Below are 57671 nucleotides of genomic sequence, written 5' to 3' on the forward strand. Positions count from 1 at the left end.
CCTCCGGTACTACCTGGAACATCTAACTCGTTGAATCTCAAGGAGTTTTCCGTTCCGACTGCGCCGGAAGTGGGGCGAATTATAGAGAGATTAAACGGGGCGTCAAGGGTTAATTTCAAAGTACTGAAAACAACCTGCGCCCCTTCTATATATTAGGTGTGTTACTCAGCCTTCAGCGTAATACGCGCAAAGGCTTTCTTGCCGGCCTGGCAAACATGAGTAGCACCCAGGGCAAATACGAAGCCACGATCAACCACTTCACCATCAACCCGAACACTACCGGCAGCCAGCAAGTCGCGAGCGGCTGCCGAGTTCTTCACCAGACCTGCTTTATTAAGGATCGCGGAGATCGGCATCTCTTCGCTCGCCAGCACTTCGACTTCTGGCAGATCTTCCGGCAGCTCGCCATCCTTCATACGGTTGCCTGCACCACGATGTGCAGTCGCCGCAGCTTCTTCACCGTGGAAGCGCGCAACGATTTCTTCCGCCAGTTTGATCTTGATGTCGCGCGGGTTCGCACCGGCATCCACATCGGCACGGAACGCATCGATCTCTTCCATCGAGCGGAAGCTCAGCAGCTCGAAGTAACGCCACATCAGCGTGTCAGGGATCGATACCAGCTTGCTGTACATCACCCCTGGCGCCTCCTGGATACCGACATAGTTACCCAGCGACTTGGACATCTTCTTGATGCCATCGAGACCTTCAAGCAGCGGCATGGTCACGATGTTCTGCGCTTCCTGGCCATAAGACCGCTGCAACTCGCGCCCCATCAGCAGGTTGAACTTCTGATCAGTACCACCCAGCTCGACATCCGCCTTGAGCGCCACCGAGTCATAGCCCTGCACCAGCGGGTAGAGGAACTCGTGAATGGCAATCGGCTGATTGCTGGTGTAACGCTTGTCAAAATCGTCGCGCTCAAGCATGCGCGCCACGGTGTACTGCGAAGCCAGGCGAATGAAGTCAGCCGGTGTCAGCTTGTCCATCCAGGTGGAGTTGAACGCAACCTCGGTCTTGGCCGGGTCGAGAATCTTGAACACCTGCTGCTTATAGGTCTCGGCATTATCCAGCACCTGCTCGCGGGTCAGCGGCGGACGCGTGGCACTCTTGCCGCTCGGATCACCGATCATGCCGGTGAAGTCGCCGATCAGGAAAATCACCTGATGCCCCAGATCCTGGAACTGGCGCAGCTTGTTAATAAGGACGGTATGCCCCAGGTGCAGGTCGGGTGCGGTCGGATCGAAACCCGCCTTGATCCGCAGCGGCTGCCCGCGCTTGAGCTTCTCGACCAACTCGGACTCTACCAGTACCTCTTCCGCACCACGCTTGATCAGCGCTAGCTGCTCTTCAACCGACTTCATAACAGACCCGCAGGCTCAGATTCAAAGGGCCCCAACCATACAAGATCAGCCATCAATTACAAGTTTTTGCCCCGGATGTGACCCCGTAGCCGACTGATGACGTCTGCGCGCTTGCGCTAGAAGGGATTTGGTTATATTTTATACAGTTATTTCATCTTCATCATGTCATTCATCTTTTCCAATTCATCTATTTCAAAGTCAATTCATCTATGACCAACGAACCGCCTAAAGCGCCCCCGCTTTATCCGAAGAGCCATCTGTTGGCCGCTAGCGGCATCGCCGCCTTACTCAGTCTGGCCTTGCTGGTGTTCCCATCCAGCGAGGTAGAAGCGAAAAAGACCACCCTGAACCTCGAGCTGGAGAGCCCGGCCGAGCAGCTCAAGCAGGAACCGGACGCACCACTGGCACAGAACGCAGAGGCATCCGCCGCCTCGCCGTTTGCCCAGATCGACAACAGTGCCGCACCTGCCGAGGAGACCGCCAAGGTCGAGCCGGCTACTGCACCAGTGCCAGCACCCGCCGCAGCTGCCAAGGACCCGAGTCACCGCGAAGTGACCGTAAGCCGCGGCGACACCCTGTCGACTCTGTTCGCCAAGGTCGGCCTGCCGGCCAGCGCAGTACAAGAAGTACTGTCCAGTAACAAACAGGCGAAACAGTTCAGCCAGCTCAAAAGTGGCCAGGTGCTGCAGATCGAACTGGACAAGGACGGTCAGCTGGCCAGCCTGCACAGCAAGGTCAGCAACCTGGAAACCATTCGCCTGACCAAAGGCGCAAACGGTTACGCGTTCAATCGCGAAGTCAGCAAACCGGTAATGCGCTCGGCTTATGCCCACGGCACAATCAAGAGTTCGCTGTCGGCATCCGGTCAGCGCGCCGGCCTGCCTCACAGCATGACCATGGACCTGGCACGGATCTTTGGTTACGACATCGACTTCGCCCAGGATATCCGCCAGGGCGACGAGTTTGACGTGATCTACGAACAGAAGGTCATGGACGGCAAGGTGGTGGGCAACGGCAACATCCTCTCTGCCCGCTTCACCAACCGCGGCAAGACCTTCACGGCTGTCCGTTATACCAACAAGCAGGGCAATACCAGTTACTACACCGCCGACGGCAACAGCATGCGCAAGGCCTTCATCCGTACTCCGGTTGATTTCGCCCGCATCAGCTCGCGCTTCTCGGCCGGTCGCAAGCACCCGATCCTCAACAAGATCCGCGCCCACAAGGGTGTTGATTACGCTGCCCCACGTGGCACCCCGATCAAGGCCGCCGGTGACGGCAAGGTATTGCTCGCCGGACGTCGCGGTGGATACGGCAACACCGTCATCATCCAGCATGGTAATCGCTACCAGACTCTCTACGGCCATATGCAGGGCTTCGCCAAGGGCGTGAAAACCGGCGGCAGCGTCAAGCAGGGTCAGGTCATCGGCTATATCGGCACCACCGGCCTGTCCACCGGACCGCACCTGCACTATGAGTTCCAGGTCAACGGTGTCCACGTCGATCCATTGGGGCAAAAGCTGCCAATGGCCGATCCGATCGCCAAGGCCGAGCGTCAACGCTTCCTGCAGCAGAGCCAACCACTGGTGGCGCGCATGAACCAGGAAAAAGCCACCATGCTCGCTTCCAACAAGCGCTAAGCAATGGCTCTTTATCTGGGGGTGATGTCCGGGACCAGTCTCGATGGCCTGGACATCGCCTTGATCGAACAGGAGCAGAACACCCGCCTGCTCGCTACCCACTACACCCCCATGCCCGCCAGCCTGCGCCAGGACCTGCTGGACCTGTGCGCCAGCGGCCCGGATGAAATTGCCCGGGCCGCGCTGGCAGAAGCAAAGTGGGTCACGCTGGCATCTCAGGGCATCGCACACCTGCTCGCCGCTCAGAACCTCAAGTCAACCGATATCCGCGCCATTGGCAGCCATGGCCAGACCATCCGCCATGAGCCGGCACGCGGCTTTACCGTACAGATCGGCAATCCTGCTTTACTCGCCGAGCTCAGCGGTATCTGCGTGGTGGGTGATTTCCGCCGTCGTGATGTAGCCGCAGGTGGCCAGGGTGCACCGCTGGTTCCAGCCTTTCATGAGGCCCTGTTCGAGCATCAGGGCCAGCGCCTGGCGGTGCTCAACGTCGGTGGCTTCAGCAACCTCAGCCTGATCGAGCAGGACAAGCCGGTCAGTGGCTTCGACTGCGGCCCGGGCAACGTGCTGCTTGATGCCTGGATTCATGAAAAACAGGGCCGCAGCTACGATGCCGACGGCACCTGGGCAGCTAGCGGCCAGGTGCATGCCGGCCTGCTTGCCAGCCTGCTCAGCGACCCGTTTTTCGCCGGTACCGGCCCAAAAAGTACAGGGCGCGAAGTATTCAACCTGCCTTGGCTCATGCACCACTTGACCACGCAGTCAGCGATTGCCGATGCCGATGTCCAGGCCACGCTGCTTGAGCTTACCGCCCACAGCATCGTCAGCTCCCTGCAGACCGCGCAAGTGGACACCCAGGCCCTCTTGGTCTGTGGTGGTGGCGCCCACAACGGCACACTGATGAGCCGCCTGGCCGCCCTGCTACCTCGCGCCCGTGTCAGCAGCACTGCAGCTCACGGCATTGACCCGGACTGGGTCGAAGCCATGGCCTTTGCCTGGCTCGCCCACTGCTGCCTGCAAGGCATCCCGGGCAACCGCCCAAGCGTCACTGGCGCCCGCGGCCTGCGGGTGCTTGGCGCGATTTACCCAGCCTGAAACGCACACAGCAAAACGCCGCGCATGAGCGCGGCGTTTGCGGTGCAACCTGCCCTGCGATCAGATCGAGAACGACGAACCGCAACCACAGGTGGTGCTGGCGTTCGGGTTCTTGATGACAAAACGCGAGCCTTCCAGGCCTTCCTGGTAATCCACTTCGGCTCCTGCCAGGTACTGGAAGCTCATCGGATCGACCACCAGGGCCACGCCTTCGCGCTCGACGATGGTGTCGTCTTCAGCGACATCTTCATCAAAAGTAAAACCATACTGAAAACCCGAGCAACCGCCCCCGGTCACGAACACTCGCAACTTCAGGCGATCATTGCCTTCTTCATCGACCAGGGTCTTCACCTTGTGCGCTGCACCCTCAGTGAACTGCAATGCCACAGGGGTGAAGGATTCGACGCTCATGCTGACTATCTCCCGGCGCTATGCCGCCATAATGCGTGATGACGCGCATTATCCGCTTCTCCGAGAAAATCGGTCAACAATTGTGCGGCTTTCGTCGCGGTGCAGCGACCAGAAACAACAAGGCCCGCACAAGGCGGGCCTGCTATCAGCCGCAAAACTTATGGCAGCAAGCCAGCATGCGAAAGGCCCATGCGCTCATCCAGCCCGAAAAGGATGTTGAGGTTCTGTACCGCCTGACCCGACGCGCCTTTGACCAGGTTGTCGATGACTGACAGCACGACAACCAGATCGCCATCCTGCGGCCGATGCACGGCAATTCGGCAGACGTTGGCACCGCGCACGCTGCGGGTTTCCGGGTGGCTGCCGGTCGGCATTACGTCGACGAACGGTTCATCGGCATAACGCTTCTCGAACAACGCCTGCAGGTCGACCGAGGTGTCGGCAACCGTCGCGTACAACGTGGAGTGAATACCGCGGATCATCGGCGTGAGGTGTGGAACGAAAGTCAGACCAACGTCGCCGCCAGCTGCCCGGCGCAGGCCCTGGGTGATTTCCGGCAGGTGGCGGTGACCTTTGACGGCATAGGCTTTCATGCTTTCACCGGCCTCACAGAACAGCGAACCCACCGCCGCGCCACGACCGGCGCCACTGACGCCCGACTTGCAGTCGGCGATCAGGCGTGAGGCGTCAGCGATTCCGGCCTCCAGCAATGGCAGGAAACCCAGCTGGGTTGCGGTCGGGTAGCAACCCGGTACGGCGATCAGGCGCGCCTGGCGAATCTGCTCGCGGTTGACTTCCGGCAGGCCGTAGACCGCATCCTTGAGCAGCTCCGGTGCACCATGGGGCTGGCCGTACCATTTGGCCCATTCGTCGGCATCCTGCAGGCGGAAGTCAGCAGACAGGTCGATGACCTTGGTACCTGCCGCCAGCAGCTCTCCAGCAAGGGCATGGGCAACCCCGTGCGGAGTAGCGAAGAACACCACGTCACAGGCCGCCAGGGTCTTCACATCCGGCACGCTGAACGCCAGGCCGTCGTAATGGCCGCGCAGGTTCGGGTACATATCGGCAACCGCCAGGCCGGCTTCGGAGCGTGAAGTGATGACTGCCACCTCAGCCTGTGGATGCTGTGCCAACAGACGCAGCAGCTCGACCCCGGTGTAACCCGTGCCGCCAACGATACCGACCTTGACCATAACGCGTGCCCCTTATCAACGAACCTACAGGAAAGCCCACGATAATAGGGGGCCTGAAACACACCCACAACTGTTGAGATGGCCCGCCAGGCGCCTAGCCTCTACTATCTGACGACCGTGAACCCTGAAGGAACTCAACTCCATGCTTTTTCTCTGGATCAAAGCGCTGCATATCGTCAGCGTGGTCTGCTGGTTTGCCGGGCTGTTCTACCTGCCCCGCCTGTTTGTCTACCACGCGCAAAGCCAGGACAGTATCAGCCAGGAACGCTTCGTGACCATGGAGCGCAAGCTGTACCGCGGCATCATGCTGCCGTCGATGATCGCCACTCTGGTCTTCGGTATCTGGCTGATGAGCCTGACCCCGGGCTTTCTCAGCCAGGGCTGGATGCATGCCAAGCTCACGCTGGTGATCCTGCTGATCGGTTATCACCACATGTGCGGCGCCCAGCTCAAGCGCTTCGCCCGCGGTGAAAACACCCGCAGCCATGTGTTCTACCGCTGGTTCAACGAAGTGCCGGTACTGATCCTGCTGGCCGTGGTAATTCTGGTGGTGGTCAAACCGTTCTAACCTCAACCCTTACTCAGCCTCGGGATACGTGCCATGTCATTGCCTGCCCTGCTCGAACAACGCTTGCGCCTGCCGGTGGTTGCGGCACCGATGTTTCTGATCTCCAACCCGCAACTGGTTCTGGCCTGTTGCGCCAACGGGATCGTTGGCAGTTTCCCGGCGCTGAACCAGCGTGACAGTAGTGGTTTCAAAGCCTGGCTCGAGGAAATCGAGAGCGGTCTGGCCACCCTGGACAAACCTGCGCCCTACGCGGTCAACCTGATCGTGCACCAGAGCAATCCGCGCCTGCAGGTCGACCTGGCACTGTGCGTCGAACACAAGGTGCCGATTGTCATCACCAGTCTCGGTGCCGTGAAGGAACTCGTCGATGCCGTGCACAGCTATGGCGGCCTGGTGTTCCATGACGTAACGACCCGGCGCCACGCCGAGAAAGCCGCTGAAGCCGGCGTCGACGGATTGATTGCGGTCGCCGCCGGCGCCGGTGGTCACGCGGGCACCTGGAGCCCCTTCGCGCTGATTGCCGAGATTCGCCAGTTCTTCGACAAGACGTTACTGCTGGCCGGCTGCATCAACCGCGGCCACGAAATTCTCGCCGCGCAGTTACTCGGCGCTGACCTGGCGTACCTGGGCACCCGTTTTATCGCCACTGACGAAAGCCAGGCCCCAGGCCCCTACAAAGAAATGATGCTAGCGGCCAAGGCAGCCGATATCATCCACACCGCTGCGGTTTCCGGGGTGCCTGCCAGCTTCATGCGCCAGAGCCTGGAAAACGCCGGATTCGACATGGCCGCCCTGCGCAGCCACACCGAAACCAAGCTCAAACCCATTAGCGATGAGGCCAAGGCCTGGAAGACCGTTTGGTCGGCAGGACAAGGTGTCGGTGCGATCGACAAGCTGTCCTCTGTTGAGCAACTGATTAACTGTCTGGATACCGAATACCGCCAGGCACAAGCCTCGGCCAAAGCCCTGAGCCAGCACTGGCCGGGCTGACCCATGACTGACGAAGGCAAAGGAAGCCTGTATGAACAACACTTTGGTCTTTGCAGAGTCGAGCAAGCCAAAATTTTTGAGCACGAAGGGACGAATAGGCCGAGTGCGCCTGCTGGCCTGGAGTATGGCGCTGGCTGTAGCAACGATCAGCGGCCTGGTTGTACTGAGCGGGGTGTACAGCGCAATGCCGTCGATTCTGGTCGGCCGGCTGGTCATCGCTGGTTTGCTCATCGTCCAGATCCTGACCATGCTACCTGTCATCCAGCGCCTTCACGACCTGAACTGGAGCGGCTGGTTTTGCTGGCTGGGATTGATACCCTGGATAGGCTTGGTCTTTGTCTTGATCTTGGTACTGATGCCAGGTAGTCGCGCAGACAACCGCTTTGGCCCGGTACCAGTGCCCAACAGTACCCTCGAGGGGATTCTGGCCTGCCTATGGCCGCTACTGATCCTGGGCTTTATCGGTATCGCCGCGCTCTAAACCGGAATCTAGGGCCCGCCTGCAGCGCTCGGGCTACCGTACCTGTAAACTGGGGGCTTTAGCCGCCCTTTCCGATTGGAGAACTGCATGACCCGTTACGCCATGATCACTGGTGCCTCCAGTGGCCTGGGCCTGGCACTGGCCGAGGCGCTGGCACGTCGGGGACGCAATCTGATCCTGGTGGCCCGCCAGCGTGACCCACTGGAAAGCATCGCCATCGAGCTGACCCAGCGTTTTGGCGTCGAAGTGCTGTTTCGCGCCTGTGATCTGGGTGAACCGCTGCGTCTGTCCGGTTTCCTGCTGGAACTTGAAGAAAGCGAGCGCCACATCGACCTGCTGGTCAATTGCGCCGGCATTCGCTCCTATGGGCCGTTTCTGGCACAGGAATGGGGTGACGAGCAGGACTTGATCGAAGTGAACATCCTCGCCCTGACCCGCCTTTGCCATGCCCTGGGCAATGCCATGGCCGTCCAGGGTGGCGGGCAGATCCTCAATGTCGCGTCCCTCGCCGCCTTTGCTCCGGGGCCATGGATGAGCAGCTATGCGGCGAGCAAGGCTTATGTGTTGCACTTCTCCGAAGGTTTGCGGGAAGAACTCAAACGCACCGGGATCAAGGTTTCGGTACTCTGCCCGGGCCCGGTCCGCTCGCCGTTGCGACGCATCCCGCGTCTGGAAAAGGGCCAGCGCTGCCTGAGTCCCGAGGAAGTCGCCCTGTACACCGTCCGCGCCCTGGACAAGAACCGTGCGCTGATCATCCCCGGTCGACGCAACCGCTGGCTGGCATTCAGCCCGCGCCTGCTGTCGCGCTGGATCACCCGCAAGCTGGCGGGCGCTATCAATCAAGCCTATTGCCCGCGCTGACTGCGCGGGGCTGGGCGTCGATACCCAGCCTGAGTACACTCAGGCCCGATCCCTCACATGGAGCAACCGTAGTGGAAACTCTGTTCACCAAGATCATCAACCGGGAAATCCCGGCCAAGATCATCTACGAGGACGACCAGGTTCTGGCCTTCCACGATATCGCCCCGCAGGCGCCGGTGCATTTTCTGGTCATCCCGAAAAAGCCTATCCGCACACTCAATGATCTGACCGAAGACGACAAGGGCCTGGCGGGACACATCCTGTTCACTGCCCAGCGGCTGGCCAGGGAACTGGGTTGTGAAGACGGTTTCCGCGTAGTCATGAACTGCAATGAACTGGGCGGCCAGACGGTCTACCACATCCATATGCACGTACTGGGTCAGCGGCAGATGCACTGGCCGCCGGGCTGATCCAGGGCAAGCCCGATCACTTCGATTGCGGTAAACTGTCGGGCACATTCTTGCGGAGGTGCCCGATGGCTACCGAACGTCACTATTCGCCGCTCGACCGCTTGTTGCTGCAGGCCGATACCGCCATGCGCACCTTGCTGCCCTTCAGCGGCCAACCATCCCGCCCGTCACCGGCCATCATCCAGCCGGATGTGACCCTGGACGATACCCAGACCCGCCACGTGGCAGGCCTTATGCGTATCAACCATACCGGTGAAGTCTGCGCCCAGGCGCTGTATCAGGGTCAGGCCCTGACCGCCAAGCTGCCACAAGTGCGCAAGGCCATGGAACATGCTGCCGAAGAAGAGATTGATCACCTGGCCTGGTGCGAACAGCGTATTCGTCAGCTCGGTAGTCACCCAAGCGTACTCAACCCGCTGTTCTACGGTATGTCGTTTGGCATCGGCGCACTGGCCGGCCTGGTCAGCGACAAGGTCAGCCTGGGTTTTGTTGCCGCCACCGAGCATCAGGTATGCAAGCACCTGGACGAGCACCTGGAGCAGATTCCGAGCGAAGATGAAAAGTCCCGGGCTATCCTTGAACAGATGCGCGTCGACGAAGAGCAGCACGCCGAATCGGCCCTGGAGGCCGGCGGCTTCCGTTTCCCTGCCCCTGTGCGTTTTGGCATGAGCCTGATGGCCAAGGTCATGACCAAAAGCACCTACCGTATCTAGGACATGCCATGGCGGAACGCTTCGATGCCAAGGATCTGGCCCGCGCGGTAAGCGCAGGCGTTCTGAACCCGGGCCAGGACCAGGCCCTGCTTGAGTTTCTCAAGCGCCAACCAAGCACACAGGCCAGCTTCCAGCTGGCGCATGTCGCGTTCTACCTCGGCGCACTGCTGATCATGGCCGCCATGGGCTGGCTGCTCAACGAGGCCTGGATGCGTATCGGCGACAGTGCTTTGCTGCTGATTGCCGTGGCCTACATTGGCGTTTTGACCCTGGGCGGATTGTTCATGCAACGCCGCGGGCAGATCATCCCCGCCGGCGTGCTCGGCGCAGTTGCGGTCAGTATTGTGCCGCTGGCGGTATTCGCCGTGGAGCGGCTCACCGGCTTCTGGCCGCTTGACGACACCCAGACCGGCTACCACAACTACTACACCTATGTTCAAGGTGGCTGGCTGCTGATGGAAGCGGCCACGGTTGTCGCCGGCTTGTTGATGCTGCGGCTGATCCCCTTCCCTTTTATCGTCATGCCGATCGCCCTGGCCCTGTGGTTCATGTCCATGGACCTGAGCGAATGGTTCTACGGCCATGCCTTCACCTGGGAACAGCGCCTTGCCGTGTCGTTGTGGTTCGGCCTGGTAGTGCTGGCGATATTCCTGGTGATCGATGGCCGCACCCGCCAGGACTTTGCCTTCTGGGGATACCTTGCAGGTCTTCTGGCCTTCTGGCTGGGGTTGAGCCTGATGGAAAGCGACAGTCAGCTGGGCAAAGCCCTGTACTGCCTGATCAACCTCGGCCTGATGGGCCTGGCGGTATTGCTGCGCAGACCGATGTTCATGGTCTTCGGTGCCATGGGCGTGGCCGCGTATCTAGGGTATCTGTCCTACGAAGTGTTTGCCGAGTCGCTGCTGTTTCCGCTGGTACTGACCTTGATCGGCCTGGGCGTGATCGGCCTGGGTGTGCTTTATCAGAAGCATCGTGAAGATCTGAGTCGCCGCTTGCGCGCGCAACTACCCAAGGGCCTGCAGCAGCTGCTGCCTGGACTGCGTCGTTGACGGTCCGCTGGTTCAGCGTGCGACTGCTGCAAAGTCTGGGGTTGATACCGGTTGCGTATCTGTTTGTGTGCTTGATGACGGCCAATCTTGCGCAGGCGCCGTTCAGCCTTGAACTGCCCAGCCTTGTCGATCCCGATAGCAACAGCACGGTCGAGTTGCTGCTGCTCACAGTACCGGGGCAACTGCTGTTCCTGCTGGCGGGTTGCTTTATTCACCGTCGTGGGCTGCTCAGCGGTGCCTTTGTGCTGTTTGCCGCACTGACTGCCCTGCTGCAATGCATGTTGTTTGCGCAAACCTTCGGCAGTACCTGGAGCACCGTAGAACTTCTTGAACTGCTGGGCTTCAACTTACCAGGGTTGCTTGCGGCGCTGGTTCCCGGGCTGGCCTTGCTGATTGGCCTTGAGCACTGGCGAGGGCAGGCAAGCTGAGAAACACGTGCTGCTGCCCCGCGGTCACGACATATCAACCGAGCTCGACAATCTCATAGCTATGGGTGATTTCGACACCAGCCCGCCCGAGCATGATCGACGCCGAGCAATATTTCTCCGCCGACAGCTCTACCGCACGCTTCACTTGAGCGTCCTTGAGCCCGCGGCCTTTGACCACGAAGTTCAGGTGAATCTTGGTAAACACCTTGGGATCTTCGCTGGCGCGTTCGGCTTCAAGGAAGGCTTCGCAGCTTTCCACCGCCTGACGGGATTTTTTCAGGATGCTGACCACATCGAAGTTGCTGCAGCCACCCAGGCCCAGCAAGAGCATTTCCATGGGCCGCACACCCAGGTTACGCCCGCCAGCCTCGGGTGGGCCGTCCATGACCACAACATGGCCGCTGCCCGATTCGCCGAGAAACATGGCTTCACCTGCCCACTGGATACGCGCCTTCATCATCCGGACTCCCTTGCTTGAAAAAAGGCTGCCAGCTTAGACCCAGAAGCGCTGGCGGAAAAGCTCAAGCGTGCGGGTAAATCTGCCGATATAACAACAAGTGTCTGATAAGCTGACGCCAAATCACTGGCGCACGTCGCCAGACTACCTATAAAAGCGTACAAGCGTTGCCTCTTACCGGGATTCAGCCATGGTTGCCTCAGCCCTTCCAGCCAAGATCAAGAACATCGACAAGCTGCTCGCTCATTGCCAGCGGCGCCGCTTTGCGGCCAAGAGCAATATCCTCTGTGCCGGTGATAAAGCCGATAGCCTGTCATTTATCGTCAAAGGCTCGGTGACGATCCTGATCGAGGATGACGATGGCCATGAGATGATCATTGCCTACCTCAACAGTGGCGATTTCTTTGGCGAGCTGGGCCTGTTCGAGTCGGCCGGGCAGGAACAGCAGCGTAGTGCCTGGGTACGGGCAAAGAGCGAATGTGAAGTCGCGGAAATCAGCTATGAGAAGTTCCGCGAACTGGCGCGTCAGGACCCCGACATTCTCTATGCCTTGGGCAGCCAGATGGCCCAGCGCCTGCGTAACACTACGCGCAAGGTCGGTGACCTGGCGTTTTTCGATGTTACCGGACGCGTTGCCCGCTGCTTGCTGGAGCTGTGCAAACAACCGGATGCGATGACCCACCCCGACGGCATGCAGATCAAGATCACCCGCCAGGAGATCGGGCGTATCGTCGGTTGTTCACGGGAGATGGTCGGCCGCGTTCTCAAGGATCTTGAAGAACGCAGCCTGGTACACGTCAAGGGCAAGACCATGGTGGTCTTCGGCACCCGCTAGTCGCGGGCAATGCCCTCGATCACTTCGGCGTAAGCCTGGCCAAGGCGCTCAAGCAGAGGCGCCTCGGGCACCACCTCGTGCAGGGCGATATGACTGTCGGCCAGGCAGCGCTGCTCCAGCTCGCAACATTCGTTGAAGCGGTTGACCGCGGCTACCATCGACTCGCGCTCGTTATCCAGCAACAAGGCGCCGTGCACCAGCACCACCGGCCGCTTGCCGCCCAGGCCCTGGCGCCAGCGCTGAGCGGTACCCACCAGTTTGCGGCCGTTCAGGTTGACGTTGTAGCGACCGTCACAGAACGCCCCTTCGATTTCGCCCACCGAAGCCAGCCCGCCCCACTCACGCAACACATCGCACAACGGCAGGCACAGACGTTCGTAGGCATTTTCGATTCGGCCATGATCACCCTCGCTGCGGGGTGCCACGTAGATCAGGGCGATATTGATCACCGCTGGCGATTGCGGCACCGGCTCGCCACCTGTTTCGCGCAACAACACCGGCCAGCCGGCGATCGCCAGTTCGGCACAGGCCGCCTCGAAGCCTTCAAGACGACTCATGCGTCGCGGCATGACCAGCGCGCGATCGGTCGGGCGCCAGAACAGCAGGCCATAGTCCTTTTCACCTTTGCACACGGCTGCCAGCAGCTCCTGCTCGGCATGCAGCCCGGCCTCGACAGTCACATCCACTAATTGATCAGTCATCGCAATAACCTTGTAGATACAAAAAAGCCGGCAACGCCGGCTTCAGAGTCGAATCAGTCCAGCCCTTGTACCGGATGCTGCACAACGCGCTCAGGGAAGAACAAACGCTGCAGTTCCAGGCCCGGATGCTCGGCACGCATGAAGGCTTCACCGACGAGGAACGAATAGACCTCGTTGATTTCCATCAGCTCGACATCCGCGCGATTGAGAATGCCGCTCTCGGTAATTGCCAGACGGTCGCGAGGAATGCGCGGCAGCAGGTCGAGGGTGGTTTCCAGGCTGACCTCGAAGGTATGCAGGTTGCGGTTGTTGACGCCGACCAGCGGGGTATCGAGGGTTTTCAGCGCGCGCTCCAGCTCATCGCCGTCGTGCACTTCGACCAGCACATCGAGGCCGACGCTTTTCGCCGTGGCAGCCAGCTCGGCCATCTTCGCATCATCCAACGCCGCGACGATCAACAACACACAGTCGGCGCCCAGGGCACGGGCTTCGACGATCTGATATGGATCGATCATGAAGTCCTTGCGGATCACCGGCAACTTGCACGCCGCGCGGGCTTGCTGCAGGTAAGCATCGGCACCCTGGAAATAGTCGACGTCGGTGAGCACCGACAGACAGGTCGCGCCACCTTTTTCGTAGCTGACGGCGATCTCGGCCGGCACGAAGTTCTCGCGGATCACACCCTTGCTCGGCGAAGCCTTCTTGATCTCGGCAATGACCGCAGGCTGCTTGCGCTTGGCCTGCTCGATCAGTGCCTTGGCAAACCCGCGCGGCGCATCGGCAGCGGCCGCCAGGCGCTCAAGCTCGGCGAGGCTGACCCGGGCGCTGCGCTCGGCAACTTCCTGAACCTTGCGCGCGAGAATGTTTTCCAGAACCGTCGGTACACTCATCCTTCATTCTCCTGCTTGAATACGGCGGTGAAAGCGCCCAGCTCTTCGAGTTTTTCCCGGGCAAGGCCGGTGTGCAGTGCGTCGTGGGCAAGCTCGACACCTTGCTTGAGGCTCATGGCGTGGTCGGCGGCATACAGCGCGGCACCGGCATTGAGCACGATCATTTCCGCAGCCTTCTGGCCATTCTCGGTCTTGCGCCGCCCGAGGGCATCGCGAATCAACTCCAGGGACTTTTCCGGGCTCTCGACCGCCAGGCCATGCAGGCTCTGGCTCTTCATGCCGAGGTCTTCGGGCTCGACCCAATATTCAGTGATCTGGTCATTCTTGAGCTCGGCAACGAAGGTCGGAGCGGCCAGGCTGAACTCGTCCAGACCGTCCTTGGAGTGCACCACCAGCACATGCTTGCTGCCCAGACGCTGCAGCACTTCGGCCAACGGCCGGCACAGGGCTTGAGTGAATACACCGACCACCTGGTGTTTGACACCGGCCGGATTCGTAAGCGGGCCGAGCATATTGAACAAGGTGCGCAAGCCCAGGTCACGACGCGGGCCGGCGGCATGTTTCATCGCCTTGTGATGGGTCTGGGCAAACATGAAGCCGATACCGACGCTGTCGATGCAGCGGGCGACCTGCACGGGCGTCAGGTTCAGGTAGATGCCGGCAGCTTCGAGCAGATCGGCGCTGCCGCTCTTGCCCGAGACGGCACGGTTGCCGTGTTTGGCCACGGTGCAGCCGGCGGCGGCGACAACGAAGGCCGACGCGGTGGAGACGTTGAAGATGTTTGCACCATCACCGCCGGTGCCGACCACATCGACCACTTGATCCAGGGTGTTGAGTTCAACCTTGTCGGCCAGCTCCCGCATCACCGACACCGCACCAACGATTTCGTCGATGCTTTCGCTCTTCATGCGCATGCCCATCATGAAGGCGCCGATCTGCGCTTCGCTGCACTGGCCGGTCATGATCTCGCGCATCACATCGCGCATTTCTTCGGTGCTCAGGTCCAGGTGGCCGACGATGCGGCCGAGCGCGCTCTTGATATCCATGATCGATCCTTAGCGGCGGCCGCCGGTCTGTTTGAGGAAGTTGGCGAACAGCTCGTGGCCCTGCTCGGTGAGGATCGACTCGGGGTGGAACTGCACCCCTTCTATATTCAGGGTCTTGTGCCGCAGGCCCATGATCTCGTCGACCGAGCCATCTTCAAGGGCTGTCCAGGCGGTCACTTCCAGGCACTCTGGCAGGGTTTCACGCTTGACCACCAGCGAGTGGTAGCGGGTCACGGTCAGCGGGTTGTTCAGACCGTTGAATACGCCGAGGTCCTTGTGGAGAACCGGGCTGGTCTTGCCATGCATGACCTGGCGGGCCCGCACGACATCGCCGCCAAAGGCCTGGCCAATGGACTGGTGCCCCAGGCAGACGCCGAGAATCGGCAGCTTGCCGGCAAAGTGCAGAATGGCTTCGATGGAAACGCCGGCCTCGGTCGGCGTGCACGGACCGGGGGAGACCACGATGCGCTCGGGGTTCAGGGCTTCGATCTGGGCGATGGTCAGTTCGTCGTTGCGAATGACCTTGACCTCTGCCCCCAGCTCGCCGAGGTACTGCACGACGTTGTAAGTGAAGGAGTCGTAATTGTCGATCATCAGTAACATCTGGGTTCAACCTCTTGCATCTACTGACTTTAATGACATGCCTTGCGCGCGAGTGACATACGCGGCCCGCTCTGTGTGCGACGGTAATTTCCGAATGCAGTGACAGTGACAGCGGTTGGAAAAAGGCAAAGCGGTACTGGGCCGGAAAAACCGGCAGGAGATAAAGTCAGGCGCGCCAACGCCAACGGGCGTGGGCCTTGATAACGCGCATCAAGAGTTTGCTGACGATCAACACGGGGTAGGTCTCGTTCATACGTTCCCGCACAGTAGCTTACCGCAGCGGCGCACGCAATATGGCTGGAAGCATGGGGAAACGAATGGTTGGGTAATCAATACCCCCTGATTTGCTAAGGTTGCTCGGGCGGATTCTATAAAAACAATGAAAAGGGACCTCTTCAATGCAAAAACCGCCATTTTTTCGCTCATTACTCGGCATGTTGCTGCTGGCCAGCAGCCAGGCATTTGCCACGCCTTCACCCTATTCGACGCTGATCGTTTTTGGTGACAGCTTAAGTGATGCCGGGCAGTTCCCTGATCCAGGCGACCCAAGCGGCAGCGGCCTGCGCTTCACCAACCGCGATGCAAATGGCCAGTACGCGGCGGTATCTCCCATGCTGCTGGGGGCACAGCTGGGTATCAGGCCGAGCGAACTGGGTGCTTCCACCTCTCCGGTGAATGCAGCGCTCGGCCGCCCCGATGGCAACAACTGGGCCGTGGGCGGCTACCGCACCGACCAGATCTACGAGTCCATCACCGGTAGCTCTCTGACTGTCATCCCACCGGGCAATCCCGGTGCCGGCACTGTTTTGCGCGAACGCCCCGGTTACCTTGCCGGTGGGCTGCGAGCTGATCCGAACGCGCTGTACTACCTGACAGGGGGCGGTAACGACTTCCTTCAGGGGTTGGTCACTTCACCTGCAGGCGCCGTCGCCGCAGCCGACCGCTTGGCCGCCAGCGCTCACGCCCTGCAACAGGGAGGAGCACGCTACATCATGGTCTGGTTGCTGCCCGACCTGGGCCTGACGCCCGCCTTCAGCGGTACACCCCAGCAGGGCCCGCTGTCACAGTTGAGCAATGTCTTCAATCAGGAGCTGGTCCGGCAACTGGGGCAGATCGATGCGCAGATCATTCCGTTGAACGTGCCCCTGCTGCTTCAGGAAAGTGTCAACGCCCCACAACAGTTCGGCCTTGCCGTCGGCCAGAACCTGGTCGGCACCTGTTACAGCGGCAACGGTTGCCTGGAGAACCCGCTGTACGGAATCAACAGCGCCACACCTGACCCGTCCAAGCTGCTGTTCAACGATTCGGTCCACCCCACCAGCGCCGGACAGAAGCTGATTGCCGACTACGGTTACTCGCTGCTCGCCGCCCCCTGGGAGCTGACGCTACTGCCGGAAATGGCCCACGCCAGTCTGCGTGCGCATCAGGACGAACTACGCAACCAATGGCAAAGCGACTGGCAAGCGATCGGCCAATGGCAAGCCATTGTTGCCGCCAGCGGACAGAAACTGGATATCGATGGCCAGCGCAGTTCGGCCAGCGCCGATGGCCATGGCTACAACCTGACCCTCGGTGGTAGCTACCGCCTTGACGAAGCCTGGCGTATCGGCCTGGCCGCCGGTATCGATCAGCAGAAGCTCGAAGCCGGTGCCCATGACTCCGAGTACAAGCTCGACAGCTATCTGGCCAGCGCATTCGCCCAGTACCAGCGTAACCAGTGGTGGGCCGATGCCGCATTGAGCGTGGGGCATCTGGACTATGGTGACCTGAAGCGTACATTCGCCCTGGGGATCAATGAGCGCAGCGAAAAAGGTGATACCAACGGTGAAGTCTGGGCCTTTGCCGCACGTCTGGGCTACGACCTGGCTCAGGCAGACAGCGACTGGCACCTGTCACCCTTTATCAGTGCCGACTACGCCCGCGTGAAAGTCGATGGTTACTCGGAGAAAGGCGCCCGCGCCACGGCACTGAGCTTCGATGATCAGGAAAGCGAATCCCGCCGTCTGGGCCTCGGCCTGCTGGGCAAATACCGGATTGCCCCGGCCACCCAGTTGTTCGCCGAAGTCGCTCACGAGCATGAGTTCGAGGATGACCAGCAGGACCTGACCCTGAACCTGAACAGCCTGCCCGGCAACGACTTCACCCTCACCGGGTACACCCCACAGAGCAACATGAACCGTGCCAGCCTGGGCGTAACCCATCAGCTGGCACCGCAACTGGCACTGCGCGCCGGATACAACTGGCGCAAGAGTGACGAACTCACCCAGCAAGGAATCAACCTGGCCCTGAGTCTGGACTTCTGACGGCATAAAAAACGGCGCTCATGTGGAGCGCCGTTTTTTCAACTTCAGCTGCGCGGCGTCTGTTCCGCCAGCGCTACCGCGCGGAACATCGCCCGGCGTTTGTTGATGGTCTCTTCCCATTCCAGCGCAGGCACCGAGTCGGCGACGATGCCGCCACCGGCCTGTACATGCAGCTCGCCATCCTTGATGACCGCTGTGCGGATTGCGATGGCAGTGTCCATGTTGCCGTTCCAGGCAAAGTAGCCGACTGCGCCACCGTAGACCCCGCGCTTGACCGGCTCAAGCTCATCGATGATTTCCATGGCGCGGATCTTCGGCGCCCCGGACAAGGTCCCGGCAGGCAGGATGGCGCGCAACGCATCCATGGCGCTGAGGCCTTCTTTCAGTTCACCGGTGACGTTGGAAACAATGTGCATGACGTTAGAGTAACGCTCGATCACCATCTTCTCGGTGACCTTGACTGTACCGGTTGCCGACACCCGGCCGGCGTCGTTGCGGCCCAGGTCGATGAGCATCAGGTGCTCGGCGATTTCCTTGTCGTCGGACAGCAGATCTTCTTCCAGTGCCCGGTCCGCCTCTTCGGTCGCGCCGCGTGGACGCGTACCGGCGATCGGACGCACGGTGACCAGATTGTCTTCGACCCGTACCAGCACTTCCGGCGAGCTACCCACTACGTGGAAGTCACCAAAATTGAAGAAGTACATGTACGGCGTCGGGTTAAAGCAACGCAGCGCCCGGTACAGGTCGATGGGCGCTGCCTTGAAGTCGATCGACATACGCTGCGACGGCACTACCTGCATGCAGTCACCAGCGAGAATGTATTCCTTGATGGTATCGACCGCGCGTTCGTAATCGCTCTGGGTGAAGCTGGAACGGAAGGTCGGCTCGGCGGCTTGCGGGCCACCCAGCTCCAGGCCGCGACGCGGGGTAATCGGCTGGCGCAGTTGTTCAAGCAACCCTTCCAGACGTGCCAGACCGTTTTCGTAGGCCTGTTCCTGAGCCGGATCGACCAGCACGATGGCGTGCATCTTGCCCGCCAGGTTATCGAACACCACCACGGCGTCGGACACCATCAGCAGGATATCCGGCACGCCCAGCGGATCCGGGTTCGGGCATTTGCCCAGACGCTTCTCGACATAGCGCACGCAGTCATAGCCAAAGTAGCCCACCAGGCCACCATTGAAGCGCGGCAGACCGGCAATGGTCGGGACGTTGTAACGCTCTTTGAAGGACTCGACGAAAGCCAGCGGGTCTTCCACATCGTGACGTTCGATTTCGACTTCGTCATGCGTGATCCGCACCTGGTAATCATGCACACGCAGCACGGTGCGGCACGGCAGACCAATGATCGAGTAACGCCCCCACTTCTCGCCGCCCTGTACAGACTCGAGCAGGTAGGAGTTGGGTTGATCGGCCAGTTTCAGGTAGATCGACAGCGGCGTGTCGAAGTCGGCCAGCGTCTCGCAGGCCAGGGGAATGCGGTTGTAGCCGGCAGCGGCCAGGCGCAGGAATTCTTCGCGGGTCATGATAGCCTCGTGGCAAGCAGCAAATGGGTCAGACAGGCAAACGGGCCGGCAACGGCCGGCAGCGAACAGTCAGGCGCGCCAACGCCAACGGGCCAGGGCCTTGATGACTTTCATCCAGAGTTTGCCGGTAACCGCCACGATGGAATCTCGATCTTTGGGGGAATGAACGTCAGCCAACGTTATCCCAGTGGCCGCATCTAAGCAACCGGGCAACAGCGCACGCAGGTCATCGATGACCAGGCACGGGCCTTCTTCGCTGATCGGCCGGCCGTGATTGTAGCCATAGCTCAAGCCGACGCACTTGACCCCGGCGGCTTTGGCGGCCAGCACGTCGCTGCGCGAATCGCCGACGAACAAGGCAGCTTCAGCCGAGACGTTGGCCATTTTCATGACGAACAGCAATGCAGCTGGATCAGGCTTTTTCTGCGGCAGGGTGTCGCCGCCGATGATCCAGCGAAAATAACGACCGATCTTCATCTGGTCGAGCAACGGCGCGACAAAGCGCTCCGGCTTGTTGGTGATCAGGGCCATTTCCACGCCCTGCTTGTGCAGCCACTTGAGCGTGTCGCGCACACCGGGGTACACCACGGTCAGCTGGTGGTTGTCGGCATAGGCCTGCATGAACAGCTCCAGGCCCTTCTCTGCCTCGTCTTCATCGACGCTGGCATGGTCCAGACCACCGGCCAGGGCCCGGCGCACCAGCACCGGGGCGCCATTGCCGACCCAGTGGCGCACCGCCTCAAGACCAGCGGGCTTGCGCCCCATTTCGAGCAGCATGTTATCCACCGCCGCTGCCAGGTCCGGTACCGAATCGATCAGGGTACCGTCCAGATCAAACATCACCAGTTTGGGCAGCGCGCCGGGGAACAGCTGCTCGAAGCCGCTCATGGACGCGCCAGGGCCAGTTCGGCGCGCATCTTGGCAATCACCTCCTGGTAGTTCGGGGTGTTGAAGATTGCAGACCCGGCCACGAAGGTATCGGCACCGGCGGCAGCGATCTCGCGAATGTTGTTAACGTTCACCCCACCGTCGATTTCCAGGCGGATATCGCGGCCGCTGGCATCGATCAGCGCACGGGCTTCGCGCAACTTGTCGAGGGTGCCGGGAATGAATTTCTGACCGCCAAAACCTGGGTTGACGCTCATCAACAGGATCATGTCGACCTTGTCCATCACGTACTTGAGGGTGTCGAGCGGGGTTGCCGGGTTGAACACCAGGCCGGCCTTGCAACCACCGTCACGAATCAACTGTAGTGAACGATCGATGTGCAGGGAGGCTTCCGGATGGAAGGTAATGTAGCTGGCGCCTGCTTCGATGAAGTCGCCGATGATGCGGTCGACCGGGCTGACCATCAGGTGCACGTCGATCGGCGCGGTGATGCCGTACTTGCGCAGTGCGGTGCAGACCATTGGGCCGATGGTCAGGTTCGGTACGTAGTGGTTGTCCATTACGTCGAAGTGAACGATGTCGGCACCAGCGGCCAGCACATTGTCGACTTCCTCGCCCAGGCGAGCGAAATCGGCAGAAAGAATCGAGGGGGCAATAGCGTAGGGCTGCATGGCGCACCTGTAGGACAGAATCACGGTGGCGCGCATTGTACCTCAGGCGAATGGCCATGGGCTGACCGGTATCAAACAGTCCGACCATCGCGGGGCAAGCCCGCTCCCACCGAGGTCCTGTGGGAGCGGGCTTGCCCCGCGATGAATTCAACCCGGCTGCTGAGTCCGCAGTTTTTCACTACGCCCGCGCAACCATTCCAGGGTCAGCAACAGCACCACCGAAAAGGCGATCAGCAAGGTCGCCGCCGCAGCGATGGTCGGGCTGAGGTTCTCGCGGATACCGCTGAACATCTGCCGTGGCAGGGTCGCCTGCTCGGGGCCGGCGAGGAACAGCGTCACCACCACTTCGTCGAACGAGGTGGCAAAGGCGAACAGGGCGCCGGAAATCACCCCGGGGGCAATCAGCGGCAAGGTCACCCGACGGAACGCCGTCAGCGGCGAGGCGCCCAGGCTGGCGGCGGCACGCACCAGGTTGTAGTTGAAACCCTGCAAGGTCGCCGACACAGTAATGATGACGAATGGCACACCCAGCACCGCATGCACCAGAATCAGCGAAATGAAGCTGTTACCCAGGCCCAGCGGTGCGAAGAACAGGTAACTGGCGACACCGATGATCACCACCGGCACGACCATCGGCGAAATTACCAGGGCCATGATCAGCGGCTTGCCGGGGAAGTCCCCGCGGGTCAGGCCAATCGAAGCCAGGGTGCCGAACACCATGGCCAGCACCGTCGCCGCCGGGGCGACGATGATGCTGTTCTTCAACGCCCGCATCCACTCGGCCGAGGCAAAGAAGTCCTGATACCACTGCAACGAAAAGCCTTGCAGCGGATAGACCAGGAAGCTACCGGTGTTGAACGACAGCGGAATGATCACCAGCACCGGCAATACCAGGAACAACAGGATCAGCCCGCAGAGGATGCGCAAGCTGTAGAACCAGACCCGCTCAACGGGCGACATGTAAGGGCTCAGCATGACAACGCTCCTCAGCTCAGACGCAGGCGGCTGGCGCCGACCAGCCAGCTATAGATCAGGTACAGAATCACCGTAGCGAGCAACAGCAGACCGCCCAGCGCAGTCGCCATACCCCAGTTGATGCTGGTGTTGGTGTAGAACGCCACGAAGTAGCTGACCATCTGATCGTTCGGGCTGCCGAGCAGCGCCGGGGTGATGTAGTAGCCGATGGCCAGGATGAACACCAGCAGACAGCCCGCGCCTACACCTGCGTAGGTCTGTGGGAAGTACACCCGCCAGAAGCTCGCAAATGGATGGCAGCCCAGAGAAATCGCCGCACGCATGTAGGTGGGTGAAATGCCCTTCATCACGCTGTAGATCGGCAGGATCATGAACGGCAACAGAATGTGGACCATGGAGATGTACACACCGGTGCGGTTGAATACCAGCTCCAGCGGTTTGTCGATGATACCCAGGGCCATCAGTGCGCTGTTGATCAAACCACCCGATTGCAGCAACACGATCCAGGCCGCAACCCGCACCAGAATCGAGGTCCAGAACGGCAGCAGCACCAGGATCATCAGCAGGTTGCTCTGCCGGGTTGGCAGGTTGGCCAGCAAATAGGCCAGCGGATAAGCCAGCACCAGGCAGATGGCGGTGATGACGAAGCCCATCCACAGGGTACGGGTGAAGATGTCCAGGTAAATGGCCTGGTCCGGGGTCGCCTTGGCCAGCTCGCCGAGATCATCGATGCGATGGTCGAGGGCGGCCAACAGGTAGAACGGTGTGACACTACTGGTGTTACGGCGAATCGCCTGCCAGTAGGCCGGATCGCCCCAGCGCTCGTCCAGTTGCTGCAGTGCTTCTTTATAAGAAGCCGGCTCGGTCTTGAACGGCAAGGCTCGGGCGGTTTTCGCCAGCAGGCTGCGATAGCCGGCCAGCTCCATGTTCAGACGCTTGGAGGTGTCGCCCAGGGTCTGGTTCTTGCGCGCCTGGCCAAGGTCTTCGCTCAGTGCCTTGTACACCGGCTCGTCCGGCAGGCCCTTACCGTCCCACTGCGAGACCGCCGCAACGGTTTGCGGCAGGCCGGTGACAACTTCCGGGTTGCCGACGCTCTTGTAGAGCAGCGCGGCAATCGGCACCAGGAAAACCAGCAGCAGGAACAGCGCCAGCGGCGCGATCAGGGCTTGCGCCTTCCAGCGGTTGACCCGCTCGGCACGCGCCAGACGCTGCTTGAGTGTGGAACCGGCGCCTTCATTGAGGGGCACTGCGATGGCCATAGCGAACTCCGAAATCTTGAGAACAGGAAGCGTCGGCGACGTGCCGACGCTCCATCAGCCGACCTTACTTGGCAGCCCAGGCGTTGAAGCGTTGCTCCAGTTGCTCGCTGTTGTCAGCCCAGAAGGCGACGTCGATCTGCACCTGGTTGGCAATGTTTTCCGGGGTGGTCGGCATGTCTTTCTTGATCTCGTCGGAGAGCAGGCTCACCGCTTTGGAATTGGCCGGGCCATAAGCGATGTTTTCCGAGTAGGTCTTCTGTTGCTCAGGCTTGACCGAATAGGCGATGAACTTCTTGGCTTCTTCGACATTTTTCGCGCCCTTCGGGATGGCCCAGGCGTCGAAGTCGTAGATGCCGCCGTTCCACACCACCTTCAGGTTGCTTTCTTTCTGTACCGCGGCGATCCGGCCGTTGTAGGCCGAGCTCATGACCACGTCCCCCGAGGCCAGGTACTGTGGCGGCTGGGCGCCAGCTTCCCACCACTGGATGCTTGGCTTGAGTTCGTCGAGTTTCTTGAAGGCACGGTCCTGGCCTTCCTTGGTACCGAGCACCTTGTAGACGTCTTTAGGCGCGACACCGTCGGCCATCAGGGCGAATTCCAGGGTGTACTTGGCGCCCTTGCGCAGGCCGCGCTTGCCCGGGAACTGCTTGGTGTCCCAGAAATCAGCCCAGCTGGTTGGCGCGGTTTTCAGCTTGTCGGCGTTGTAGGCCATCACGGTGGACCAGACGAAGAAGCCTACGCCGCAAGGCTGGATGGCACCTGGGACATAGTCGGCCTCGTCACCGAACAGCGCCGGGTCGAGTTCTTCGAACATGCCTTCGTCACAGCCACGGGCCAGTTCCGGCGACTCGACCTCGACCAGGTTCCAGGACACGCTCTTGGTGTCGACCATGGCTTTGACCTTGGCCATTTCACCGTTGTATTCACCCGCAACGATCTTGCCGTTGCCGGCCTTTTCCCATGGCTCGTAGAACGCTTTGGTCTGGGCTGCCTTGTTGGCGCCACCGAAAGAGATCACGGTCAGGTCAGCCGCCGCCATGGCCTGGCCCGCCGCAAACAGCCCCAGCGTCAGTGCGGTCAACTTCAAGTGCTTTAGCATTATTATTTTCTCCACAGTACAGGGTTGGTGAAGCAAACCTTCAATTGGCTTCCAGGATCGGATCGAGCGCGCGGGCGTGCTCCACTTCCCAGCCAAGCGGTACCACGTCGCCCACGGCCAGGGCCGGGTCGAGTTCGGCAATCGGCTGCTTCACGAAGAAATCGGCCTTGCCGCACACCTCCAGACGGACCCGTACGTGGTCGCCCAGATAGATGAATTCGGCCACCCGCCCGGAGAAGCGGTTGACGCAGCTCTCGCTGTGGCCATTGAGGCGTACACGCTCGGGGCGGATCGACAGGGTCACCGGCTCGCCGGTCTCGCCGACATTGACCGCCAATGCTTCAACCTTCTCACCGCGGGCCAGCTGCACCAGGCAACGCTCACCGTCCTGACTGATGAGGCGGCCATTGATGCGGTTGTTTTCACCGATGAAGTTGGCGACGAAGGTGTTCTTCGGCTCTTCATAGAGGGTGCGCGGGTCGGCGATCTGCTGGATCTCGCCCTGATGGAACACCGCCACGCGATCGGACATGGTCAGCGCTTCACCCTGGTCGTGGGTGACATACACCACAGTGACGCCCAAGCGCTGGTGCAGGTGTTTGATTTCCATCTGCATGTGTTCACGCAGCTGCTTGTCGAGGGCGCCGAGCGGTTCATCCATCAGCACCAGCTGCGGCTCGAACACCAGTGCCCGGGCCAGGGCCACCCGCTGCTGCTGGCCACCAGACAGCTGACCGGGGTAGCGCTTGGCGAACGCATCGAGCTGAACCATGTTGAGCACGCGCTTGACCCGCTCGCTGATGTCGGTCTTGCTCAGGTTGCGCACGGTCAAGGGGAAGGCCAGATTCTCGGCCACGGTCATGTGCGGGAACAGGGCGTAGTTCTGGAACACCATGCCGATGTCGCGTTTGTGCGGCGGCACGTTGTTGATCGAGCGCCCGGCCAGCTGGATTTCGCCGGCGGTCGGCGTCTCGAAGCCTGCCAGCATCATCAGGCTGGTGGTCTTGCCGGAGCCGGAAGGGCCGAGCAAGGTCAGGAATTCGCCTTTGCGAATATCCAGATTGAGGTCTTTGACGATCAGCGACTCGCCGTCATAGCTCTTCTGCACACCGCGGAAGCTGACCAACACTTCGCCGGCTGCAGCGCTCGAATTCACCTCACTCATACCCGTACCTTCTTATTGGATGACTGCCGTGATGACAGCCTAGTGAAGGGGCGAGTCCGCGCAAATCGGGGGTGGAGAGAGATTGGTATCAGCAGGATGGAAGGCTTGGGGTAGGGATTGCCCTACAAGGATGGCGTTTTTGGATAGGTCATCGCGGGGCAAGCCTGCTCCCACAGCATTTCTGTGGGAGCAGGCTTGCCCCGCGATGTCGCGATCAGAACAATCAGAGCAACTTATGCTCCATGGCGTACTTCACCAGCTCCGCCAGCGAGTTCACATTGAGCTTCTGCATCAGCCGCGCCTTGTGGGTGCTGATGGTCTTGTTGCTCAGTGCCAGCTGCTGGGCAATGTCGTTGACGTTAGCGCCCTGGGCCAGGCGCTCGAACACCGAAAATTCGCGCTCAGACAGTAGAGAGTGCAAGGGCCGGGCATCCGTCAGGCCAACCTCGAAGACCATCCGGTCAGCCAGATCCGGATCGATGTAACGACCGCCGCCGGCCACCCGCCGAATGGCCGTCAACAACAAGGCCGGATCGCTGTCCTTGGTCGCATAGCCGGCAGCACCGACCTTCAGCGCCCGCGCGGCCATCTGCGCCTCGTCATGCATCGACAGCACCAGGATCGCTGGCGGGTTGCTCAAGGCGCGGATCCGCGGAATCGCCTCAAGGCCATTGACCCCGGGCATGGAGATATCCAGCAACACCACTTCGCAGTCGGTATGGCGCAAAGCCTCCAGCAGTTGCTCGCCATTACCGGCCTCCCCTGCCACCTGCATGTCCTTGGCCAGGCCAATCAACTGCTTGATGCCTTCGCGGACGATGGTGTGGTCTTCGGCAACCAGAACTCGAATCACAATACGCTCCTATTTCAGGGGAATCGCCACGCTCAGGCTGGTGCCCTCGCCCGGTTCGCTCTCCAGGGCCATTTGCCCGCCCAACATCAGTACCCGTTCGCGCATCCCGACCAGACCGAAAGAGGTCGGGCGGCTTTCATCCAGGGCAAAGCCGATGCCATCGTCGATAACTGTCAGACGCAAGGTGCGACCGTCCAGGCTCAAGCTGATCTGCACAGTATGCGCCTGGGCATGACGCATGACATTGGTCAGCGCCTCTTGCAGGATGCGGAACAGGCCAATGGCCTTGGCATCGCTCAACGGCGGCAGGTTTTCCGGGACCTGGACCAGGCAGGGAATCTGTGTGCGCGCTTCGAAACGCCGCGCCTGCCACTCGATCGCCGAGGCGATGCCGGCATCCAGAATCGGCGGACGTAACGCTGTGGCGACATCCCGAACCAACTGGAACAGCTGGGCAATCAGGCGTTTCATGCTGCCCAGGCGCTCGTTGAGACCGGGGTCGAGGTCGGCATAGGCCAGCTCGCACATGGAGGTTTCCAGTTTGAGTACGGTGAGCATCTGCCCCAGTTCGTCATGCACTTCGCGGGCGATATGAGCCTTTTCTTCTTCCCGGACGCTTTCCAGGTGCGCCGAAAGATCGCGCAACTGCTCCTGGGAACGCGCCAGTTCCAGCTCGGCCCGCTTGCTCTGGGTAATGTCCCAGACCACGCCATCCCAGACCACCCGGCCATCCCCCAGGCTACGGGTACTGGCCTTGATATCAGCCCAGCGCTGCTCACCCTCGCGGGTCAGGATGCGCCCCTGCCACGACCAGTCACGATCGGTGGCCAGGGCCAGGTCCTGGACTTTGTGGTAATCGGCCCGGTCATCCGGATGAACCAGGTTGCGCAAGCCCATGTCCGGGTGCTGCAAGGCCGCTGGGGTGTAACCGACCAGGGCCTCGCTGCCTTCACTGATGTAGGGAAACTCCAGGTCGCCTTCAGCCGGGTTGCGCTCAAGCCGGAACACCAGGCCGGGAACGTTGCCGGCAATCCCCTTGAGCCTGGCCTCGCTTTCGCGCAAGGCCGCCAGTGCCCGACGTCGTTCGGTCACGTCGTTGAGAAACACCACCAGATACTCGGCATCGCGAAAGCGCAAAAAGCTCAGCGACACATCTACCGGCAGCAGACTGCCATCGGCACGTAGGCACTGGGTTTCGAAATGCAGGGCAACATCGTTGCTGGCCCGCGCGCCTTTCCACAGTTCAAGCCAGCGGTCCATATGCAGGCCGGGTTCGAAGTCGATCAGTGGCCGGTCGACCACCGCACCCTCGGCATAGCCGAGCATGCTTTCGGCGGCGCGGTTGGCATAACGCACATGACTGTCCCAGTTGACCCAAAGAATGCCCACCGTGCTCTGGTCGATGGAGAACTGACTCAAGCGCAAGGCCTCTTCCCGCGCCTGACGCTGGTTGATGGTCTCCCGCGCTGTCAGCAGGTGGTGCTCCAGCTGACGCAACTGGCGCCGCTGCCACACCACGATGGCCACGCAGCTGAACAACAGCGCAGCCAGCAGCAATCCCAGGTTCTGCCAGAACCCCGGCGACTCGCTCAAACGCGGGTACTTGGGTTCCAGCCAGCGCTGGTGCAATTGTTCCAGGTCTTTGGCCGGGATAGCCTGCAGGCCGCGCTCAAGAATCTCCGCCAGTTGCGGCCAGTCACGTCGCGAAGCAACGCGCAGCAATTGTGGCAGACCGATATCGCCGACCACCGCCAGGTCGCTGAACTCGCTTTCTCGCGACAGCCGGCTCAACTGTGCTTCATCCACCACGGCGTAGCGGGCTTGTTCGCCGAGTACCAGTTGCAGCGCCTGACGCTCCTCGGGAACGCCTTGCACGTTGAGGTTGGCGTAGGTGGCGCGCAGGTAGTCGGCCACGGCGCTGGGCATGCGCACCGCGACCCGTTCATTGTCGGCGAGTTTCTCAAGATCCACCGCCACCGCCCCACTGCGGGGGCCAACGATCAACTGCGGCACGCGCATGTACGGATCGCTGAACAACCACAAGCGCAGACCGGCCGGTGTCTGGGTCAGGCCAGGCGCCAGATCGACCTCACCGGCCACCAGCGCCCGCTCCAGCGCGGCCTGATCCGGGAAGTTGCGCCAGGTCAGGTCCAGCCCCAGCGAGCGCCCCAGCCAGTTCATCAGTTCGACATTGACGCCATACAGCTGCTGCAGACGACGGTCGAACTGGGCGAACGGCGCTTGCAACACCAGCCCGACCCGCAGGCTGCGATGTTGCTCGAGCCATTGCTGTTGCGCAGGGTCGAGCACCACAGCGGCCGACGTGCTTGCAGGGGTCGCCCAAGCGATCAAGGACCAGCACAAACAGCCGATAACCAACAGGCAGCGCAGTGACTTCATCTAAACGCTCATCAAAGAATGGATGGCCACCGAGCATGGCCGTCCCGGACAAATACTATTAGGCTGCCGGTATTATTCTGGCCTGGACCACGCCATGTTCGCACTTTTTCGCACGACGCTTCCGGCGTTTTGCCTTGTATTGATACTACCTTGTAGCGCACAAGCGGCTGCAGATGAAACACCGCAAGCCACGGAAAACACGCCACCGGCAAGCGTCCAGCGCCAACCGCTGGTTGAACGCAGCGAGGAAGGTGCCCTGGCACTGGAGCGCCAGGTCCCTCAGGCCGAGCAACACATGCTGCAAGCCGGCAGTGACAATTTCCTCGCCCTGTGGAAACCGGCCAACACCAGCGAACCCGACGGCGCACTGATCATTCTCGCCGGTGCTAGCGAAACCGCCGATTGGCCAAAGACCGTCGGCCCGTTGCGCCGAAAATTTCCAGACGCCGGCTGGCACAGCCTGAGCCTGAGCTTGCCGGACCTGCTGGCCGACAGCCCGCAAGCACGCGTCGACACGGCACCGGCGCCGAGTCAGCCGGTGGCCCAAGGTCAGAGCGCACCGGCCAAAGACACGCCTGACGACGCCAATGCCAGCGTCGAAAAAGCCACGACCGCCGAGAGTGAAGGCAGTGGAAGTGCAGACCAACCCGAGGCCCCGGGCATCAATGACAAAGCCGATGCCGAGCGCATCTTTGCCCGTCTCGATGCCGCTGTGGCCTACGCCCAGCAGCACAACGCACGTAGCATCGTCCTGCTGGGCAATGGCAGTGGCGCCTACTGGGCTGCCCGCTATGTCAGCGAGCGGCAACCGGCACAGGTGCAAAAACTGGTGATGGTCGCAGCACAGACGCCTGCACAAGCGGAACAAAGCCTGGACACCCTGGCGCCGTCGCTGAAAGTCCCCACCGCTGATTTCTTCTACAGCAGCCAGCCCCAGGCGCGACGCGCTGCCGAGCAGCGCCTGCAAGCCAGCAAACGGCTCAAGGACAACAACTATCGTCAGGTAGGATTGACCGCCATGCCCGGTAACAGCGCGGCAGAACAGGAGCAACTGTTCCGCCGGGTGCGCGGCTGGCTCAGCCCGGAACAGGCCGACTAGAAACCGCGGCGCTGGCGGATGATCGCGTAGGCCTGGTGCAGCTCACGGGTACGCTCGGTGGCCTCACGCACCTGGGAGGGGCTGGCGCCACTGCCGACCAGCTTGTCCGGGTGGTGGCGGCTGACCAGCCGCCGATACGCCTGCTTGATCTGGCCCGGCTCAGCGTGCGCCTCAACACCGAGCAGCCGCAAAGCGTCCTGATAGCCGAGGTTGGCGCTGGATAAGCCCGGCCGCTGAGGCTCATATTCCAGCGCCAGTGCCTGGACCTTGGGCGCCGACCACCCCAACTGCTGCCCCCAGTCGAGCAACAGCTCGCGTTCGTGCCGACCTGCCCGGCCATCGGCCCAGGCCATGCGCAAGCAGGCGCGCAACATGCCCTCGGCGGCATGCGGCTGCTGCCGCAAACGACGCAGGTAGACACCCAGGCGGTCCTTGCCACTCTTGCCGCGGTTGAACGCGGCAATCGCTCGGCGCCGCGCAGGCTCGCTCATCTCCAGGCGCTGCATCTCCTGACGCGCCTGTTGAATATGCCCGTCGAGCACCCGCCCGTCGCTCTTGGCCAGACGCCCAAGCAGCACGAACAGCACCTCATCGTCACGCAATACCGGACGCCCGCCCAGACGCTCACGGACATGGGCCCAAGTGTGCAACTGCAAGCGGCGGTCCATCGCCTGACCCAGCAACGCCCCCAGCAATGCCCCTGGAATGCTGGCAATGGCGAAGCCGGCCCCGGCACCAATCACTGTGCTCGGCCACAACATGTCAACGGCGTCCTTTGATCAGTTGTTCGACTGCAGCCAGACGCTCCTGCGTGCCGACATCCACCCAGTGACCGCTGAAATACTCGCCACTGACCTGAGCCGTTGCCATTGCCTGGCGTAACAGCGGCGCCAGCTTGAAGGCACCGGCCGTACAACCGTCGAACAGGGCCGGGTCGATGACGGCGATGCCGCTGTAGGTCAGGGTGTCTGCCCCGTCCTGGCCATCACTGACCAGCCCCTGCTGCAGGCAGAAATCGCCCTTGCCGTGATGGCCGGGGTTATCGACCAGTACCAGATGGGCGAGGCCGGCAGGCTTTGGCGGCAAACGGCTGAAGTCGTAGTCGGTCCAGACATCACCGTTGACCAGCACAAAGGGCTCATTACCGAGCAGCGGCAGGGCCTTGAAGATCCCGCCCCCGGTCTCCAGCGGCTCACCCTCTGGCGAGTAGCTGATGCTCAGCCCCCAACCGGCACCGTTACCCAGATGGGCTTCGATCTGTGCACCGAGCCAGGCATGGTTGATCACCACCTCCTTGAAACCTGCTGCCACCAGGTTGCGCAGGTGGTACTCGATCAGCGGCACACCCGCCACCGGCAGCAGAGGCTTGGGCGTGTGCAGGGTCAGCGGACGCATCCGCTCACCTTTGCCCGCCGCCAGGATCATCGCTTTCATGGACGCGCTCCGCCAGCAGCCTGCAGGCTTTCGATCAGTTCATCCAGCTCGGCCAGTTCAGGACGGCGGGCAATCACTTCATCTATATAGGCGAAGAAACGGGGTACGTCGGTCAGGTAACGCGGTTTGCCATCGCGGTGGCAGATCCGGGCGAAAATACCGATGACTTTCAGGTGACGCTGCACGCCCATCAGGTCACTGGCGCGGTAGAAGTCCTGGAAGTCGGCCTGCACCGCAATGCCCTTGGCCTGCGCCCGATCCCAGTAGCCCTTCAGCCAGCCTTCGACCCGCGCTTGCGGCCAGCTCAGGAACGCATCCTTGAACAGGCAGGTGACGTCATAGGTGACCGGCCCGTACACGGCATCCTGGAAATCCAGGACGCCAGGGTTCGGAACACTCTGCATCAGGTTGCGTGGCATATAGTCGCGGTGCACCAGCACCTTGGGCTGGGCCAGGGCGCTGTCGATCAGCAGCGTGCTGATGCGCTGCCAGGCGGCCAGCTGCTGGTCAGTGAAGCCCAGACCCAGCTCGCGCCCCACGTACCACTCGGGAAACAGCTCCAGCTCGCGGCGCAACAGGGCCACGTCATAGCTCGGCAACGGCGCGTCCATCGGCAATTGCTGGAAGGCAAGCAGGGCTTCGATGGCGTCATCGAACAGGCCATCGGCATTGTCGGCATTGATCACATCGAGGTAGGTCTGGGTGCCCAGATCGCTGAGCAGCAGGAAGCCACGCTCCAGATCCTGCGCATGGATCACCGGGACATTGACCTGGGCAGAAGCCAGCAAGTGAGCGATATCCACAAAAGGACGGCAGTTTTCCTGCGGCGGCGGTGCGTCCATGACAATAAAACTGTGGCCTTCGGCTTGCCAGCGGAAGTAACGGCGAAAGCTCGCATCGCTGCTGGCAGCGGTCAGGCTACCCGCTGGAACCGCACCCCAGCCCTGTTTATCGAACAGATCGGTCAGTTGTGCATCGAGCCAGACAGTGAGGTGTTGCAGGCGTACATCGTGATCAGGCATTACAAGGGTCTCCGACGGCCCTAGCCGTCAAGCGGGTCATGCTTTATTATCCAGCATCTTTTTCAGACCATCGAGAGGCGTGCGGCCCCACACGCGGGCAGATGGCACGCAGGAAGCCCGGACTAATAAGATGGCATTGAAATCCCCCGCGTTTCGTAAAAAATTCCCGTTGCTGGTCACCGGCGGTTTGCTGGCGCTGCAACCTCTGGCCACCTCGTACGTGGTCGCCGCAGAGCAATTCGACTGCCAAGTGTCCGCTGCCGGAGGCTGGGACTGCAAGCCCAAAGCCAACGCTGCCGCGCTGCCGCCTCGTCCGGTGCATCCGGGTGCAGCTGCCAGCTCGACCGGTGAAGCCACCGCCGAGGCTGGCGAAGCCGTCGAAGAAAGCGGCAAGGGTCCGATGCTCGTTACCGAGAGCAAAGGCCGTGCGCTGAAATCGCGCAGTCCCGACTACAGCCACCTGGACTGGGTTCCGCGTGACCAGCTGACCCCGGCCCAGCTCGCCGAAACCGGGCCGTACTGTGCCGGCGCCTATATCGAGCCGACCCGTCCGGGCATGGATGACACCACGCCGAAGGATGAAGCCCCGACCTTCATCGGCGCCAAGGTTTCCCGCTACCAGCAGGAGCAGCAGATCGCCACCCTCGCCGGTGATGTGGTCATGCGCCAGGGCAGCATGCAGGTTGAAGCCGACGAGGCCAATCTGTACCAGGCCGAGAATCGCGGCGAACTCGCCGGCAACGTCAAGATCCGTGACAACGGTTCGCTGGTGGTCGGTGATCATGCCGACATTCAGCTCGACACCGGTGAAGCCAAGGTCGACAACGCCGAATACGTGATGCACAAGTCGCGTATCCGCGGTAGCGCGCTGTACGCCAAGCGTGCCGAGAACGCCATCATCCGCCTCAAGGATGGTACCTATACCACCTGTGAGCCGAACAGCAACGCCTGGCAGCTCAAGGGCAACAACATCACCCTGAACCCGGCCACCGGTTTCGGTACCGCGACCAACGTCACCCTGCGGGTCAAGGATATTCCGGTGTTCTACACGCCGTATATCTACTTCCCGATCGACGACCGTCGCCAGTCCGGTTTCCTGCCGCCATCGTTCAGTACCAGCAGCGACACCGGCTTCATGCTGGTCACGCCGTACTACTTCAACCTGGCGCCAAACTACGACGCCACCTTGTATCCACGCTACATGGCCAAGCGCGGCATGTTGATGGAAGGCGAGTTCCGCTACCTGACCAAGTCGAGTGAAGGTCAGTTCGGTGGTGCTTTCCTGAATGACAAGAACGATGATCGCAAGGAACAGACCGATTACCAGGACCAGCGCTGGATGGTCAACTGGCAGCACAAGGGCGGCCTTGATGAGCGTCTGCTGGCTGAAGTCGACTACACCGACATCAGCGATCCGTTCTACTTCCAGGACCTGGAATCGGATCAGATTGGCGTCGAAAGCACTGACTTCCTCAATCAGCAAGGTGCGTTGACCTGGCGTGGCGATACATACACTGCGCGCCTGAACGTGCAGTCCTATGAGCTGGCGACCATTTCGCAGATCACCCCGTACGACAAGCTGCCGCAGATCACCATCAACGGGATGCTGCCTTATCATCCGGGTGGTTTTGACTTCAGTTATGAGACTGAAGCGGTTCGATTCGATCGTGACCTGAAAAGCGGAACCGTGTTCGACGAAGACGGCAACATTGATACCAGCGTGCGCGCTGATGGTGGTCGTATCGACCAGAACGTCTTTGGCCTCGCTCGTGCAAACGGCACCCGTCTGCATGCTGCGCCAAAAATCAGCCTGCCTCTGACAGCGACCTACGGCTACCTGACACCATCGCTCAAGTATGCCACTACGCATTACGATCTTGATCTGGACGGCCAGGGCAAACAGCAGGCTGCTACAGCACCGGAAGAGTTTGGCAAATTCGGCAGTTCACAAAGCCGTAACGTACCGATCTTCAGCGTCGACAGCGGTTTGTACTTTGATCGCAACACCCAGTGGTTCGGCAAGAACTATCGCCAGACACTGGAGCCGCGCCTGTACTACCTGTACGTCCCGAATGAAGACCAACAGGACATTCCGGTCTTCGACACCAGTGAATCGACGTTCAACTATGCCTCGCTGTTCCGCGACAACCGTTTCACCGGTAACGATCGCATCGGCGATGAAAACAAGCTGTCTCTGGGTGTAACCAACCGCTGGATCGAAGACAACGGCTTCGAACGTCAACGTTTGAGCGTCGGCCAGGCGCTGTACTTCAAGGACCGCAAGGTTCAATTGCCTGGCATCAAGTTCGAAGACCGCGCAGACGCACAGTCGGATGTTTCTCCCTATGCGCTGGAGTACGAATACCGCTACAACCGCGACTGGCGCTTCAACTCCGACTTCAACTGGGACCCGGACAGCCGCAGCACCCGCTCGGGCAGCGCAATGTTCCACTACCAGCCTGAAGACGACGTCAACAAGGTGGTCAACCTCGGTTACCGCTACCGTAATGACATGGTCACCTACAACAGCACCACCGGTCGCTGGCAGGTGGGCGGCGGTGACTACGGCGTTCCAGGCGACCCGAACTACGTCAAGGACTACTACAAGATCCAGCAACATGACTTCTCGGTCATGTGGCCGATCGTTCCCCAGTGGAACGCGATCGCCCGCTGGCAGCACGACTACAACCGCAACCGTACCCTGGAAGCCTTCGGTGGTTTCGAGTACGACAACTGCTGCTGGAAGCTGCGTCTGATCAACCGTTACTGGATTGACTACGACGATTTCAGCCAGGCAACTCCGCAAAACGAAAAAGGTGACCACGGCGTCTTCCTCCAGGTTGTGCTGAAAGGCCTCGGCGGCGTAGTGGGCAATAAGGTCGAGTCTTTCCTCGACAAAGGCATTCAAGGTTATCGTGAACGTGAAGACCAAGCTTACTGATTGTCTGCGCCCGCTGTTGCTGGGCGCTGTATTGCTGAGCGGCACGGCGCATGCCGCCGTGCAAACTCTGGATAGCGTCGTGGCCATCGTCGATAACGACGTGGTCATGAAGAGCCAACTGGACAGCCGCGTGCGTGAAGTGCAGCAGACCATCGCCAAGCGTGGCGGCTCCGTGCCACCCGCTGGCGTGCTCGATCAACAGGTGCTGGAACGCCTGATCGTCGAAAACCTGCAACTGCAGATCGGCGAACGCTCCGGCATCCGTATCACCGACGAAGAACTGAACCAGGCCATCGGCACCATCGCCCAGCGCAATGGCATGAACCTGGAGCAGTTCCGCGCAGCCCTGGCTCGCGACGGTCTGTCCTATGAGGATGCTCGCGAGCAGGTTCGTCGCGAGATGATCATCAGCCGCGTGCGTCAGCGCCGGGTCGCCGAGCGCATCCAGGTGTCGGAGCAGGAAGTGAAGAACTTCCTCGCCTCGGACATGGGCAAGATGCAGCTGTCGGAAGAGTTCCGCCTGGCCAACATCCTCATCCCGACCCCGGAACGTGCTGATTCGACCGCCATCCAGGCCGCAGCCAAGCAAGCCGAGCAAGTTTACCTGCAGCTCAAGCAGGGCGCCGACTTTGCTCAACTGGCAATCGCCCGTTCGGCAAGCGAAAGCGCGCTGGAAGGTGGTGAGATGGGCTGGCGTAAAGCGGCTCAGCTACCACCGCCCTTCGACCGCATGCTCAGTGCAATGTCGGTGGGTGATGTCACCGAGCCCGTCCGCACCCCGGGCGGCTTCATCATTCTCAAGCTGCAGGAAAAGCGTGGCGGCCAGACCATGGTGCGTGACGAAGTGCACGTTCGCCATATCCTGATCAAGCCTAGCGAGATCCGCAGCGAAGCGGCTACCAAAGCACTGGCAGAGAAACTCTACGAGCGCATCCAGAACGGCGAAGACTTCGCCCAGCTGGCGAAGAGCTACTCCGAAGACCCGGGTTCGGCCCTCAACGGTGGCGACCTGAACTGGATCGACCCGAATGCCCTGGTGCCCGAGTTCCGTGAAGAGATGGCCAACGCCCAGCAGGGTCAGGTCACCAGACCGTTCAAGACCCAGTACGGCTGGCACGTCCTCGAAGTCATTGGCCGCCGCGCCACTGACAGCACCGAACAGGCTCGTGAGCAACAAGCAATGAACGTACTGCGTAACCGCAAGTACGACGAAGAGCTGCAGACCTGGCTGCGTCAGATCCGTGACGAAGCCTACGTTGAAATCAAGCTTCCTGGCGTCGATCAGGCCTCCCAGTGAAACTTCAGCGCTTCGCCCTCACACCCGGCGAGCCGGCCGGCATAGGTCCCGACCTGTGCCTGTTGCTCGCCGCGCAAGCCCAGCCTCACCCCCTGATTGCCATCACCAGCCGTGACCTGCTCGCCGAGCGGGCCACGCAGCTGGGTGTGGCCGTCAACCTGATCCCGGTCAGCCTCGACGCCCTCCCCGACCAGCCGGCCGCAGCCGGCAGCCTGTATGTCTGGGACACGCCCGTGCAGAACCCGGTGGTGGCTGGCCAACTGGACAAGGCCAATGCCGCTTTCGTCCTCGAAACCCTGACCCGCGCGGGCCAGGGCTGCCTGGACGGGCATTTTGCCGGGATGATCACCGCGCCGGTGCACAAGGGTGTAATCAACGAGAGCGGTATCGCTTTCTCCGGGCACACCGAATTTCTCGCCGAACTTACCGGCACCGCACAAGTGGTGATGATGCTGGCCACTCGCGGCCTGCGTGTGGCCCTGGTGACCACTCACCTGCCCCTGCGCGATGTCGCCGACGCCATCACCGCGGAACGCCTGGAACGTGTCACGCGGATCCTGCATGCCGACCTGCAGCAGAAGTTCGGTATCGCCAACCCGCGTATCCTGGTCTGCGGCCTGAACCCGCACGCCGGTGAAGGTGGCCACCTTGGCCATGAAGAAATCGACACCATCGAACCCACATTGGCGCGCCTGCGCAGCGAAGGCATGGACCTGCGCGGCCCGTTGCCCGCCGATACCCTGTTTACCCCCAAATATCTGGAGCACTGCGACGCAGTGCTGGCGATGTACCACGACCAGGGCTTGCCCGTACTCAAGTACAAGGGCTTTGGCGCCGCCGTCAACGTGACCCTGGGCCTGCCGATCATCCGCACCTCGGTCGACCACGGCACCGCCCTGGATCTGGCCGGCAGCGGCAAGATCGACACCGGCAGCCTGCAAGTCGCCCTGGAAACCGCCTACCAGATGGCCGAGACCCGAAAATGACCGAGCAATACCAACACAAGGCGCGCAAGCGCTTTGGCCAGAACTTCCTGCATGATGCTGGCGTTATCGACCGCATCCTGCGCTCGATCCACGCCAAGGCGGGCGATCGCATGCTGGAAATCGGCCCGGGCCAGGGCGCCCTGACCGAAGGCCTGCTGGGCAGCGGCGCACAGCTTGACGTGGTCGAGCTGGACAAGGACCTGGTGCCGATCCTCAACCAGCAATTCGCTGGCCGCGACAACTTCCGCCTGCACCAGGGCGACGCCCTGAAGTTCGACTTCACCAGCCTGGGCGCCGCGCCGAACAGCCTGCGCGTGGTCGGCAACCTGCCGTACAACATCTCCACGCCACTGATCTTCCACCTGCTGGCCAACGCCGAGCTGATCCGCGACATGCACTTCATGCTGCAAAAGGAAGTGGTCGAGCGCCTGGCAGCAGGCCCTGGCGGTGGTGACTGGGGACGTCTGTCGATCATGGTCCAGTACCATTGCCGGGTCGAACACCTGTTCAACGTCGGCCCTGGCGCATTCAATCCGCCGCCGAAGGTCGACTCGGCCATCGTGCGCCTGGTCCCGCACGAAACCCTGCCGTTCCCGGCCAAGGATCACCGCCTGCTGGAGCGCATCGTCCGCGAAGCCTTCAACCAACGGCGCAAGACCCTGCGCAACACCCTCAAGGCCCTACTCAGCAGCGAAGCCATCGAAGCTGCTGGCGTCGACGGTAGCCTGCGCCCGGAGCAACTGGACCTGGCCGCCTTCGTCCGCCTGGCCGACAAGCTGGCCGAGCAACAAGGCAGCCACTAAGCTGCTGCAACGGCCAGTCATGCCCGCATGACTGGCCGGCAACCCCGCCAATAGCCTAGACTGACGCAATCGCCGTATTTGCGTCTGTTTCCAAGGCCCCTTGCATGTCTGATCCCCGCTACCAGATCGACGTCAGCGTCGTGACCCGCTTTCTCAAAGAACAATCCGACCCCGAAAACGAGCGTTTCGCCTTCGCCTACACCATTACCGTGCAGAACAACGGATTGTTGCCGGCCAAATTGATGTCACGTCACTGGCTGATCACCAATGGCGATGGTCAGGTCGAAGAAGTAAAGGGCGCTGGGGTTATTGGCCAGCAGCCGCTGATCGAACCCGGCAAAAGCCACACTTATAGCAGTGGCGCCGTCATCAGCTCCCAGGTCGGCACCATGCAGGGTAGCTATCAGATGGTTGCCGAAGACGGTAAGCGCTTCGACGCCACTATTGCCCCGTTCCGCCTGGCCGTACCCGGAGCCCTGCACTGATGGCGGTGTACGCAGTAGGTGACTTGCAAGGGTGCCTGCAACCGCTCAAGTGCCTGCTTGAGCGAGTCAACTTCAACCCCGCCGTCGACCGTCTGTGGCTGGTAGGCGACCTGGTCAACCGCGGCCCGGAATCGCTGGAGACCCTGCGCTTCCTGTATTCCATCCGTGAATCACTGGTGTGTGTACTGGGTAACCACGACCTGCACCTGCTGGCAGCCTGGCACAACATCGAGCGCCTGAAAAAAAGCGACACCCTGCGCGAAATTCTCCAGGCGCCGGACGCCGACGAACTGCTGGACTGGTTGCGACGGCAAAAGCTGCTGCACTACGACGAGCAACGTGGCGTGGCGCTGGTACATGCCGGCATTCCACCGCAATGGACGCTGGGCAAGGCGCTGGAGCTGGCGAGTGAAGTCGAGGAAGTGCTGCGCGACGACAACCGTCTCAAGCTTTACCTGGACGGCATGTACGGCAACGAGCCGAACAAGTGGAGCAAGGACCTCAACGGCGTGACCCGCCTGCGGGTGATCACCAACTACTTCACCCGCATGCGCTTTTGCACCAGCGAAGGCAAGCTCGACCTCAAAAGCAAAGAAGGCATCGACACCGCACCGGCCGGCTACAAGCCCTGGTTCGCCCACAAAGGACGCCGCTCGCGGCATGTGAAGATCATCTTCGGCCACTGGGCAGCACTTGAAGGCCGCTGCAAGGAGCCGGATGTGATTGCCCTCGACACCGGCTGCGTCTGGGGCGGGGCGATGACCCTGTATAACGTCGACAGCGGCCAGTTCCATCGTTGCGACTGCACCGACGAAGGCACACCGCGCCCTCTTCCAGCGCCAGCACAACCCGCTAGAATAAGCGACCAGTCCTGAAGGAAACCGTACCCATGAGCGAATTCAAACGCATCCCTCCCGAGCAGGCCCAGGCGCTGCGTGAGCAAGGTGCGGTCGTGGTCGACATTCGCGACCCGCAAACCTACGCCCTCAGCCATATCACCGGCTCCAGGCATCTGGACAACCATTCGGTGGCAGACTTCATCCACGGCGCCGACCTCGACGCTCCCACTGTAGTGGTCTGCTATCACGGCAACTCCAGCCAGAGCGCAGCGGCCTACCTGGTCAGCCAGGGCTTTTCCGACGTCTACAGCCTCGACGGCGGCTTTGAGCTGTGGCGCGGCACTTACCCCGCAGAAACCGCTCAAGGCACTGCCGAATAATTTTTTTCACCTGCCGCAGCCCGCGTCCTGTGCGGGCTCGCGCCTGACCAGACGAACGGTCATGGCGAACTTCATGCGCAACCCCCCTTGACCTCCCCGATTACGAACTATCCTTAAGCCCAGGCCATCCAAAAAGGGGAGAGCCGGTACACCGGCGTGCGGGTCATCGGTAGCGAGTTCTAGGTGTTCTGGGGGGTATACAGCAATCGGCATTCGTCGATTGCATGCCAGCATCAGCTGACTGATCCGGCGTCGGCTCCACGTATCGAGCGAGGTGACGTCATGAGTATTTTTAGCCACTTCCAACAACGTTTCGAGTCCACCCGTCAGGAAGAGTTTTCGCTGCAGGAGTACCTTGAGCTCTGCAAAAGCGATCGCAGTGCTTACGCGTCGGCGGCTGAACGCCTGTTGATGGCCATCGGCGAGCCGGAACTGGTCGACACCTCGAACAACTCCAGGCTGTCGCGCATCTTCTCCAACAAGGTGATCCGTCGCTATCCGACCTTTGAAGATTTCCATGGCATGGAGGAGTGCATCGATCAGATCGTCTCCTACTTCCGCCATGCCGCTCAGGGCCTGGAAGAGAAGAAACAGATCCTCTACCTGCTCGGCCCGGTGGGTGGCGGTAAATCCTCGCTGGCGGAAAAACTCAAGCAACTGATGGAGAAGGTGCCCTTCTATGCCATCAAGGGCTCGCCGGTCTTCGAGTCGCCACTGGGGCTGTTCAACGCCACGGAAGACGGCGCGATTCTCGAAGAGGACTTCGGGATTCCGCGGCGCTACCTGAACACCATCATGTCGCCCTGGGCGACCAAGCGACTGGCCGAGTTCGGGGGCGACATCAGCCAGTTCAGGGTGGTCAAACTGTACCCGTCGATCCTCAACCAGATCGCCATCGCCAAGACCGAACCGGGTGACGAGAACAACCAGGACATTTCCGCCCTGGTGGGCAAGGTCGATATCCGCAAACTCGAGGAATACCCACAGAACGACGCCGACGCCTACAGCTATTCGGGCGCACTGTGCCGGGCCAACCAGGGCCTGATGGAGTTCGTCGAGATGTTCAAGGCGCCGATCAAGGTCCTGCACCCGTTGCTGACTGCCACCCAGGAAGGTAACTACAACAGTACCGAAGGCTTGGGTTCGATCCCCTACTCCGGGATCCTGCTGGCCCACTCCAACGAATCGGAATGGCACAGCTTCCGCAACAACAAGAACAACGAAGCGTTCATCGACCGGATCTATATCGTCAAGGTGCCTTACTGCCTGCGCGTCAGCGACGAGATCAAGATCTACGACAAATTGCTGTTCAACAGTTCGCTGGCCAAGGCCCACTGCGCACCCGACACCCTGAAGATGCTCGCACAGTTCACCGTGCTGTCGCGCCTCAAAGAGCCGGAAAACTCGAACATCTATTCGAAGATGCGCGTCTATGACGGCGAAAACCTCAAGGACACCGACCCGAAAGCCAAATCGATCCAGGAATACCGGGACGCTGCCGGGGTGGACGAAGGCATGAATGGCCTGTCGACCCGCTTTGCCTTCAAGATCCTGTCGAAAGTGTTCAACTTCGATCCTCACGAGATCGCCGCCAACCCGGTGCACCTGCTCTACGTACTGGAGCAGCAGATCGAACAGGAACAGTTCCCGGCCGAAGTGCGCGAGCGCTACCTGCGCTACCTGAAAGAGTACCTGGCACCGCGCTACATCGAATTCATCGGCAAGGAAATCCAGACCGCGTACCTGGAGTCCTACAGCGAATACGGCCAGAACATCTTCGACCGCTACGTGCTGTACGCCGACTTCTGGATCCAGGACCAGGAGTACCGCGATCCGGAAACCGGCGAGATCCTCAACCGTATCGCCCTCAACGAAGAGCTGGAAAAAATCGAGAAACCGGCAGGCATCAGCAATCCGAAGGATTTCCGCAACGAGATCGTCAACTTCGTGTTGCGCGCCCGGGCCAACAACAATGGCAAGAACCCGACCTGGCTCAGCTACGAAAAACTGCGGGTAGTGATCGAGAAGAAGATGTTCTCCAACACCGAAGACCTGCTGCCAGTCATCAGCTTCAACGCCAAGGCGAGCAAAGAGGATCAACAGAAACACAACGACTTCGTCACCCGAATGGTGGAACGCGGCTACACAGACAAGCAAGTTCGGCTGCTCTCGGAATGGTACCTGCGGGTCAGAAAATCGCAGTGACCGAGCTGTAAGTGGCAAGCCGCAAGCGCTGCGCCAGGCTGTTGTCAGCCACCTGGCCGGGCTTGCGGCTTGAAGCTTGAGTCTTCAGCTCCCCGGAGGGGCCTATGAGCTATGTGATCGACCGACGCCTGAACGGCAAGAACAAGAGCACGGTCAACCGCCAGCGCTTTTTGCGGCGTTACCGTGACCACATCAAGAAAGCCGTCGAGGAGGCCGTAAGTCGCCGCTCCATTACCGACATGGAGCATGGTGAGCAAATCAGCATACCCGGCCGCGATATCGACGAGCCGGTGCTTCACCACGGCCGCGGTGGCAAACAGACCGTGGTCCACCCAGGCAACAAGGAGTTCACCGCTGGCGAGCACATCGCTCGGCCACAGGGTGGCGGCGGTGGCAGTGGCCGCGGCAAGGCCGGCAATTCCGGCGAGGGAATGGACGAGTTCGTCTTCCAGATTACCCAGGAGGAATTTCTCGAATTCATGTTCGAAGACCTGGAGCTGCCCAACCTGGTCAAACGCCACCTGGCCGGCACCGACACCTTCAAGACCGTGCGTGCCGGTATCAGCAACGAAGGCAACCCGTCTCGCATCAACATCATCCGCACCCTGCGCTCGGCGCATGCCCGACGCATCGCCCTGTCCGGCAGCAGCCGCGCCAAACTGCGCGTGGCGCAAGAGGAACTGGCGCGACTTAAACGGGAAGAACCGGACAATTTCGGCGATATCCAGGAAATAGAAGCCGAAATCGAGCGGTTGAGCGCGCGTATAAACCGCGTTCCTTTCCTCGATACTTTCGACCTCAAGTACAACCTGCTGATCAAACAACCCAACCCCAGCTCGAAAGCGGTGATGTTCTGCCTGATGGACGTTTCCGGCTCCATGACCCAGGCCACCAAGGATATCGCCAAGCGCTTTTTCATCCTTTTGTATCTGTTCCTCAAGCGCAATTACGACAAGATCGAAGTGGTGTTCATCCGCCACCACACCAGTGCCCGCGAAGTCGACGAAGAAGAGTTCTTCTACTCCCGGGAAACCGGCGGCACTATCGTCTCCAGCGCCCTGAAGCTGATGCAGGAGATCATGGCCGAACGCTACCCGGCCAACGAGTGGAACATCTACGCCGCGCAAGCTTCCGACGGCGACAACTGGAACGATGATTCGCCGATCTGCCGCGAGATCCTTACCAAGCAGATCATGCCGTTCGTCCAGTACTACACTTACGTTGAGATCACCCCCCGCGAACATCAGGCATTGTGGTTCGAATATGAACGTATCGGCGAAGCCTTTGCCGATACCTTCGCCCAGCAGCAGCTGGTGTCGGCCGGCGATATCTATCCGGTCTTCCGTGAACTCTTCCAGCGCAGGTTAGTGACATGACCGCTAGAGAGCAGAAGCGCCACCCCATTTCCACCGGTTCCGAATGGACATTCGAACTGATCCAGGCCTATGACCGGGAAATCAGCCGCCTGGCCGAGCGCTATGCCCTGGACACTTACCCCAACCAGATCGAAGTGATCACCGCCGAGCAGATGATGGACGCCTACGCCTCCGTCGGCATGCCCCTGGGCTATCACCATTGGTCCTACGGCAAACACTTCCTCAGCACCGAGAAGTCCTACAGCCGCGGCCAGATGGGCCTGGCCTACGAGATTGTGATCAACTCCGACCCGTGCATTGCCTACCTGATGGAAGAAAACACCATCTGCATGCAGGCCCTGGTGGTTGCTCACGCCTGTTACGGTCACAACAGCTTCTTCAAGGGCAATTACCTGTTCCGCACCTGGACCGATGCCAGCTCGATCATCGATTACCTGGTGTTCGCCAAGCAGTACATTACCCAGTGCGAGGAGCGCCACGGCATCGATGCCGTGGAGGACCTGCTCGACTCCTGCCACGCCCTGATGAACTACGGCGTCGACCGCTACAAACGCCCCTACCCTATTTCCGCCGAAGAGGAACGGCGTCGACAGAAGGAACGCGAAGAACACCTGCAGAAGCAGATCAACGACCTGTGGCGGACCATTCCCAAGGGCGCCGACAAGAACAGCGACCGCGATAACGCGCGCTTTCCGGCCGAGCCCCAGGAAAACATTCTCTACTTCATCGAGAAACACGCACCGCTGCTCGAACCCTGGCAACGCGAGATCGTGCGCATCGTGCGCAAAATCGCCCAGTATTTCTACCCGCAACGCCAGACCCAGGTGATGAACGAAGGCTGGGCGACGTTCTGGCATTACACCCTGATGAACGACCTGTACGACGAAGGCCTGGTCACTGAGGGCTTCATGATGGAGTTCCTGCAGTCACACACCAGCGTGGTGTTCCAGCCCGGTTTCGACAGCCCCTACTACAGCGGCATCAACCCCTATGCCCTGGGTTTTGCCATGTACCGCGACATCCGGCGCATGTGCGAACACCCTACTGAAGAGGACCGTCGCTGGTTCCCCGATATCGCCGGCAGCGACTGGTTGTCGACCATCAAGTTCGCCATGAGCAGCTTCAAGGACGAGAGTTTCATCCTGCAGTACCTGTCACCCACGGTGATCCGCGACCTCAAGCTGTTCAGCATCCTCGATGACGACCAGCGCGATGACCTGCTGGTGCCGGCCATCCATGATGAAAGCGGTTACCGGATCATTCGTGAAACCCTGGCCGCCCAGTACAACCTGGGCAACCGCGAACCCAACGTGCAGATCTGGAGCATCGACCGGCGTGGCGACCGCTCCCTGACCCTGCGCCACCAGCAACACGATCGCAAGCCGCTGGGCGACTCGACCGAGGAGGTGCTCAAGCACCTGCACCGCCTCTGGGGCTTCGATATCCACCTGGAAACCCTGCAGGGCGACCAGATCATGAAAACCCACCATGTGCCGCCCAAGGGCGAGCATGGCGAAGCCGAGTACGGGCGCCTGGACCTGGCGGTCGTGCACCTCTAGCCAACCCTCCGTTGCTGCCAGACAGGGTATCCTGTGGCATCAACGGAGGATTTTCATGCAGATCTACAAAGTCGGCGGTGCCGTACGCGACCGCCTGCTCGGCCGGCCGGTCAGTGATATCGACTGGGTTGTGGTCGGCGCTAGCGCAGAGCAAATGCAGGCGCTCGGCTATCGGCCCGTGGGCGCCGACTTTCCGGTGTTCATCCACCCCAAAAGCGGCGAGGAATACGCCCTGGCGCGCACCGAGCGCAAGAGCGGGCGCGGTTACGGCGGCTTTACCTTTCACGCCAGCCCCGAGGTCACCCTCGAAGAAGACCTGATCCGCCGCGACCTGACCATCAACGCCATGGCCGAAGATGAGCAGGGTAATGTCTGCGATCCTTATGGTGGCCAGAAAGATCTCGAAGCCCGTGTTTTACGCCACGTTTCCCCCGCATTCACCGAAGATCCCCTACGAGTCCTGCGCGTCGCCCGCTTCGCAGCGCGCTACGCCGCAATGGGTTTCAAGGTCGCGCCGCAAACCATCGAGCTGATGCGCCAGCTCAGCGAATCCGGTGAACTCCAGGCACTCACCGCCGAGCGCAGCTGGAAAGAAATTTCCCGGGCACTGATGGAAGATCAACCTCAGGTGTTCATTCAGGTGCTGCGCGATTGTGGCGCCCTCAAAGAGCTGATGCCTGAACTCGATGCACTGTTCGGCGTACCGCAGCCTGCGGCCCACCACCCGGAAATCGACAGTGGCATACACACACTCTCGGTGCTCGAACAAGCAGCACAGTATCAGCAGCCCCTGAGCGTGCGCTGGGCCTGCCTGCTGCACGATCTGGGCAAAGGGCTTACCCCAGAGGATGAGTGGCCTCGGCACATCGCTCATGAGCAGCGCGGGCTCAAGCTGATCAAAGCGGTCAACCAGCGCTTCAAGGTGCCACGCGATTGCCAGGAACTGGCGGCGCTGGTCGGTGAGTACCACACGCACTGCCACCGCGCCTTGGAGCTCAGGGCCTCGACCTTGCTTGAATTGCTGCAAAGCTTCGATGTTTATCGTCGGCCGCAGCGTTTTGAAGAGTTCATTGCGGCTTGTGAAATGGACGCCCGAGGGCGCAAGGGACTGGAGCAGCGGCAGTACCCGCAAGCCGATTACCTGCGCGGTGCGGCGGCGGCAGCGCGGGCAGTGCAAGTGCAACCACTGGTACAGCAGGGGCTCACTGGCCAGGCGCTGGGTGAAGCACTGAAGGGGGAGCGACTGAAAGCCTTGAAGGCTTACAAGGACGGCTTCCACAGCTGATACGGTGGCGCTCGCATCGCCGGCAAGGCCGGCTCCCACACGAACCCGTGGGAGCTTGCCTTGCCAGGGATTGGGCCTCAAAGACTGGTGAGTTGTTGCCCACGCCACTCAAACGGGACTGGCGCGAGCACTTGCTCGATCTGCGCCTCTTGCCACAGCTGACTCATGGTTTTCCCTGCCCCCGGATGCACCAGCTCGGGAGCAATCAACGAAAGCGGCCACAGCACAAAGGCATTCTTGAGGATCTCGGCGCGGGGCAGCACCAAGCCGTCAAAACTGCCATGCAAATCGTTGTACATCAGCACATCGATATCCAGCGGCAGGCCTTTGCGCTCTGGCGCATAGCGACCGTTATCGGCTTCGATGAACTTGAGCCGACGGTCCAGCTCCATCAACGGCATATCGGTCAACCCGGTCACCACCAGATTGAAGAACGGACCGCTTTTGATGCCCACGGCCTGACTTTCGAACACGGCCGAACACTGCATGCCCTGCAGAAAAACAGCCAGCGCATCCAGCCCTGCAGTCAAATGCCGCTCACGCTCGACATTACTGCCAAGGCCAAGGTAAACCCGGTTCAGAGACATCCGCGCTCGATCTCCACGCCCACTCCTGTGGCGGCTGAAACGGCGCCTGGCTTGGTCAGCTTGAGCTGCAGCCAGGGGATCTGGAATTCACTCATCAACACCGCTGCCAGGCGCTCGGCAAAGGTCTCGACCAACTGGAATTCGGACTGTTCGGCAAACGCCTGGATACGCGCAGTGACACTGGCGTAGTCCAGGGCCAGGGTCAGGTCGTCGCCCGCCGCCGCAGGCCGGTTGTCCCAGGCAAAACGCAGGTCCAGGCGCAGGCACTGGCGAATGCCACGCTCCCAGTCATAGGCACCGATGACGGTATCGACTTCCAGGCCTTCGATGAACACTCTGTCCAAGCACTTCTCTCCACTGCACGACAAGGGCGACTGGCGCCGTTAGAATCAGGGCGTCCTCGCCCGGAATAGTTAGCATGTTTTGGTTACTGGCACTGCTCGCCTACCTGCTTGGCTCTCTGTCCTTTGCCATACTCCTGAGCCGCCTCAATGGCAGCCCGGACCCGCGCATGAGCGGTTCTGGCAACGCCGGGGCAACCAACATGCTGCGTCTGGCCGGCCGCAAACTGGCGGTCCTGACCCTGCTCGGCGACCTGTGCAAGGGCTTGTTGCCCGTACTGGTCGCCAGTCTTGCCGGCCTTGATCTGCAACAACAGGCCTGGATCGGCGTGTGTGCGGTCATCGGCCATCTGTTTCCGGTGTACTTCTGCTTTCGCGGCGGCAAAGGTGTCGCCACCGCCGCCGGCCTGCTTCTCGGGCTCTACCCGCCAGCGGCGCTATTGGCCATCGGCGCCTGGCTGCTGACCTTCTACCTGACCCGCACCAGCTCCCTGGCGGCACTGATCGCCACCCCGCTAACCCTGCCACTGCTGGCCTGGCGCGAGCCGGAAGCGCTATTGCCGATCAGCGTGCTGACCGTGCTGATCGTCTGGCGTCACCGCGGCAATCTACGCGACCTTTTTGCCGGCCGCGAACGGCATTTCTGAATCCTGCGCCTGAACGCCGCTCATCACAGCGGCGCCAGCTGCTCCATCGGCCAGCGTGCCTGTACACTGATCGCCAGACTTTCCTGCTGCCCCGCAGCCAGGCGCTGACAACCGGCGTAGGCGATCATCGCGCCATTGTCGGTGCAGAACTGTGGCCGGGCGTAGTAGACATTGCCCTTGATGCCCGCCAGCATGTCCTCCAGCGCGGTGCGCAGGGCCTTGTTGGCACTGACCCCGCCAGCGATCACCAGGCGCTTGAGGCCGGTCTGCTTCAAGGCACGCTTGCACTTGATGGTCAGAGTCTCCACCACCGCCTGCTGGAAGGCCAGCGACACGTCGCAACGGGTTTGCTCGCCGTCGTCCCCAGCACGCTGGCACTGCTGCCAGGTGTTGAGGGCAAAGGTCTTGAGGCCGCTGAAGCTGAAATCCAGGCCAGGACGATCGGTCATTGGCCGCGGGAAAACAAAGCGACCAGGAACGCCCTGAGTCGCTAGACGGGCGATTTCCGGACCACCAGGATAATTCAGCCCCATCAGCTTGGCGGTCTTGTCGAACGCCTCGCCCGCTGCATCATCGAGGGTTTCACCCAGCAACTCGTAGCGACCGATGCCGTCCACACGCACCAGCTGGGTATGCCCACCGGACACCAGCAAGGCAACGAACGGAAACTCCGGCGGCTGCTCTTCGAGCATCGGCGCGAGCAAATGCCCTTCCATGTGATGCACGCCCAGCGCCGGAATGCCCCAGGCAAACGCCAGGGCCTGGGCGCAGGACGCCCCCACCAGCAGCGCGCCGACCAGCCCGGGTCCAGCGGTGTAGGCAATGGCATCAATTTCGGTAGCGACACAGTCGGCCTCGTCCAGCACCTGGCGGATCAACGGCAGCATGCGCTTGACGTGATCGCGCGAGGCGAGCTCCGGCACCACGCCGCCATAGGCGCGGTGCAGGTCGATCTGGCTGAACAATGCATCGGCCAAAAGACCGCGTTCACTGTCGTATAATGCGACGCCGGTTTCGTCGCAGGATGTTTCTAATCCCAGTACTAGCATGGGTTTGCGCCTTGCGGAGGCTGAATTCGAAGGCGCGCATGATAGTCCCCACTCCCGGTGCCGACCAGCGGTTTTCGATCAGAGGCTTTGCATTCCGGCTGGCTAAGGGTTAACATCCGCAACCCTTAAAAACCGACGTTCTCCAGTGCACAGTTTTGCCACGAGTTCGTTGACCCCCGGTAATGAATGAAGGTAGCTCTGGATGCCAGCCGTCAAAGTTAAAGAGAATGAACCCTTCGACGTAGCTCTGCGTCGTTTCAAGCGCTCCTGCGAAAAAGCCGGTGTTCTGGCTGAAGTTCGTAGCCGCGAATTTTACGAGAAGCCGACTTCTGAGCGTAAGCGCAAAGCAGCAGCCGCTGTTAAACGTCACGCCAAGAAAGTTCAGCGCGAACAGCGCCGCGCCGTTCGTCTGTACTAATACAGACGTCCGTCGCAAGCTTCTGCCTCGCCCGGCCCAAAGCCGGGCTGCCGGCAGTAGTTGCTTGATCCTCAGGTCCCTGGACCCGAGGCGTCCCATTGCCCTGCAGTGTGGACAACCTGCCTGAAACGTCAGAACTGGCCTCAACGCCAGCTGTGCACGTCATTACTGACGAGCCCTCACCGGCTACAGACGAGCACGTCTTTCCGAATTTTGTGTTACGCCATTCGACATCGCTCGAACGCGCAGCCGTTCCCGCAGCATTAGCGATTACACTTGCTTATCGCCTGATGATGAGAGTGCCATGGCCGGGCTGATTCCCCAAAGCTTCATCGACGACCTCCTCAACCGTACCGACATCGTCGATGTGGTGAGTTCGCGCGTGCAGCTGAAAAAGGCCGGCAAGAACCTCACCGCCTGCTGCCCGTTCCACAAGGAAAAAACCCCGTCCTTCAGCGTCAGCCCCGACAAGCAGTTCTATTACTGCTTCGGCTGCGGCGCGGGTGGCAACGCCCTTGGCTTCATCATGGACCACGACAACCTGGACTTTCCCCAGGCCGTCGAGGAACTGGCCAAGGCTGCCGGCATGGAAGTCCCGCGCGAAGAAGGTGGACGCGGGCAAAAGCCCCGGCAACCCACCGACTCGCCGCTGTACCCCTTGTTGGAAGCGGCTGCCGAATTTTATCGCCAGGCCCTGAAAAGTCACCCGACCCGTCGCTCGGCGGTGGAATACCTCAAGGGCCGCGGCCTGTCCGGAGAAATCGCTCGCGACTTCGGCCTCGGCTACGCCCCACCCGGCTGGGACAACCTGTTCAAACATCTGAGCAGCGATACCCTGCAACAGAAGGCCATGATCGATGCTGGCCTGCTGATCGAGAACGCCGAGTCCGGCAAGCGCTACGATCGCTTCCGTGACCGGGTCATGTTCCCGATCCGCGACAGCCGTGGCCGGGTCATTGCCTTCGGCGGCCGGGTGCTTGGCGACGACAAGCCCAAGTACCTGAACTCCCCGGAAACGCCGGTCTTCCACAAAGGCCAGGAGCTGTACGGGCTATACGAAGCGCGCAAGTTCAACCGCAACCTCGATGAAATCATCGTCGTCGAAGGCTACATGGACGTCATTGCCCTGGCCCAGCAGGGCCTGCGCAACGCGGTGGCGACCCTGGGTACGGCCACCAGCGAAGAACACCTCAAGCGCCTGTTTCGCGTGGTCCCCAGCGTATTGTTCTGCTTCGATGGCGACCAGGCCGGCCGCAACGCCGCCTGGCGCGCCCTGGAGGCCACCCTTTCGAGCCTGCAGGACGGCCGCAAGGCGCGTTTCCTGTTCCTGCCCGAAGGCGAAGACCCCGACACCCTGATCCGCGCCGAAGGCACCGACGCCTTCCGCGCTCGCATCAATCAGCATGCCCAACCTCTGGCTGACTACTTTTTCCAGCAGTTGACCGAGGAAGCCGACCCGCGCTCGCTCGAGGGCAAGGCCCATATGGCCACCCTGGCAGCACCGTTGATCGAAAAAGTGCCCGGCGCCAACCTTCGTGCCCTGATGCGCAATCGCCTCAAGGAAATCACCGGGCTCGACAACCAGCAGGTCGAGCAACTGAGCCATAGCGCGCCCAGCGAAGCGCCGCCCAGCTACGACCCGGGCATCGATTACGACGCCATTCCCGACTACACGCCAGACTACGGCGACTTCCACCAACCCGAGTACGCACCGCCGCAACAGCAGTGGACGCCGAACAAGGGCGGCAAGAAGAAATGGGAAGGCAAGCCGTGGGACAAGAAGGGCAAGCCGTGGGAGCGCAACGGTCAACGCCAGGATGCCCCGCCACGCGTGCCGACTTCGGTGGAACCCCCGACCTTGAGCGCTCTGCGCACCCTGCTGCACCATCCGCAGCTGGCCAAGAAAGTCGAAGATGCCGGCCATTTTGCGGCCGAAGAGCACGTCTACGCCCAGCTGCTGGTGGCCCTGCTGGAGGCGTTGCAAAAGAATCCTGAGCTACGCTCACTACAGCTGATTGCACGCTGGCACGGCACTGAACAAGGCCGATTGTTGCGGGCATTGGCGGAAAAGGAATGGCTGATCGATGCCGACAACCTTGAACAACAGTTTTTCGACACTATAACTAGCTTGTCCGCTCGCCAACGCGAGCGAAGCCTGGAACATTTGCTCAGGAAAGCACGTCAAAGTGAACTGAGCGCAGAGGAAAAAAATCAGCTGCGCGACCTGTTAAGCCGGAATGTTCCCGCACAAACCCCGACCTCAACTGGCGCGTGAGGTCCTAGCTCGGGTATAATCCTCGGCTTGTTTTTTGCCCGCCAAGACCTTCAGTGGATAGGGTGTTATGTCCGGAAAAGCGCAACAGCAGTCTCGCATCAAAGAGTTGATCACCCGCGGTCGTGAGCAGGGCTACCTGACTTACGCGGAGGTCAACGACCACCTGCCAGAGGATATTTCAGATCCGGAGCAGGTGGAAGACATCATCCGCATGATCAACGACATGGGGATCAACGTATTCGAGAGTGCTCCGGATGCGGATGCCCTTTTGTTGGCCGAAGCCGATACCGACGAAGCCGCAGCTGAAGAAGCCGCCGCAGCGTTGGCGGCTGTGGAAACCGATATTGGTCGCACGACTGACCCGGTGCGCATGTACATGCGTGAAATGGGTACCGTCGAGCTGCTGACCCGCGAAGGCGAGATCGAAATCGCCAAGCGTATCGAAGAAGGTATTCGTGAAGTCATGGGCGCTATCGCTCACTTCCCGGGTACTGTCGACTACATTCTCAGCGAATACGACCGGGTAACCGCCGAAGGCGGCCGCCTGTCGGATGTTCTCAGTGGCTACATCGACCCGGACGACGGCATTGCCCCGCCGGCCGAAGTGCCGCCGCCGATCGATCCGAAAGCGCCGGCCAAGGCCGAAGCCGACGACGAAGACGAAGAGAAGGAAGGTGAAGAGGAAGAGGAAGAGGCCGAAAGCGGTCCCGACCCGGTCATCGCCCAGCAGCGCTTTGGTGCCGTTCAGGAACAACTGAACGCTACCCTCAAAGTGCTGAAGAAGAACGGCCGCCAGCACAAGGACAGCCTCAAGGCGATGCTTGAACTGGCAGAACTGTTCATGCCGATCAAGCTGGTGCCGAAGCAGTTCGAAGTACTGGTTGAACGTGTTCGCAGCGCCCTGGATCGCCTGCGCCAGCAAGAACGCGCCATCATGCAACTGTGTGTCCGTGACGCACGCATGCCACGCGCCGACTTCCTGCGCCTGTTCCCGAGCAACGAAATCGACCAGACCTGGGCCAGCGACCTGGCCAAGCGCAGCACCAAATGGGCCGCGGCCCTGGGTGAAAAGAGCGATGCCATCGTCGCCTGCCAGCAGAAGCTGATCGACCTCGAAAGCGAAACCGGCCTGACCATCGCCGAGATCAAGGACATCAACCGTCGCATGTCGATCGGTGAAGCCAAGGCTCGTCGTGCCAAGAAGGAAATGGTCGAGGCCAACCTGCGTCTGGTTATCTCGATCGCCAAGAAGTACACCAACCGCGGCCTGCAGTTCCTCGACCTGATCCAGGAAGGCAACATCGGCCTGATGAAGGCGGTGGACAAGTTCGAATACCGTCGTGGTTACAAGTTCTCGACCTATGCCACCTGGTGGATTCGCCAGGCGATCACCCGTTCGATCGCCGACCAGGCCCGCACCATCCGTATCCCGGTGCACATGATCGAGACGATCAACAAGCTCAACCGTATTTCCCGGCAGATGCTGCAGGAAATGGGCCGTGAACCGACCCCGGAAGAGCTGGGTGAGCGCATGGAAATGCCTGAGGACAAGATCCGCAAGGTATTGAAGATCGCCAAAGAGCCGATCTCCATGGAAACCCCGATCGGTGATGACGAAGATTCGCACCTGGGTGACTTCATCGAAGACTCGACCATGCAGTCGCCAATCGATGTCGCCACGGTCGAAAGCCTCAAGGAAGCGACCCGTGACGTGCTCTCCGGTCTGACCGCACGCGAAGCCAAAGTGCTGCGCATGCGTTTCGGTATCGACATGAACACCGATCACACCCTCGAAGAGGTCGGCAAGCAGTTCGACGTGACCCGTGAACGGATCCGTCAGATTGAAGCCAAGGCGCTGCGCAAGCTGCGTCACCCGACGCGAAGCGAGCATTTGCGCTCCTTCCTCGACGAGTGATGACAAACCCCGGCCCAGGCCGGGGTTTTTCTTTTCTGCGATCACGCACTTTAAGTCTTTCGCCACTACCCTGGCGCAGAAATGCCCGTCTACACTCGAAGCAGTTCATCTGTATGACGAGGCCGTTATGCCCAAAATGCCGGCCCTCCTGTTGCTGTTCCAGATGCTCTGGAGCGCAACGGCCGGCGCCTTGACCCTGACCGACGAAGAACAAGCCTGGCTCAGCGCCCACCCACAGCTGCGCCTCGGCGTCGACGCATCCTGGCCACCGTTTGAATACCGGGACCAGGACGGTCACTACCAGGGATTGGCTGCCGATTACATTGCCCTTATCCAGGACCGACTGGGCGTAGTGTTCAGACCGGTCGAGCCCTCCAGCTGGTCTGCCGTGCTTGAACAGGCACGCAAGAACCAACTGGAATTGCTCCCTGGGGTGATGTCGACACCGGAGCGCCAGGGTTTCCTGGCCTTCACCCGCCCCTACCTGGATTTCCCGATCGTCATTCTCGCCCATGAAGGCGGGGCACAGCCGCGCACCCTGAACGACCTCTACGGGCTAAAGATTGCCGTGGTAGAGAATTATGCGCCGCATGAATTGTTGCGAACCCATCACCCCGACCTGAATCTGGTTGCCCTGCCCAATGTCAGCTCGACCCTGCAGGCACTGGCCACCGATGAAGTCGACGCGGTGGTCGGCGACCTCGCATCGAGCATCTGGAGCCTGCGCCAGCTCAAACTCGATGGCCTGTATGTCAGTGGCGAGACCAATTACCGCTACCAATTGGCCATGGCGGTACCACGTGAGCAAAAGATCCTGGTCGGCATCCTCGACAAAGTCATGGCCGACATGAGCACCAGCGAAATCGGCAAGATCCAGGAGCGCTGGGTCGGCAATGTCCTCGATCACCGGACTCTCTGGTACGACCTGTTGATTTATGGGCTGCCCGGGATATTGCTGTTGATGGCAATACTGGCGGCAGTGGTGCGAGTCAACAGGCGGCTGAGTTCGGAAATTTCCCGGCGCATTGCCCTGGAACAGGAACTGCGCAGCAGCGAATACCACTACCGCGGCCTGATTGAAAGCCTCTCGGCGATCGCCTGGGAAGCCGATGCCAATGACTTCACCTACAGCTATGTCTCGCCGCATGCCGAAGACCTGCTCGGCTACCCGCTGGCTCATTGGCTGCGCCCGGGCTTCTGGCGCAGCATCATTCACCCCGACGACGCCCTCTGGGCCCAGGCCTACTGCGACAGCGAGACCGCTGCCGGGCGCGACCACAGCCTCGATTATCGGGTGATATGCGCCGATGGCCGCAGCCTTTGGGTACGCGATATCGTCAGCCTGATCGAGCCCGGGCATAAACCGGTGATGCGCGGGCTGATGATCGATATCAGCGAAACCAAGAATGCCGAGGATGCCCTGCGCCTGTCGGAGCAGAAATTCGCCTCGGTATTCCAGCAGTGCCCGGACATCCTGCTGATCGCCCGCCTCAGCGACGGCTGCCTGCTGGAGGTCAACGAGGCCTTCGAAGAACAGATCGGCCTGAGCTCGGCACAAGTCATTGGCCGCACCGCTTCCGAGCTGAGTATCTGGGGCGTCGACGGAATAGGCCCGGGATTACTCTTGCGCCTGCAATCCGGCAGCATACGCAACCTGGAAACACTGTTCCGGCGCAGCAACGGCCAGTTGTTCACCGGCCTGATCTCGGCCGAGCCCTTTGAGCTCGACAGCACGCCCGCTCTGGTTGTGGCCGTGCGCGATATCAGCCAGCTCAAGGAAACCCAGGAGCAACTGCAAACCTCCGAAGAGAAATTCGCCAAGGCTTTCCACGCCTCCCCTGACGGCCTGCTGCTGTCACGCCAGAGCGACGGCCTGCTGCTTGAGGTCAATGAAGGCTTCTGCCGCCTGACAGGCTTCGACAGTCATCTGTCACTGGACCACACCTCGCTGGACCTGGGCATCTGGGTGGACCTCAACGAACGCCGACGCCTGCTGGAGATGCTGAAAAAAGACGGTTTCGTCCGTGATTTCAGCTGCCACATCCGCCGCCGTGACGGCCAGATACGTTTGTGCGAGCTATCAGCCCGGCCATTACCGATAGCCGGTGTCGACTGCATGCTGACCATCGCCCGCGACATCACCGAACGCCACCTGATGCAGGAAAAGCTGCAACTGGCCGCCACGGTGTTTGAAAACACCGCCGAAGGCGTGTTGATCACGGACACCGAGCAACGCATCAGTGCCGTCAACCGGGCGTTCAGCGAAATCACCGGTTACAGCGAATTCGAAGCCTTGGGGCAAACACCGCGCCTGCTTGCCTCGGGCCAGCACGACAGCGCTTTTTATGCCGCCATGTGGCACCAGTTGACCGCCGAAGGGCACTGGCAGGGCGAGATCCACAACCGGCGCAAAAATGGCGAGCTGTATCCGAGCTGGCTGACCATCAGTGCTGTGCGCAACAGCGAGCGGGTCATCACCCACTTTGTTGCCGTGTTCGCCGATATTTCCAGCCTCAAGCATGCCCAGGCGAAACTCGACTACCAGGCTCACCACGACCCGCTCACCGGCCTGCCCAACCGCACACTGTTCGAAAACCGCCTGCAAGCGGCCCTCACCTGCGCCCAGAGCTCCAAGCGCCAGGGGGCCGTGCTGTTTCTCGACCTCGACCGCTTCAAGCACATCAACGACAGCCTTGGCCATCCGGTCGGCGACCTGCTGCTCAAAGGCATCGCCCAGCGCCTGAAAGAACAAGTGCGCGATATCGACACCGTGGCGCGCCTGGGTGGAGATGAGTTCATCATCCTCTTGCCCGGCCTGCACCAGCCCAGCGACGCCAGCCATATCGCCAACAAACTGCTGGCCTGCTTCAGCGCGCCTTTCCAGGCTGGCGAACACGAGTTCTTCACCAGTGCCAGCATTGGCACCAGCCTGTACCCACAGGACGGCACGGATGTCGCCTCACTGATCCGCAATGCCGACGCGGCGATGTACCGCTCCAAGGCCAAGGGCCGTAACCGGGTCGAATGCTACACCCGCGACCTCACCGCCCAGGCCAGCGAGCGTATTGCCCTGGAACACGAACTGCGCCGGGCCATAGAGCGCAATGAACTGAGCCTGAGTTACCAGCCCAAGTTCAGCCTGAAAACCCAGAGCCTGGTGGGTGCCGAAGCCCTGATTCGCTGGACCCACCCGCTGTTTGGCGACGTGCCTCCAGAACATTTCATCGGCCTGGCCGAAGAGAACGGCATGATTCTGCAACTGGGCGACTGGGTGCTGGAACAGGCCTGCCGGCAAATGCAGGCCTGGAAGAAACGCTACCAGGCCTTCGGCCCGCTGTCGGTCAACCTGGCCGGCGCTCAACTGCGTCAAACCAGCCTGATCAAACGCATTGAACAGCTACTCAAGACCCACCAGCTCAAAGCCGGTGACCTGCAACTGGAAATCACCGAAAACTTCATCATGAGCCAGGCCGAAGAAGCCCTGGCCATTCTCCACCAGCTCAAACACCTGGGCGTGCAACTGGCGATCGACGACTTTGGCACCGGCTACTCATCACTGAGCTACCTCAAGCGCTTGCCGCTGGACATCCTCAAGATTGACCAGTCGTTCATTCGCGGCCTGCCCGATGACCCCCACGATGCCGCCATCGCCCGGGCGATCATTGCCCTGGGGCGCAGCATGCAATTGACCATCATTGCCGAAGGCGTCGAGAACCAGGCCCAACAGCAATTCCTCGCCGCTGAAGGTTGCGAACAGATCCAGGGCTACATCGTCAGCCTGCCGCTACCGGCGGAGGAATTTGCCGCTTCCTTCCTTCGTATAGCAGTTTCGGATCTTTCGGATGGCACAGCCCGGA

52 protein-coding genes (1 of these 52 running past the window's edge) are annotated in these 57671 nt (G+C 60.9%); 29 read left to right on the forward strand and 23 right to left on the reverse strand.

Annotated features, from left to right (window positions below; translation table 11 throughout):
* Positions 1-161: 161 nt before the first annotated feature.
* Positions 162-1361: a tyrosine--tRNA ligase gene (tyrS, locus tag NPS47_RS20225; protein ID WP_274296550.1), complete on the reverse strand. Its 1200-nt coding sequence runs from the start codon at positions 1359-1361 to the stop codon at positions 162-164.
* Positions 1362-1570: 209 nt separating this feature from the next.
* Between tyrS and NPS47_RS20230 the strand changes: the two genes are divergently transcribed.
* Complete coding sequence (locus tag NPS47_RS20230) at positions 1571-3001, forward strand: peptidoglycan DD-metalloendopeptidase family protein (RefSeq protein ID WP_274296551.1); 1431 nt, start codon at positions 1571-1573, stop codon at positions 2999-3001.
* A 3-nt stretch (positions 3002-3004) separates the two neighbouring features.
* Positions 3005-4096, forward strand: coding sequence for an anhydro-N-acetylmuramic acid kinase (locus tag NPS47_RS20235; protein WP_274296552.1), 1092 nt, complete (start codon positions 3005-3007; stop codon positions 4094-4096).
* A gap of 60 nt (positions 4097-4156) precedes the next feature.
* On the opposite strand, the gene erpA is transcribed toward NPS47_RS20235, so the two are convergent.
* Together erpA and argC are read right to left on the reverse strand one after the other, a co-directional pair.
* The gene (gene erpA, locus NPS47_RS20240) at positions 4157-4507 is read right to left on the reverse strand and encodes an iron-sulfur cluster insertion protein ErpA (RefSeq protein WP_028942121.1); all 351 of its coding nucleotides are present in this window, start codon (positions 4505-4507) and stop codon (positions 4157-4159) included.
* A gap of 158 nt (positions 4508-4665) precedes the next feature.
* Positions 4666-5700: an N-acetyl-gamma-glutamyl-phosphate reductase gene (argC, locus tag NPS47_RS20245; protein WP_274296553.1), complete on the reverse strand. Its 1035-nt coding sequence runs from the start codon at positions 5698-5700 to the stop codon at positions 4666-4668.
* Between the two features lie 142 nt (positions 5701-5842).
* On the opposite strand from argC, the gene hemJ reads away from it, so the two are divergent.
* From hemJ to NPS47_RS20285, 8 genes are all read left to right on the forward strand, one after another.
* On the forward strand, positions 5843-6268 hold the full coding sequence (gene hemJ / locus NPS47_RS20250; protein ID WP_274296554.1) for a protoporphyrinogen oxidase HemJ: 426 nt from the start codon (positions 5843-5845) through the stop codon (positions 6266-6268).
* Between the two features lie 33 nt (positions 6269-6301).
* Complete coding sequence (locus NPS47_RS20255; RefSeq protein WP_274296555.1) at positions 6302-7258, forward strand: NAD(P)H-dependent flavin oxidoreductase; 957 nt, start codon at positions 6302-6304, stop codon at positions 7256-7258.
* Between the two features lie 31 nt (positions 7259-7289).
* Complete coding sequence (locus NPS47_RS20260; protein WP_274296556.1) at positions 7290-7739, forward strand: DUF805 domain-containing protein; 450 nt, start codon at positions 7290-7292, stop codon at positions 7737-7739.
* 87 nt (positions 7740-7826) lie between these two features.
* Positions 7827-8600: an SDR family NAD(P)-dependent oxidoreductase gene (locus NPS47_RS20265; RefSeq protein WP_191831367.1), complete on the forward strand. Its 774-nt coding sequence runs from the start codon at positions 7827-7829 to the stop codon at positions 8598-8600.
* A 71-nt stretch (positions 8601-8671) separates the two neighbouring features.
* Positions 8672-9010 carry a histidine triad nucleotide-binding protein gene (locus NPS47_RS20270; protein WP_107026538.1) on the forward strand — a complete coding sequence of 113 codons (339 nt, stop codon included), beginning with the start codon at positions 8672-8674 and terminating at the stop codon, positions 9008-9010.
* A gap of 65 nt (positions 9011-9075) precedes the next feature.
* Positions 9076-9723: a 2-polyprenyl-3-methyl-6-methoxy-1,4-benzoquinone monooxygenase gene (coq7, locus tag NPS47_RS20275; RefSeq protein WP_038606107.1), complete on the forward strand. Its 648-nt coding sequence runs from the start codon at positions 9076-9078 to the stop codon at positions 9721-9723.
* An 8-nt stretch (positions 9724-9731) separates the two neighbouring features.
* Positions 9732-10772, forward strand: a complete 1041-nt coding sequence (locus NPS47_RS20280; RefSeq protein ID WP_274296557.1) for a DUF2157 domain-containing protein — start codon at positions 9732-9734, stop codon at positions 10770-10772.
* Positions 10773-10846: 74 nt separating this feature from the next.
* Positions 10847-11200, forward strand: a complete 354-nt coding sequence (locus NPS47_RS20285; protein ID WP_274296558.1) for a hypothetical protein — start codon at positions 10847-10849, stop codon at positions 11198-11200.
* A 34-nt stretch (positions 11201-11234) separates the two neighbouring features.
* Here NPS47_RS20285 and NPS47_RS20290 read toward each other — a convergent pair whose 3' ends face one another.
* Positions 11235-11657 carry an OsmC family protein gene (locus NPS47_RS20290; protein WP_038616192.1) on the reverse strand — a complete coding sequence of 141 codons (423 nt, stop codon included), beginning with the start codon at positions 11655-11657 and terminating at the stop codon, positions 11235-11237.
* Positions 11658-11847: 190 nt separating this feature from the next.
* On the opposite strand from NPS47_RS20290, the gene crp reads away from it, so the two are divergent.
* Positions 11848-12492 carry a cAMP-activated global transcriptional regulator CRP gene (crp, locus tag NPS47_RS20295; protein ID WP_274296559.1) on the forward strand — a complete coding sequence of 215 codons (645 nt, stop codon included), beginning with the start codon at positions 11848-11850 and terminating at the stop codon, positions 12490-12492.
* Here crp and NPS47_RS20300 read toward each other — a convergent pair.
* Genes NPS47_RS20300 through NPS47_RS20315 form a run of 4 tightly spaced genes read right to left on the reverse strand, consistent with a single transcriptional unit; the run spans position 12489 to position 15732 of the window.
* Positions 12489-13193 (reverse strand): lipoate--protein ligase family protein, encoded by a 705-nt coding sequence (locus tag NPS47_RS20300; protein WP_274296560.1) that lies wholly within the window; start codon positions 13191-13193, stop codon positions 12489-12491. The genes crp and NPS47_RS20300 overlap by 4 nt on opposite strands.
* 53 nt (positions 13194-13246) lie before the next feature.
* The gene (trpC, locus tag NPS47_RS20305) at positions 13247-14083 is read right to left on the reverse strand and encodes an indole-3-glycerol phosphate synthase TrpC (protein WP_274296561.1); all 837 of its coding nucleotides are present in this window, start codon (positions 14081-14083) and stop codon (positions 13247-13249) included.
* The gene (gene trpD / locus NPS47_RS20310; RefSeq protein ID WP_274296562.1) at positions 14080-15129 is read right to left on the reverse strand and encodes an anthranilate phosphoribosyltransferase; all 1050 of its coding nucleotides are present in this window, start codon (positions 15127-15129) and stop codon (positions 14080-14082) included. Before trpD ends, trpC begins: the two co-directional genes overlap by 4 nt.
* Positions 15130-15138: 9 nt before the next feature.
* Positions 15139-15732 (reverse strand): aminodeoxychorismate/anthranilate synthase component II, encoded by a 594-nt coding sequence (locus tag NPS47_RS20315; RefSeq protein WP_274296563.1) that lies wholly within the window; start codon positions 15730-15732, stop codon positions 15139-15141.
* Between the two features lie 398 nt (positions 15733-16130).
* Here NPS47_RS20315 and estP point away from each other — a divergent pair, with 398 nt between their 5' ends.
* Positions 16131-18035: an esterase EstP gene (estP, locus tag NPS47_RS20320; RefSeq protein ID WP_274296564.1), complete on the forward strand. Its 1905-nt coding sequence runs from the start codon at positions 16131-16133 to the stop codon at positions 18033-18035.
* A gap of 44 nt (positions 18036-18079) precedes the next feature.
* On the opposite strand, the gene trpE is transcribed toward estP, so the two are convergent.
* The 9 genes from trpE to NPS47_RS20365 all read right to left on the reverse strand — a co-directional run bounded on the left by trpE (position 18080) and on the right by NPS47_RS20365 (position 28871).
* Positions 18080-19561 (reverse strand): anthranilate synthase component I, encoded by a 1482-nt coding sequence (gene trpE, locus NPS47_RS20325; protein WP_274296565.1) that lies wholly within the window; start codon positions 19559-19561, stop codon positions 18080-18082.
* A 69-nt stretch (positions 19562-19630) separates the two neighbouring features.
* Complete coding sequence (locus NPS47_RS20330) at positions 19631-20449, reverse strand: phosphoglycolate phosphatase (protein ID WP_274296566.1); 819 nt, start codon at positions 20447-20449, stop codon at positions 19631-19633.
* Positions 20446-21120, reverse strand: a complete 675-nt coding sequence (gene rpe / locus NPS47_RS20335) for a ribulose-phosphate 3-epimerase (RefSeq protein WP_274296567.1) — start codon at positions 21118-21120, stop codon at positions 20446-20448. Before rpe ends, NPS47_RS20330 begins: the two co-directional genes overlap by 4 nt.
* A gap of 147 nt (positions 21121-21267) precedes the next feature.
* A complete protein-coding gene (locus tag NPS47_RS20340) occupies positions 21268-22095 on the reverse strand; it encodes an ABC transporter permease (protein WP_274296568.1) in 828 nt (275 codons plus the stop codon).
* 11 nt (positions 22096-22106) lie between these two features.
* Complete coding sequence (locus tag NPS47_RS20345; RefSeq protein ID WP_274296569.1) at positions 22107-23354, reverse strand: ABC transporter permease; 1248 nt, start codon at positions 23352-23354, stop codon at positions 22107-22109.
* A 64-nt stretch (positions 23355-23418) separates the two neighbouring features.
* Positions 23419-24453, reverse strand: coding sequence for an ABC transporter substrate-binding protein (locus NPS47_RS20350; RefSeq protein WP_274296570.1), 1035 nt, complete (start codon positions 24451-24453; stop codon positions 23419-23421).
* 40 nt (positions 24454-24493) lie between these two features.
* Positions 24494-25618, reverse strand: coding sequence for an ABC transporter ATP-binding protein (locus NPS47_RS20355; protein WP_274296571.1), 1125 nt, complete (start codon positions 25616-25618; stop codon positions 24494-24496).
* A gap of 223 nt (positions 25619-25841) precedes the next feature.
* Positions 25842-26474, reverse strand: a complete 633-nt coding sequence (locus tag NPS47_RS20360; protein WP_274296600.1) for a response regulator — start codon at positions 26472-26474, stop codon at positions 25842-25844.
* Positions 26475-26480: 6 nt separating this feature from the next.
* Positions 26481-28871, reverse strand: coding sequence for a PAS domain-containing sensor histidine kinase (locus NPS47_RS20365; protein WP_274296572.1), 2391 nt, complete (start codon positions 28869-28871; stop codon positions 26481-26483).
* Between the two features lie 94 nt (positions 28872-28965).
* On the opposite strand from NPS47_RS20365, the gene NPS47_RS20370 reads away from it, so the two are divergent.
* Positions 28966-29970 (forward strand): alpha/beta hydrolase family protein, encoded by a 1005-nt coding sequence (locus NPS47_RS20370; RefSeq protein ID WP_274296573.1) that lies wholly within the window; start codon positions 28966-28968, stop codon positions 29968-29970.
* On the opposite strand, the gene NPS47_RS20375 is transcribed toward NPS47_RS20370, so the two are convergent.
* Genes NPS47_RS20375 through NPS47_RS20385 form a run of 3 tightly spaced genes read right to left on the reverse strand, consistent with a single transcriptional unit; the run spans position 29967 to position 32426 of the window.
* Positions 29967-30731, reverse strand: a complete 765-nt coding sequence (locus tag NPS47_RS20375; protein ID WP_274296574.1) for a DnaJ domain-containing protein — start codon at positions 30729-30731, stop codon at positions 29967-29969. The genes NPS47_RS20370 and NPS47_RS20375 overlap by 4 nt on opposite strands.
* A gap of 1 nt (position 30732) precedes the next feature.
* Entirely contained in the window at positions 30733-31404 is a 672-nt protein-coding gene (gene murU / locus NPS47_RS20380) for an N-acetylmuramate alpha-1-phosphate uridylyltransferase MurU (protein ID WP_274296575.1), read from the reverse strand.
* Complete coding sequence (locus tag NPS47_RS20385) at positions 31401-32426, reverse strand: aminoglycoside phosphotransferase family protein (protein WP_274296576.1); 1026 nt, start codon at positions 32424-32426, stop codon at positions 31401-31403. The genes murU and NPS47_RS20385 overlap by 4 nt, the downstream gene beginning before the upstream one ends.
* Before the next feature lie 130 nt (positions 32427-32556).
* Here NPS47_RS20385 and NPS47_RS20390 point away from each other — a divergent pair, with 130 nt between their 5' ends.
* From NPS47_RS20390 to NPS47_RS20440, 11 genes are all read left to right on the forward strand, one after another.
* Positions 32557-35367: an LPS-assembly protein LptD gene (locus NPS47_RS20390; protein WP_274296577.1), complete on the forward strand. Its 2811-nt coding sequence runs from the start codon at positions 32557-32559 to the stop codon at positions 35365-35367.
* A complete protein-coding gene (gene surA, locus NPS47_RS20395) occupies positions 35348-36664 on the forward strand; it encodes a peptidylprolyl isomerase SurA (RefSeq protein WP_274296578.1) in 1317 nt (438 codons plus the stop codon). Before NPS47_RS20390 ends, surA begins: the two co-directional genes overlap by 20 nt.
* Positions 36661-37650, forward strand: coding sequence for a 4-hydroxythreonine-4-phosphate dehydrogenase PdxA (gene pdxA, locus NPS47_RS20400; protein ID WP_274296579.1), 990 nt, complete (start codon positions 36661-36663; stop codon positions 37648-37650). The genes surA and pdxA overlap by 4 nt, the downstream gene beginning before the upstream one ends.
* Positions 37647-38453 (forward strand): 16S rRNA (adenine(1518)-N(6)/adenine(1519)-N(6))-dimethyltransferase RsmA, encoded by an 807-nt coding sequence (rsmA, locus tag NPS47_RS20405; RefSeq protein WP_274296580.1) that lies wholly within the window; start codon positions 37647-37649, stop codon positions 38451-38453. Before pdxA ends, rsmA begins: the two co-directional genes overlap by 4 nt.
* 104 nt (positions 38454-38557) lie before the next feature.
* Entirely contained in the window at positions 38558-38938 is a 381-nt protein-coding gene (gene apaG / locus NPS47_RS20410; RefSeq protein WP_274296581.1) for a Co2+/Mg2+ efflux protein ApaG, read from the forward strand.
* The gene (locus NPS47_RS20415; protein WP_274296582.1) at positions 38938-39813 is read left to right on the forward strand and encodes a symmetrical bis(5'-nucleosyl)-tetraphosphatase; all 876 of its coding nucleotides are present in this window, start codon (positions 38938-38940) and stop codon (positions 39811-39813) included. Before apaG ends, NPS47_RS20415 begins: the two co-directional genes overlap by 1 nt.
* A 14-nt stretch (positions 39814-39827) precedes the next feature.
* Positions 39828-40157: a thiosulfate sulfurtransferase GlpE gene (glpE, locus tag NPS47_RS20420; protein WP_274296583.1), complete on the forward strand. Its 330-nt coding sequence runs from the start codon at positions 39828-39830 to the stop codon at positions 40155-40157.
* Between the two features lie 282 nt (positions 40158-40439).
* A complete protein-coding gene (locus tag NPS47_RS20425; RefSeq protein WP_274296584.1) occupies positions 40440-42362 on the forward strand; it encodes a PrkA family serine protein kinase in 1923 nt (640 codons plus the stop codon).
* Positions 42363-42466: 104 nt separating this feature from the next.
* Entirely contained in the window at positions 42467-43738 is a 1272-nt protein-coding gene (locus NPS47_RS20430; protein WP_274296585.1) for a YeaH/YhbH family protein, read from the forward strand.
* Positions 43735-45297, forward strand: a complete 1563-nt coding sequence (locus NPS47_RS20435) for a SpoVR family protein (protein ID WP_274296586.1) — start codon at positions 43735-43737, stop codon at positions 45295-45297. Before NPS47_RS20430 ends, NPS47_RS20435 begins: the two co-directional genes overlap by 4 nt.
* Positions 45298-45352: 55 nt before the next feature.
* Positions 45353-46582, forward strand: a complete 1230-nt coding sequence (locus NPS47_RS20440; protein WP_274296587.1) for a multifunctional CCA addition/repair protein — start codon at positions 45353-45355, stop codon at positions 46580-46582.
* Between the two features lie 77 nt (positions 46583-46659).
* On the opposite strand, the gene folK is transcribed toward NPS47_RS20440, so the two are convergent.
* Both folK and folB read right to left on the reverse strand, forming a co-directional pair.
* A complete protein-coding gene (gene folK / locus NPS47_RS20445; RefSeq protein ID WP_274296588.1) occupies positions 46660-47169 on the reverse strand; it encodes a 2-amino-4-hydroxy-6-hydroxymethyldihydropteridine diphosphokinase in 510 nt (169 codons plus the stop codon).
* The gene (gene folB / locus NPS47_RS20450) at positions 47160-47513 is read right to left on the reverse strand and encodes a dihydroneopterin aldolase (protein ID WP_038606019.1); all 354 of its coding nucleotides are present in this window, start codon (positions 47511-47513) and stop codon (positions 47160-47162) included. The genes folK and folB overlap by 10 nt, the downstream gene beginning before the upstream one ends.
* A 74-nt stretch (positions 47514-47587) precedes the next feature.
* On the opposite strand from folB, the gene plsY reads away from it, so the two are divergent.
* Positions 47588-48157 carry a glycerol-3-phosphate 1-O-acyltransferase PlsY gene (plsY, locus tag NPS47_RS20455; RefSeq protein ID WP_274296589.1) on the forward strand — a complete coding sequence of 190 codons (570 nt, stop codon included), beginning with the start codon at positions 47588-47590 and terminating at the stop codon, positions 48155-48157.
* A 23-nt stretch (positions 48158-48180) separates the two neighbouring features.
* On the opposite strand, the gene tsaD is transcribed toward plsY, so the two are convergent.
* Complete coding sequence (gene tsaD / locus NPS47_RS20460; protein ID WP_274296590.1) at positions 48181-49206, reverse strand: tRNA (adenosine(37)-N6)-threonylcarbamoyltransferase complex transferase subunit TsaD; 1026 nt, start codon at positions 49204-49206, stop codon at positions 48181-48183.
* 202 nt (positions 49207-49408) lie between these two features.
* Between tsaD and rpsU the strand changes: the two genes are divergently transcribed.
* The 4 genes from rpsU to NPS47_RS20480 all read left to right on the forward strand — a co-directional run.
* Positions 49409-49624 (forward strand): 30S ribosomal protein S21, encoded by a 216-nt coding sequence (gene rpsU, locus NPS47_RS20465; RefSeq protein ID WP_002551877.1) that lies wholly within the window; start codon positions 49409-49411, stop codon positions 49622-49624.
* Positions 49625-49928: 304 nt separating this feature from the next.
* Positions 49929-51899, forward strand: a complete 1971-nt coding sequence (gene dnaG / locus NPS47_RS20470; protein WP_274296591.1) for a DNA primase — start codon at positions 49929-49931, stop codon at positions 51897-51899.
* Positions 51900-51966: 67 nt separating this feature from the next.
* Positions 51967-53814: an RNA polymerase sigma factor RpoD gene (rpoD, locus tag NPS47_RS20475; RefSeq protein WP_274296592.1), complete on the forward strand. Its 1848-nt coding sequence runs from the start codon at positions 51967-51969 to the stop codon at positions 53812-53814.
* A gap of 127 nt (positions 53815-53941) precedes the next feature.
* On the forward strand, positions 53942-57671 hold the 5' portion of the coding sequence (locus NPS47_RS20480) for a bifunctional diguanylate cyclase/phosphodiesterase (RefSeq protein ID WP_274296593.1). The gene runs 14 nt beyond the window's last position; the window shows 3730 of its 3744 coding nt (coding positions 1-3730); the start codon lies at positions 53942-53944; the stop codon falls past the right edge of the window.

Source organism: Pseudomonas putida (assembly GCF_028682475.1).
GTDB lineage: Bacteria > Pseudomonadota > Gammaproteobacteria > Pseudomonadales > Pseudomonadaceae > Aquipseudomonas > Aquipseudomonas putida_AG.

Bases quoted from the DNA above. Each gene is read 5' to 3' on its own strand.
- erpA (WP_028942121.1), bottom strand. From the start codon at position 4,507: ATGAGCGTCGAATCCTTCACCCCTGTGGCATTGCAGTTCACTGAGGGT.
- crp (WP_274296559.1), top strand. From the start codon at position 11,848: ATGGTTGCCTCAGCCCTTCCAGCCAAGATCAAGAACATCGACAAGCTG.
- apaG (WP_274296581.1), top strand. From the start codon at position 38,558: ATGTCTGATCCCCGCTACCAGATCGACGTCAGCGTCGTGACCCGCTTT.
- NPS47_RS20315 (WP_274296563.1), bottom strand. From the start codon at position 15,732: ATGTTACTGATGATCGACAATTACGACTCCTTCACTTACAACGTCGTG.
- NPS47_RS20435 (WP_274296586.1), top strand. From the start codon at position 43,735: ATGACCGCTAGAGAGCAGAAGCGCCACCCCATTTCCACCGGTTCCGAA.
- NPS47_RS20345 (WP_274296569.1), bottom strand. From the start codon at position 23,354: ATGGCCATCGCAGTGCCCCTCAATGAAGGCGCCGGTTCCACACTCAAG.
- rpsU (WP_002551877.1), top strand. From the start codon at position 49,409: ATGCCAGCCGTCAAAGTTAAAGAGAATGAACCCTTCGACGTAGCTCTG.
- coq7 (WP_038606107.1), top strand. From the start codon at position 9,076: ATGGCTACCGAACGTCACTATTCGCCGCTCGACCGCTTGTTGCTGCAG.
- NPS47_RS20385 (WP_274296576.1), bottom strand. From the start codon at position 32,426: ATGCCTGATCACGATGTACGCCTGCAACACCTCACTGTCTGGCTCGAT.
- plsY (WP_274296589.1), top strand. From the start codon at position 47,588: ATGTTTTGGTTACTGGCACTGCTCGCCTACCTGCTTGGCTCTCTGTCC.
- trpC (WP_274296561.1), bottom strand. From the start codon at position 14,083: ATGAGTGTACCGACGGTTCTGGAAAACATTCTCGCGCGCAAGGTTCAG.
- glpE (WP_274296583.1), top strand. From the start codon at position 39,828: ATGAGCGAATTCAAACGCATCCCTCCCGAGCAGGCCCAGGCGCTGCGT.
- NPS47_RS20375 (WP_274296574.1), bottom strand. From the start codon at position 30,731: ATGTTGTGGCCGAGCACAGTGATTGGTGCCGGGGCCGGCTTCGCCATT.
- NPS47_RS20255 (WP_274296555.1), top strand. From the start codon at position 6,302: ATGTCATTGCCTGCCCTGCTCGAACAACGCTTGCGCCTGCCGGTGGTT.
- tsaD (WP_274296590.1), bottom strand. From the start codon at position 49,206: ATGCTAGTACTGGGATTAGAAACATCCTGCGACGAAACCGGCGTCGCA.
- NPS47_RS20230 (WP_274296551.1), top strand. From the start codon at position 1,571: ATGACCAACGAACCGCCTAAAGCGCCCCCGCTTTATCCGAAGAGCCAT.
- hemJ (WP_274296554.1), top strand. From the start codon at position 5,843: ATGCTTTTTCTCTGGATCAAAGCGCTGCATATCGTCAGCGTGGTCTGC.
- NPS47_RS20390 (WP_274296577.1), top strand. From the start codon at position 32,557: ATGGCATTGAAATCCCCCGCGTTTCGTAAAAAATTCCCGTTGCTGGTC.
- dnaG (WP_274296591.1), top strand. From the start codon at position 49,929: ATGGCCGGGCTGATTCCCCAAAGCTTCATCGACGACCTCCTCAACCGT.
- trpE (WP_274296565.1), bottom strand. From the start codon at position 19,561: ATGACCCGCGAAGAATTCCTGCGCCTGGCCGCTGCCGGCTACAACCGC.
- NPS47_RS20430 (WP_274296585.1), top strand. From the start codon at position 42,467: ATGAGCTATGTGATCGACCGACGCCTGAACGGCAAGAACAAGAGCACG.
- rpoD (WP_274296592.1), top strand. From the start codon at position 51,967: ATGTCCGGAAAAGCGCAACAGCAGTCTCGCATCAAAGAGTTGATCACC.
- NPS47_RS20290 (WP_038616192.1), bottom strand. From the start codon at position 11,657: ATGAAGGCGCGTATCCAGTGGGCAGGTGAAGCCATGTTTCTCGGCGAA.
- trpD (WP_274296562.1), bottom strand. From the start codon at position 15,129: ATGGATATCAAGAGCGCGCTCGGCCGCATCGTCGGCCACCTGGACCTG.
- NPS47_RS20350 (WP_274296570.1), bottom strand. From the start codon at position 24,453: ATGCTAAAGCACTTGAAGTTGACCGCACTGACGCTGGGGCTGTTTGCG.
- NPS47_RS20440 (WP_274296587.1), top strand. From the start codon at position 45,353: ATGCAGATCTACAAAGTCGGCGGTGCCGTACGCGACCGCCTGCTCGGC.
- folK (WP_274296588.1), bottom strand. From the start codon at position 47,169: ATGTCTCTGAACCGGGTTTACCTTGGCCTTGGCAGTAATGTCGAGCGT.
- NPS47_RS20355 (WP_274296571.1), bottom strand. From the start codon at position 25,618: ATGAGTGAGGTGAATTCGAGCGCTGCAGCCGGCGAAGTGTTGGTCAGC.
- NPS47_RS20280 (WP_274296557.1), top strand. From the start codon at position 9,732: ATGGCGGAACGCTTCGATGCCAAGGATCTGGCCCGCGCGGTAAGCGCA.
- NPS47_RS20300 (WP_274296560.1), bottom strand. From the start codon at position 13,193: ATGACTGATCAATTAGTGGATGTGACTGTCGAGGCCGGGCTGCATGCC.
- murU (WP_274296575.1), bottom strand. From the start codon at position 31,404: ATGAAAGCGATGATCCTGGCGGCGGGCAAAGGTGAGCGGATGCGTCCG.
- NPS47_RS20340 (WP_274296568.1), bottom strand. From the start codon at position 22,095: ATGCTGAGCCCTTACATGTCGCCCGTTGAGCGGGTCTGGTTCTACAGC.
- NPS47_RS20330 (WP_274296566.1), bottom strand. From the start codon at position 20,449: ATGAGCGGCTTCGAGCAGCTGTTCCCCGGCGCGCTGCCCAAACTGGTG.
- NPS47_RS20265 (WP_191831367.1), top strand. From the start codon at position 7,827: ATGACCCGTTACGCCATGATCACTGGTGCCTCCAGTGGCCTGGGCCTG.
- NPS47_RS20235 (WP_274296552.1), top strand. From the start codon at position 3,005: ATGGCTCTTTATCTGGGGGTGATGTCCGGGACCAGTCTCGATGGCCTG.
- rsmA (WP_274296580.1), top strand. From the start codon at position 37,647: ATGACCGAGCAATACCAACACAAGGCGCGCAAGCGCTTTGGCCAGAAC.
- NPS47_RS20415 (WP_274296582.1), top strand. From the start codon at position 38,938: ATGGCGGTGTACGCAGTAGGTGACTTGCAAGGGTGCCTGCAACCGCTC.
- NPS47_RS20370 (WP_274296573.1), top strand. From the start codon at position 28,966: ATGTTCGCACTTTTTCGCACGACGCTTCCGGCGTTTTGCCTTGTATTG.
- estP (WP_274296564.1), top strand. From the start codon at position 16,131: ATGCAAAAACCGCCATTTTTTCGCTCATTACTCGGCATGTTGCTGCTG.
- tyrS (WP_274296550.1), bottom strand. From the start codon at position 1,361: ATGAAGTCGGTTGAAGAGCAGCTAGCGCTGATCAAGCGTGGTGCGGAA.
- NPS47_RS20425 (WP_274296584.1), top strand. From the start codon at position 40,440: ATGAGTATTTTTAGCCACTTCCAACAACGTTTCGAGTCCACCCGTCAG.
- NPS47_RS20260 (WP_274296556.1), top strand. From the start codon at position 7,290: ATGAACAACACTTTGGTCTTTGCAGAGTCGAGCAAGCCAAAATTTTTG.
- rpe (WP_274296567.1), bottom strand. From the start codon at position 21,120: ATGCAGCCCTACGCTATTGCCCCCTCGATTCTTTCTGCCGATTTCGCT.
- NPS47_RS20365 (WP_274296572.1), bottom strand. From the start codon at position 28,871: ATGAAGTCACTGCGCTGCCTGTTGGTTATCGGCTGTTTGTGCTGGTCC.
- NPS47_RS20285 (WP_274296558.1), top strand. From the start codon at position 10,847: ATGACGGCCAATCTTGCGCAGGCGCCGTTCAGCCTTGAACTGCCCAGC.
- argC (WP_274296553.1), bottom strand. From the start codon at position 5,700: ATGGTCAAGGTCGGTATCGTTGGCGGCACGGGTTACACCGGGGTCGAG.